Source organism: Acinetobacter sp. G11 (assembly GCF_049808495.1).
Classification (GTDB): Bacteria; Pseudomonadota; Gammaproteobacteria; order Pseudomonadales; family Moraxellaceae; genus Acinetobacter; species Acinetobacter kookii.
Window position 1 is genome coordinate 1 of sequence record NZ_JBNCAT010000026.1, and the last position, 42,923, is coordinate 42,923.

Genomic DNA, 42,923 nt, shown 5'->3' on the forward strand with positions numbered 1-42,923 from the left:
CAGAAAGCCATCATTGAACAAAGGAATTTAAATCCTGTTCTTGACTCTTGCAGTTAAAAACTGGACATTTTAAATGGTTTATTACATAGACATTTTAATTGGTGAATAACATAAATATCTTCGGAACATCCCCAGTATTCCTGACTACAACTTATTTATTGAATGAATACGCTACAGCTATACCATACTCAGAAAGTTTTATTCTTTTATAGCTCTACGTTCTACATTACACTTCGCCAATCCATAGCTGCAAATGAACAACTATAACTGTTATATAAATATTTCACTTTTTTGTATCTATAGATGTTCTATTACATCGTCAATAATCAATCTAACAGATAGACAAATTGAGACAGTCTGATGAACAATCAAGAGCCAAAAAAGCAGCAAAAATACGCTGACAGTGAAATTTCAGATAAGGCTTTCAAGCGAGCCATTATTTGGTTTGGAATTTACGCTTTATTGTTCTGTATTGGTGTGGCATTTGTGGTTGGCGCAGATAACTCATACCTTCCCTAATTTCTATATCAATAAATCTATGATCAAGCAGCATATTTAATGAAAACATGCTGCTTTTTAGTTCAATGATATTGAATTTTAGTTTGCATATATTCACCATAAACAGAAAGCTTTTCAAAAATATGTTCTGAATAAAACATATCATCTATCAGCAATTGCGCTTGGTCAAAGCTATATAAATTTAATATTTTCAGCAACTTGGCATTAATTTTTGAAAACTTTGTACAAAGCTGGATATATTCATCATTTTTATTCTTAAATAATAGTTGTAACATATTGATTTTATTTATATCTAAGTATTCAGATTGGTGTTCCAGTGCAATGACCTGTATTTGTACATGTAAAAAATGAGCAATGAAGTCAATCAGTTCCAGATTAACATTTAAACGCGTAATACAGATTATTCTCGATACTTTTGAATTGCATAAACTATTGATTAAATTTAGATAAAATGAATTTTCTGGTGTCATTTCTTCATCATTTAATTGTAAAGACAGTCCCAGGCTGTCCAGTAATTCATCAAAGTTAAAGCTAAGGTTGTTATGGTTCGCCTGATAATAACGCGACAAAATGCTCAAACTTTGTTTATTTTTAACTGTGTGATAAATCACTTTCTGGTTCAGATTCGCTAATATAAAGGGTGAGAATAAATAGGCTAAATCTTCAACCTGCTCTGTAAGAGGGTCTTGCAGAATCACGATCTGCCCTGCTTTCTCTATCTCCCTGAGTTTTTTTGCTCTTACTAATGTGGCTTCAACATTTACATATTTTTGCTTGAGTAAGCTTTTAACCTGCGAAGAAATTTCGTATCCTGCCAGCAACTGATTGATCAAATTAAGTTGCGATATTTCAAACATTTGTTACTCCATTTCAACCTTTTACGCACCTTCATCACACGTTTGCATGAAGTGTTCGCCAGTATCGCAAATTTTTTTAAACTTCATAGATACAGCATTAATCATAAAATTTATAACAGATCAGTATTTTCAAAAAAATCTGTTATAAAAATACTTTAATATTAATTAAATATCGCTATATTTATATACAGTCACTTTTCATCAGTCATCTTTCAATATGTATAAGTCAGAACAGCTTGCTCATCAATTAAGACAATTGATAGAAAGTGGCACACTGAAAGCCCATGAAAAACTTCCTTCTTTACGTGAACAAGTACAGCTTTCCGGTTTTAGCCTGATAACCGTGATGAATGCTTATCAAGAGCTTGAATCTAGAGGCTTGATTTATGCGAAAGAAAAATCTGGCTACTACATTGCAAATACATATGCCGAGCATGACTACAATGCACCTTTAATTGTTTCTCTCAATTCCAATATTGAAATCAATTCATTAATTTTTAAATATCTGAAATCCATTCAAGGCGAACACATCGTTCCTTTTGGTTCAGCATTTCCCTCCAGTGATTTGGTCTACTCCAAAAAACTGACCCAGATTATGGGACAAATTGCGCGTAATAAAAAAAGTTATGATGCCATTGATAACTTGCCACCGGGAAATCTTGCCTTACGCAAACTGATTGCGCAACGCTATTGCATGCAAGGTATACCCACTGATCCTGATGACATTGTCATTACATCGGGTGCTATGGATGCGCTGAATTTGGCTTTACAGGCGATTGCGAAACCGGGTGACTATATAATCCTGCAGCAAAATATTTTTTATGGCGCCTGGCAAGCAGCCGAACGCTTAGGCCTGAAAGTGGTGACTATTCCTGAACATCCCAAACATGGATTTGATCTGGACGCTTTTGAACATATCTTAAAAACCTATCCGGTGAAACTCTGCTGGTTCATGTTGAATAGCCATAATCCGGTAGGTTTTACCGTTTCAGAGGATATAAAGTTTCAAATTTCAAAATTATTGCATCAATATCAAGTTCATATGATTGAAGATGATGTATATGAGGAAATGTATTTTGGGCATAAAAAGCCTTTGCCCATGACCTATTATGATCAGAATAATTTAGTTCTACACTGCTCTTCTTTTTCGAAAACCCTGGGTGCGACGTTTCGGGTGGGTTGGGTGCATGCCGGAAAATACTCACAGCATATTCAGCACCTGCAATTAATGAGCACGATCTCGGTCAACTCTTTACTACAAACCGCATTAGTGAAATTTTTGTCCAACTTTCATTATGAAAAACATCTGCGCAATTTACGAAAAAATTTACAGCATAATAAATTATTATTTTATAGATATTTAGAGTTAAACTTACCCCCTGAGTGTAAAGTCGAATATCACCCAAGCGGCTATTTTTTATGGCTAAAACTGCCTAAAAATATAGATAGCATGCCTATTTATGAAAGCCTGATCCAGCAGCAAATCGGCATTGCACCCGGACAACTTTTTAATATTACCGCACAAAAACAGCATTATTTAAGAATAAACTGTTCATTTGAATGGTCAGACTCAGTTCAGCATTCACTTGATCAGGTTATTGTTACGCTGCAAAAATTTATAAGAGATGAATAGTTTAAATTGACAGCGGGTATTGTCATGACTATGTTGTAAAATGATTTTGATCGGCATGGTTTTGTTATGCTGATCGTTATTAAGACAAAATGAAAAACAAAAAATATAGGGAAATACAGGATTATCACGAAATGGAATCGCAAAATTCTAAACGTATTCATGCATTTGATAATGATGTCATGTCAGATCTAGATGCCGTCGGTATCGCACAATTGATTCGCAACAAACAGGCTTCCGTACAAGAAGTCACCGCAGCGGCTATTGCACGTGCACAACGTGTCAATCCGCATCTCAATGCAATTCAGCTTGAATGTTTTGAGCGTGCTTTAGCAAAGCCACATTTCAAGCAAACGGGAATTTTTGCCGGTGTTCCCTTCTTTTTTAAAGACAATACCGATTATCAGGGCTTGACAACCAATCATGGCTCTAAAGCTGTAAATGGTAAAACCGTATTAATTAATCCCAAGATCAGTCAACAATTTTTAGATCAGGGCTTTGTGGTTTTAGGCAAAACGACCCTGCCAGAATTTGGTTTAAATGCCACCACCGAGTTTCAGGATGGCAGTGCGACTTTCAATCCATGGCATACTGACTATTCTTGCGGTGCATCTTCGGGTGGTTCGGCTGCCATGGTTGCCTCAGGTGTCGTACCCATTGCCCATGCGAATGACGGTGGCGGTTCAATTCGTATCCCTGCTGCCTGTTGTGGTCTGATTGGTCTTAAACCGAGTCGCGGTCGTACCTTTGACAGTGATGCCGCACGTTCTTTGCCGATTAATATTATCAGTGAAGGTGTGGTTACCCGTAGTGTCCGGGATACAGCTTATTTTTATGCAGGTATGGAACAAAGATTCCATAATAAAAAACTGCCTAAAATCGGTTTAATTGAACACCCTAACCAGCGCCGTCTACGTATTGGCCTGGTTACCCAATCCATCACCGGTCAAATTGATCAGGAAACTTCATTCACCCTCAACCAGACTGCAAAGTTACTTTCAGATTTGGGACATCATGTTGAAGAATTCCAGTTGCCTATCTCCATTAGCTTTGTTGACGATTTTAGTGAATATTGGGGCTTTTTGTCCTTCATGCTGCAAACTTTTGGAAAAAAGGCTTTTGGTGCCGGATTTAATGCCAAGCAGCTGGATAACTTAACCGTGGGACTTGCCGGACTCTATAAGAAGAATTTTTACAAAACGCCATTATTTTTATACCGTTTAAAAAGAATGCAGCAACAGTATCAAGACATTTTTAACCAGTATGACGTGCTCCTTTCACCCGTATTAGCCCATACAACGCCACAAATTGGTTATCTATCGCCTCGGCTTCCCTTTGACCAATTATTTGACCGGATTCAAAATTACGTTACTTTTACTCCTATTCAGAATGTGGTGGGTGCTCCTGGCATGTCGATTCCGATGGGACAAACGCAAGTGGATGGTCTGCCAATTAGCATGCAACTTTCTGCCAATATTGGGGATGAAAAAACGTTAATTGAATTGGCCTATGAAATTGAACAGGCAAAACCCTGGCGTAGAATTCAGGATGCTTGATCATAAAAACAAATAAGGAAATGAGCAGCTTCCTTATTGCACATCCTATTAAATGCAATGATTTAAGGTCTTTCATCATTATTGCCCCCTCTTTATTTTTCTCTTGCGCTTGATTTTAAAACACTGCTTAAAACCAGGCTCAGGGAGAAATAAAAAACTTATGGAAGACATCTATTGAACCTCAAACTCAATACGACGGTTTTTCCGACGTCCCTCAGCAGTGATATTGTCAGCAACAGGTTGGTTTGAACCAAAACCTTCTGCGGTTAAATTTTCAGCTGCAATATTTTTCCCAATTAAATAGTTTTTAACTGCTGCTGCACGCTGTTGGCTCAAAGTCAGGTTTTTATCTGCATCACCAGAGCTATCCGTGTGACCAATCACCTTCACTTTCTTGCCACCGACTTTATTCAATGCTATTGCCATTTCATCTAAAATCTGTTGACCGGATGCAGTTAAGGTGGCACTTCCAGATTCAAATTCAATAATGCGGTGCTTTAATGCAGCATCAATCATTTGCTGCTCAGCTTGGTTTACGGATAACTGTGCATTCAAGCGATAAGGATCAGATACCAGGCTTTGAAGTTTTACAGTCATTGGCTGAATGGTGTTTGCATTATTGAGTTTGCCGGATAAATCCATCTGCGTACCACGTACCTTCAGTTTACCCTGTTTGACTTTTTTTAAATCCTCGGTAATGACATGACTGATCGCATTACTCCAGCCATTCGGAGCTGTTACAGCACGGACTTGAATTCTGTCAATGATATTTTCCTGACCATACGTGAGATACATTTTATTTAAAATTTCTTGTTTACTGGCTTGATTGGGGACCGCACCTTCAATGACAACCGGTGCTGCATAAGTCACTATAGATAAATTCAAAATTAAAAAAGCGCTCTGAAAAATATTTTTAATGCATTGTTTTTTCATAATATTATATTCATTAATAAAGGTTTTTCTAAACATTTTCATGTCTTGGGTGGTGCTAAGCTGCTTTTTATTCATTATGGTATAGCTCCAGCACTATTCGTTGTATTTGTTTTAACCACGGTTACAGGTACAGGAGCTGTCTGTGCCGAAACAACACGAACCGATTTATCATTTACGACCTAATTCACCAGTTGCATGCCGGCGTACCCGCGACTCGAACCAATATGGCCTGAATTGCCACTAATCAATCGGAAACTTACTTTCACAGCTAAACCAGAGTTTTGCTGGTCTTTCCAGATCATTTCAAAATAATTTCCCCGTTGGGTACGCTGTGCATGATCAATGAGGCGGTTAATGCCATATTCTCCTGGTTCATCAAAAATGGTATGCATTTGTCCTTGCAAATCTACTGCTGTAATACGTGCACCAGGCATAGCTCCCTGATTTGGCCAGACAAAATTCACCCATTGTTGAACGCCATTTTCATAAACCATTCTTTGGCCATCAATATCAATGGTATAAGAAAGCAGTTGTGGATTCTCTAAAGGATAAAACTGGAAATTTGATGGATTGACTGCGGCTGTTCCTGTGGTTTGGTTCAACTCGCCTGTGGCCATGCCATTATTAGGGGCAACATAACTTTGGAAATTCATCACAAATTGTGGATTCAGGTTAATTCCCAAATCTTTCCAGGTTTTAGACGTTAATAGATAACCTCGACGAATGACCAGTGGATCGAGATTGTCTTTGACAAACCGTGCAATACTGCCATTTTCACCCAAAATTTGACTGATTTCCTGACGGGTTGCTTGCAAGGTCGCAGAAGCAGTGAATGGATATTTTTGGCTTAAGTTAGCCATAAATGGTTGATTGGCCTGTATCATCCATAATTTATTTATTTCATGTTGTGCGGGAATCAATAAACCTTCAAAGGATTGGGTTAATGGACTCATCAATAATTTCTGCAAAACTTGTTGATCCCGCTCATTCAGGCCAACCGTCATTTTTTCATCAATCATTTTTTGGCTATGATTAAACACAGAGTTCTGATCATTAATCGTTTGCCTGACTAGAATGATTGCTGCAGGACCAATTTCCCCTGCACTTTTCAAATCATTGAACTTGCTCCTCACCCGGGCCAATGATTGCATGTATTCATCTAATAAAGATTGATTTTGTTGATCATCACGTTTACGCACCAATTGGTAGAACATCTGGAATTCTTTTGAAATGGTGCCCTGTGCCTGATTCGATGTCTGTTGTACAACTCTAGATTCATTTCGGTTTAAAACTCTAGTTTTAAACCACGCCATGAAGCCCGTTTTGGTTGTAGCCAGTTCAGCCTGAATGACTGAATTATCCCAGCTGGTTTCTTGAGCCACCTGCTGGATAATGGCTCGAATGGGTGAATTTTCTGGTTCGCCCAAGATTTCAATATTTTTTGCTTGCCGGTTGAAATCGTTGGCTTTTGCATAGTAAATGCCATTTAAAAATTTGTGCCATTCAGTGATATATTGCTGTTTATATAATGCCGTTAATTGCTTACGAATCTGGTCTGAACTGCCACTCAACGTCAGATCATCCGATTGGGTGATATTTAATACCCAGTCTTTGCTATCGGTTGGGCGGTTTGCCGCATCATCAATGGCTTTTTCTACATATTCGTTCCAAGCTTTATATGTAAACATGCCAGGTAAGGCATAACTTCCCAGCACGGTATTTTGATTATTTTCCCCAACGAGCTGTTTTATCGTTACAGCAGGATAACGCACTGCAGCACGCATTTTGATTTCATTATACACACGATCCCTTGCAGGCATCCCCCGAATAACAGCCAACAAGATCTGACGGGTCTGATCCACCAGCAAAGGGTCAGCTTCAAGTATGGGAAATTTTTGATCGTTTGCCAGTGCAAGGCTATAGGATAATATCTGCTCGGCTTTCTGGATTATTTCACCCCGTGGCATTTGCCCCCGGTTTGTATCCAGCCAAGGACGCCAGAAACGGGTCAACTGATCGCCTAAATGGCTTGAATCCATATATTGAGGATTACTCAGCATCAAGTACGCCTTTAAAGCATTGTAAGCATCCTGAGGATTGGTTTCAGAGGGTTCCAAATATTGATGATTTTTAACTCCCTGATTTATTGCCACATTGACATGTTTGGCTTTTAAAGTGGCTTCATTCGTTTTTATACGTTGTAAATACTGCGCAATATTCTGCTGGGTTGGCTGCAAAAGCAGCTGTCTAATTCCCGCCAAATATTCGCTTTGTAATTTTTCTCGCAATGTATCACCCTGATACAGACCAAAGCCAAACCGTATAGGCTGATTTTGTTCAAATTGATCAAGCTGCTGCATACGCTCCTGCAAAATGAGCAACGCATCCAGTTGTGTAGAGAGCTGTTGGCCGGATTGCTTTTGCAAATGAACCACCTTGTCTAAATCGGCCTGAACATCGGCAATCAGCTGTTGATTATTGCGATATGACCAAATCCACAAGCTCAATATTATGGAGATTCCCAGCAAGGCAGCCATAAAGGCAACATGACGTTGTTTCTTGCGTTTAGGATTAATATGCTGTTTAACCAGATGCTGGTCCTTTAAAATCACATCCGAAAACAGAGCTTTCAGAAAGTACCCACGGTTCTGTGAAACTGAATGACCCGGCACAGTATTTTCACTCTTTAAGCTTGCTGATAAATGAAAATCCTGCACCATCTGTTCGGTCATTGGGCTTTCAGTGATTCCCTGTTGTAAGGCACTGGTAAAATAGAAGCCACGAAATACGGGTTTAAACTGGTAGGGATTGTCTTCAAACAAGGCCGCTATAAAAGTTTTCAGCACTGGTTTTAAGTTTTTAAATTCTAAGGGAAATGTCATCACACTGGGTGAAATATTCTGGCTATGGCGTCGGCTGAGATGCGTGTTACTTAATCCTTTTAAACCTTCATATAAAACAGCATAATGCTGTTCAAAAAGTGCCATTACATCCTGCACAGAATCTTGTTCGTATTTTAAGGTCGCGCCCCATACCTGATCCAATTCATCGACATCATAACATTCAAAAAAATCGGTAAAGCCTGCAATCAAGTCCATTTTGGAAAACACCACATATACGGGTGCAAATATCTCTAAACGTTCAGTAATGTCTTGAATACGTGTTCTTAAATTCTTAGCCAATTTTATAGATTGTTCAGGACTTTGGCTCGCCAGTTCTGTAATACTGGCCATCACAATTAAACCATTCACAGGTGCTTGAGTACGGCTTTTCTTTAATAGATTCAAAAATCCCAACCATTCAGGATGATCTTCAGCATAAACTGAATAACGTCCGGCAGTATCCAGCAATACCCCTTCCGTAGAGAAAAACCAGTCACAGTTTTTTGTCCCGCTGAGGCCAGAAGAAATACTTTTTTGATGGGAATTTTCAAAGGGAAATTTTAGCCCCGAATGATAAATAGCTGAACTTTTACCTGCGGCAGGATTCCCAATCAGCATATACCAGGGTAATTCATATAATGCCGTGTTGCCTTTTTTGTTCCCCAACTTTGATTTGCGAATCAGTTGGATCGATTTTTTCATTTGCAGGCTGATGAGCTGTAATTCTTGCGTTTCTTTTGGTTTGCCATATTCTGCATTTCTATCATGCTCAATTGCTTCTGCAAGCACTGTGCCCTGTTGAGCAGGACGATTTTTTTGAACCCATCTATAGATGCCATAGCCGATGATTGTAAAAACATAAGCTGCAACTAAGGTCCAAAAAATATTTCGCGGAATAGCCGAATAAGAAGAAACCAGTAGCACTAAAACAGAGAGTGTAATAATGGCTTTGGGATGGGTTACATATTGCCAGACATAAGTTAAAACAGTGTAAAACATGTGATTCTCATTATTCTATTTATATTTAAATGTTTTGTTTTTGGAATTAATTTAATGCTACATGGGTTTAAAAAAAGCATGGGTTAAAGCTTGGTCAGCACTGTATATCATGCTGGTCAACTCCTCTGGCAGATGCATACCCAACATAAAACCAAAAATTTTTGCGAGTTGTTGTGTATGGCCCAAAATTGGTTTTGTATAGATACAATGGTGAGGTTCAATTAAAGCGGGTAAAAATGTCTGATTATTTTTTTTAATGCTTTTGATATCCGTGGCCTCATCTAAAACCAGTACAAAAGGCCGTTCCTGGGGGGGCTGATCTATATGCTCAGGCATCACCTGATTGAGGCAAGTCAATAAATTGTCTACGTTGCTTGCAACTTTAAGCTGCTTGATTGCATCTATATCATTGATCTTCACATCTTCAGCCGCCACACACCAACTGGATGCAAATTCTGCTGGCAAATAATCATCCATCAGCCACATTTTTTCATCTAGAAATGTCTGGTCAATTTCAGAATCTACATTAATGATGAATGAAAATTCCTCAGTTTGTTTCGATATTTGATGCAATAATTTAAGCCAGTCATCATAAGCACTTTGCTGGGCAATATAATGATGTTGTAGATGGACTTGCTGCGAAATTATTCCCAACGATTGCATAAAATTCAGCAATGTTTCCCGGCTTGAATATTCATCCCAAACATGTAACACATTGTTCGATAATAAAATATGAACATTAAGTCGATTTAGACGTGGCACCTGTTCAATTGAGATGTCTTTATCATTAGTGTCTGGAGCATCCGTATTACTCCAGGCAGGATGTATTCGGTATTGGTAGGCCAGTTTTCTATCATAAAATAATGCAGACCGCTTTAAATGCTCAGCCACTTGCATTAAGATTTCAGTCTGTTGTTCTAATTGTTGTTGAATTAAAGCCTTTATACGTGCTAAGCGACCTGCTTTATCTTTTTTATGCTGATCATTATCTTCTGGCCCAAACACTAACATATGATCAAGCGTTTGAATCCTGTAGGATAAAATAGCTAAGCCATAACTGTTTTCCAAGTTAGGATCTAATTCCGGCGATTTAAATTTTTTTAACCCATCAATTATTGATGTATTTTCTCCCCATGCATGGCACACGGAGGATGAAAAAACATTCAAATTGAACCATTGAATCTGTTTAAATTTTGATTCGTGACTTGTCTGTGCTTTATTTAATTGCTGTTCCAATAATGCCTGATTTTGCTGTTTTTTACGCCGTATATAGGCCCGATAAGCCTGATAAATAAAATATGGCGCAAGTATTATTAAAGATAAAAGAATGGGTAAAATAAAAAAATATGAAACTAAATCTAGGCTCGAAGGATCATATTGAATATCACGCCAATAATAAATAATGACTATACCTAACAGTAGAAACATACTGCTGAAAATCCTCAGTATCAGCTTATTCATTGCATGACTCCCAATAAGCTATAACAGGTCTCTGCATGATTTTCTGTATGTCTAGCCATTAAAAAAGCCCCTTGGGCCAAGCCATGTTCTGATTTTGAATCCAGGCAAAGCACCTGTATATTTTCTTTTTTTAATATTAAGCGTACATCTACCATTATTGTGGGACTACACCAAGTTGAAAGTATTTTCTTTAACTTCTCACTCATTTTTTGCTTGGGTAAAAAGCTGAGATAATCCCTTCTAGATAATGGACCAATCTGAATTTCTATTTTTCCGCCCAGTTGCCGAATATTTTCCCCACAAAAGGTATCTCTTCCAAGTAAACTGGCATTTAAACTTCCTAAAGTTGTTCGTTGTGCCTCTTGCAATTTGAATTTTTCTTCTACCCACTGTTTTATTGTAAATTCAGTTTTGAAAATACAGTTAAGCATGGTTTTTAAAGCGTATGCGGTATTATTTTGTCCCTGCATTAAACCTGAAAATTCAGCAAAATAATCATCTAATTCAGTCTGATTCTGTTGTGTTCTGACATAACCATTTAAAGCATGCAGGATATCCAGATAATCATTTTCCTTTTCAATTTCATACCGTATGGGTAAATGATAGTTCAAACTTGCATCAACATATTGTGCGGTCAGCTTGTGATTAAATAAGCTTAGAAAACTTAGAGTTTCTTGTCTTTGCTGACGACAGCTTTGCTTAATTTTATGGGTATAGCTATAGGGCAAAGCACCTTGTATACCGGTGATCCCAACCATAAGATTAGTAATATGTATGTAGCTGTTTTCAAAAGTTAAGGATTCTATTTCGGTTACTGGAAAATTAAGATTTACAGAACTCTGGAATTTAAAATCATTCGCCCAGTATTGGGTGATGGATGAATGTAGCATATGGCGTAACAAACGTATCGCCTGGATAAACTCATAAGCTGTAGGGGTGGTAAAGAGATCTTCCATTACAGAAGTTTCTTGCCACCAACGTTCTGTACGCATTGGTATAACTCCTGTTGAGTATTTGAATCACTGACCACAAGATCAACATAACTATTCATTTGAACTTTTAAATTAAAAATATGACTTAAAATTTGGCTAAAAATATACAGGCTATGACCTTTGAAAATTTGTGAATCTATAGCTAAATTCACTTTAATTCCACGGACAAATAAGGGATAAGGATGCGCTTCCACCATTTTTTGTGTCAAAGAAAAATCAATCCTTTTAATGGCTTCAATAACAAGCTGGTTTTCTTTCAATTTAGGCAAGTTATAAAGCACTAAAAGCTCTTTAATATGGCTGAGGGCATCCCCTTTCATCAGGGACAAGGTATTTAAGGATAAATGAGAGATAATGCGCCATTGCTCATTTTTATTTTGCGCAAAGTAATATGGCTTGAACGGTCGCTTTAACATGAGCGCACGCCGTGCAAGGTGGTTATCATTCAAATGCAGAACGTTATTGGCCTGACTTAAAACTTCATGGGGTAAATCCCCATTACAACAGAGCAGTTGTGCACTGATAAAATCAGACTTGGTGCTATGAGGTGATAAATTTTTGGAAACAATGGAATAACGGGTTTCAACCAGATTATTCTGCAATTGTGTAGAATTCAAGCTATAAAAATATTGTTCATTATGCTGATGATAATGGCTCATGGCAAAAAATGGCAGAATAGGAACTGTAGTCTGGTCCTGATTACTTTTTTCCCGAATCATATTCATCTCGATTATTGAATAGAGCTGATAAAATTCAGGATGATGGCTATCGGTGAGCAATGGATATTCTAATTGTTTATGATTTATTTTCTGCGGTTCAGCCTGCTTATAAAATAGGTTCACCACAGGCGTTGAAAACAGTTTAAAGTTTGCAACATTCAACTCAGTATAGTTACGGATACAGGCCTGATCATTTAAATTGATCTTTAAGTGAATCAATATTTCAAATTCTGCATCTTCACCTATTAAATGTTTTAAGAAATTTAAATTAAGATTGAGATAATTAAATTTTTCAGGAAAACAAAAGTATTCCAGCAGTAAACGGTAAGCATGATGAGTATGTTGATCAATCGGTAATAGACTTTCAGATTCAGCAAAGCCCATGACTGTAAATGGATTAACAATTTCAATCATACGATTTCCCGTGTTTAATGAAAATCCTGTACTGGCATGAAATATATTGTCCAAAACCTGCAAAGGGAAATTTGCAATCGCATCCAGGTAAATCGGTAAATTTTCATTGATTAACAGCTTTTGGCTTCGTTGATAAATTTCAAAGCCTAAACTAAGCGTCGCATTCTGATTTAAATGCATGTGTGCACGAGGATGGGTTTTAAAATTTAGGCTCTTTAAAGCTATGGGTAATAATCGTACAGGCTGAGTCGTGCTAAATTCACACTGTACGCCTTTAAAACTGCGTGACTTTAGCGAAGTCGCTTTAGGAATTTCATGTACTTCTGTCAGCTTTTTTATTTTATTTAAATCTTCGAAACTGACGACTGAACATGCAGGAAACGGCTTGAGATACTGAGGAAACATGACCTGGAATAATGAACGGGTAAAGACCTCATAACTGTCTGCCAGTTTTTTATCAATACGCGCAGCGACGAGTGAAAAAGCCTGAATCAGGCGTTCAATATGCGGATCGTCAATTTGTTCTTGATTAAGCGATAGACGTTGAGCAATTTTCGGATATTTCTGTGCAAATTCACGCGATTGTTGCCCAAATTCTTGTAATTGCTTTTCATAATACGGTAACAGTTCTTCAATCACAGCGAACCCACTTAAGATCTTGCAGAAATAACATAGTGTTGCGTTGTTGGTTTCAATAAAACGTCCAGAATGACCGGCTCAAATAAAGGCTGTATGTTTAAATAAGCTTGAACACTTAAAGATAATGCTCCCATGTTATGACCATCGCTTAGCATGGTGACCTTAATTTGCTTAAGTCGGGGTTCATGGGCAATAATCGATTGTTGAATAGATTGACAAATTTTGTCCCGATCTGTGGGATTGGCCGTTGACAACCCCACAAAGTCAATAATCCCAAATTGCATAACAGACTGTTTTACTAAAGGAAAATCATCAATGACTCCATCCAGTAGCGACATGCGGCTATTTAATAAATCCTCCAGATCCGAGGCTACAGATTCTCGTAATTTTTGAAGTGAAATTCCACGCTCATTCTGTTCAGAATCCGCTAATAGCCGCTCAAATAAAGTGGTTTTAAAACCGTAAGGATATAATTGGTCTAAGTTCATTTTTTATTATTTAATGATGAAAAAAATTATTCATAGCGACCAACGGCAGTTGGCCACTATTTGGGTCAGTACACTATGCAGCGTAAGAAGCTGTATTATTGGAAAGTGACCATTTCTTTGTTACCGCACCTTTTTGTGTACCGTTAATATCCTGCTGATTATAAGTCCACTCTACTGCAGCATATTTCAAACCAAAAGATTCGGTCGGAACCCCTTCTTCATTGACGTTTGGGGTAACGCTTGAAACAAGCACATGCTTTAACTTGATTTGAAGATATTTAATCCGCTTGTCACCATTGGCACGGTAAAAATCGATTTGAACTTCGTCAAAGGTATATCCAGCTGAACATGCTTCCCAAAGTTTTGGACTGGTTGCATCTAAATCCTTTACAAACAGCATATCTGAATGTTCGACACGTTCGGCAGTATGGCCACCTACACTTGAAGATGTCGCTGATTTAGGTTGACGGATATTGTGTGCCCAAGAATTTACTTCTAGCCAGTCTTTGTGTTCGGAGTCGCGAGATTCACCATCAACTTTATATTTGCCACGAAATTGGACGTATATATCTTTCATTTTTTTAATTTTCCTGTTTTATTTTTAAATTATTATAAAATTGCGCTCTAATTAAATTAATTAGAGGACTGAGGTAACTCAGTAACAAGTCTCAAAGAAACCGACAACTCATCCAACTGAAAATGTGGCCGTAAAAAAACCACAGATTTGTAGTGCCCAGGTTGAGCTGGGTTCTCTACAACTTTTACCGAAGCTTCGCGAAGCGGATACTGTGCTTTCGCCTCTTGCGAGGCACCATCATCTAACAAAACATATTGCGACAGCCATTCATTTAAAAATGCTTCCACATTGCCGGCAGAGGCAAAGCTCCCCACTTTGTCGCGCATCATGGCTTTTAAATAATGCGCAATGCGTGAAACAGCCATAATGTATTGAATCTGACTCGATAACGCAGAATTGGCATTTGCACTATCGCTGTCATATTTTTTCGGTTTTTGAGTCGATTGTGCACCAAAGAAAACGGCATAATCGGTATTTTTGCAGTGCACTAAAGGGATAAATCCTAAATCACTGAGTTCTTTTTCACGACGGTCAGTAATGGCAATCTCAGTGGGACATTTGAATACCACTTCTCCATCATTGGTCTTGAACGTATGCACTGGCAAACCTTCAACCAGGCCTCCTCCTTCCACGCCACGAATGGCAGCACACCAGCCATACATATCAAAAGCATTGGTTAAACGCGTCGCAAATGCATAAGCTGAGTTCATCCATAAATATTCAGCATGATTCTGACCAGTCACTTCTTCTATAAAGTTAAAACCTTCAGTAACCGTTCCATCTTTGGGATGATATGGCAGACGTCCTAATACACGCGGCATAGTCAATGCAACATAACGCGCATCATCGCTTTCGCGGAATGAACGCCACTGCACATATTCAGCAGTTTCAAAAATTTTAGAAACATCACGTGGACGATCAATATCGGTAAAAGACTCTAGCCCCAGCATGCTAGAGCTGGTTGCAGAAATAAAAGGTGCATGTGCCGCTGCAGCAACATGGGAAATCTGTTCCAATAAATACATATCCGTTGGCGTACGGTCGAATTCAAAGTCACCGACTAATGTGGCATAAGGTGCACCACCAAAGGAGCCATATTCTTCCTCGTATATTTTTTTAAATAAAGTGCTTTGATCAAAATCTGTTGAACCTTGAAAATCTTTAACCAGTTCTTTTTTACTGGTATTGAGCATTCGAATTTTAATTAAAGAATGAGATGGTGTTTCCTGGCAGAAATAGTACAAGCCACGCCAGGTGGATTCAATTTTTTGAAATTGCTCATGATGAATAACTTTGCTTAACTGTTTTGAAATTAAGGCATCAATTTCTGCAATTCGCTTATCGATTGACAAGGTCATATTTTCGGAAACGGTTATGGTTCCAGTCATGACTTCTTTGGCCAATTCACCAATCAGGCTTTTTGCGTGTTCATGTTCTTCATCATTACGGGCTATACGGCTTTGCTCAACAATTGAATCCAGTAAGGTAAATTCTTTCACATCTGTAGAGATGGCAGCAGCATGTAAATTATTCATGTTCTGCCTCCATGCTTAACTTCCGAACCTGGTCTGTATTTTTTAAAATTTCTTCCAGCAAATCTTCAAGACGTTCATTATTTGAAATCTTGTTACGCAAATCGGTTAAACGCTCTCGTGCTTCAACCAATTTCCGTAAGGGATCGACTTGTTGTACGATATTTTCTGGACGAAAATCTTGCATTGAATTAAAGGTTAAATCTACGGACATGTGTCCACCTTCTTCGGTCAAGGTATTCTCAACCTGAAAAGCCGCACGAGGTGCCAGCGATTGCATCACCTCATCAATGTTGTCCAAATCCACATTGATAAATTTTTTATCTTTTAACTTGCTCTTTTCTAATTCGGAGGCAGCTGAAAAGTCACCTAATACCCCAATCACAAAAGGCAACTCTTTGATTTCTTTTCCATCGCCAACCTCAACATCATAAGTCAGTTGTACACGTGGCGGACGAATACGTTGTAATTTCTTTTGTACACTTTCACGTTTAGCCATGAAGACTATCCTATTTTAGTTCTTATTAAATGAAGCAAATGGGCTTGAACCCAAAGTTATGGAGTTGTTACTTTGAAGTTTTGTGGTGGCGGTTGTATTTCGTGCAGATGTTTTTGTTACTCTGCTCTGCAAATTGACGTGACGGCTTAACGAGCTGGTTTTTCCAGCGGTACGATTCGATAAACCATTACGTTTCATCCGTTGTTTTAACCTGATCGTGTTGACAGTGACAGCTTTAGAATTGGATGTATCAGGTTCAGGTAATGCGATCTGAATATGATCAGACAATTTTTTTGCTGCAGGATACGTACTTTCCGCATTCAGATAACGCATTTCATGATTACGCATATACTGTAAATTACTTTCGGCAATCCCTACCCCGGCCAGAAAAGCAACATCAGTCAACTCTCTACGCTGAAAATTTTGTTGACGCAACTCCTCGACCCATTGCAAAGCTTTCAGATTTTTACCCATGGCTTGAAATCTTTGGGCAGCCTGAATTGATAATTCATTTTTTAATTGCATATTTTTCTTACTTTTTCTATCGCATAGTTGACGATAAATATTGAGTAAGTCTGGATCGGTTTCGTCACGAACCACAGGATAATCCTGAATGCAGGATTTTTTGAGTTCAAGAATTTTTTCGCTCGCGAAAGTGAATGGACTGACCGATAGCATGACCAGCAAAGGTACAAAAAACTTATATTTATTCAAAAGATGCCTCTAATTGTTCTAGTTATAAATGTAATTATTAGTATATGTTTAAGTAAATTAAATGATTTTAAAATTTTTAATTCATTATTTTGACTTTTTATCCATGCGCAGATTTAACAAAAAACAACCATCAAAAGTCAACAGTGATTAAATATAAAACAATACTTTTTATTGTTATTTAATGTAAAAAATACAAAAAACAGCATATATTTTTTTAATTTTATAAAAAATATGTGTATGATGTGCTCATTGCTTTTATATAAAACAATAACAAACCATTGTTTTTAAAAAATAAAAATACAAAATATAAAAAACAGGAAATTTCAGTAGATAAGTAAAAATAAAAACTGAAGTTCTTTTATAGATGTTGAGTTTGATATGAATAATTTAAAAATTTTGATTACAAAGTTATCTTCTTGTGCCCGTATAGCCCTGGAAAAATCAGCCAATAGCTGCATAGCTCAACAAAATTATGAAATTGAAATTGAACACATATTTTTAGAAATTCTACACAATCACGCAACGCATGATATTCAGCTGTTATTGGAAAACTACAAAATATCGCGCCATGAACTAATAAATGATTTAAAGAAAAGTATTACACAATTACCTAAAGGTAATACACGTACTCCTATTTTCGCAAAATCAATTGTGCGTTTATTGGAACAGGCCTGGTTATTAGCGTCGGCAGCACAAAAGCCCCAGATTCGAACGGGTCACCTCCTTGTAGCATTATTAACTGCTTCCGATCTTTATCAAATCGCTGTCCGTGCTTCCTGCTTATTTGAATTTTTTCCAATAAATCAGATGAAACATACATTTTTAGAAGTATGTACACAGAGTATTGAACAAGTATGGGAACAAAATTCCGCTTCTTCCCCAGATACCATAAAAACTGTACAGCTATCTGAACAGAGACTCAAAACACCAGCTTTAGATCAGTACACCATTGATTTAACTGAAAAGGCAAAAAAAGGTGCAATTGATCCAGTGATTGGCCGTGAGTTTGAAATTCGCTTAATGCTGGATATTTTAATGCGCCGTCGTCAAAACAATCCCATTCTAACGGGTGATCCCGGGGTCGGTAAAACTGCTGTAGTAGAAGGTTTGGCAGTTAAAATTGCCAATGATCAGGTTCCAGATGCTTTAAAAAATGTTCATTTACATATGCTGGATATGGGGCTTTTACAGGCAGGTGCCAGTGTCAAAGGTGAATTTGAAAACCGACTGAAACAGGTCATTCAGGAAGTTCAAAATTCTAGTCACCCCATTATTTTATTTATTGATGAAGCACATAGCTTAATTGGTGCAGGTGGTCAGGCTGGACAAAACGATGCAGCGAATCTACTTAAACCAGCGCTTGCACGTGGTGAATTACGTACCATTGCAGCTACAACTTGGACTGAATATAAACAGTTTTTCGAAAAAGATGCGGCCCTGAGCCGTCGCTTTCAGGTGGTTAAGGTGGAAGAACCCACAGAGGCAGTGGCAATTGATATGCTTCGCGCCATGATTCCTGTAATGACCCAACATTTTAATGTACAAATTGATGATGAAGCCATTGTCACAGCAGTACATAGTTCTCATCGATATATCAGTGGGCGTCAACTTCCAGATAAAGCCATCAGTGTGCTGGATACGGCAGCTGCCCGAGTGGCTTTAACTCAAAATGCCCAGCCTGTTAAGTTAGATCAGTTACAGGCACAATGGCATAACCTGAATCTGGAACAGGATATCTTGGAAAAAGAACAGCAAAATATGCCTATTCATCATGAGCGAATCTTGCAGTTAAAAGCAGAAATTTCTGAATTAGCCGGGAAAATCAGTGATACGCAAGCCCAGTGGCAAAATGAACTGCAACTGGTAAACAGGATTAAAGAACGAGAACAACAAAATGTTACAAGTCAGTCACATACAGATATTGCTCAATATCGTGAAGCACTGGCTCAGCTTCAAGGCACAACTCCGCTTGTTTTTGAACGGGTAAATGCGCAGATGATTCATGAAATTATTTCTGACTGGACCGGAATTCCTGTAGGAAAAATGGCCAATGATGAAATTAAGCAAATTTTGACTTTAAAAGATAAGCTTTCTTTGAGAGTTATGGGTCAGGAGGATGCCTTAAACCAGCTGGTTCAGGGGATCAAAACCTCTAAAGCAAAACTGGGAGATCCGAATAAACCTCAGGGCGTATTTTTAATGGTCGGTCCAAGCGGTGTCGGTAAAACAGAAACAGCTTTGGCACTTGCTAATGAATTATATGGTGGAGAATCTCATCTAATTACTATTAACATGTCTGAATACCAGGAAGCTCATACGGTTTCTGCATTGAAAGGTGCTCCTCCCGGCTATGTGGGATATGGTCAAGGCGGGATTCTAACTGAAGCAGTACGACGAAATCCTTATAGTGTGGTCTTGCTCGATGAGATTGAAAAGGCACATGGCGATGTCCAGGAATTGTTTTATCAGGTCTTTGATAAAGGCATGCTTGAAGATGGCGAAGGTCGTTTAATTGATTTTAAAAATACCACGATCCTGTTGACGTCCAATGTCGGCTCCAATGTCATTATGCAAGCCTGCTTAAACTCTACAGTGGAGACCTGGCCCACAGCAGAACAATTAACAGAACACTTAAAGCCAAGTTTATATCAACAGTTTAAACCAGCATTTTTAGGTCGTATGCGTATTGTGCCGTACTTACCTCTGCACGATGAATTACTGCTACGCATCATCAGACATAAATTGGACAAAATTACTGCACGTCTAGAACAACAATACACCACTACAGTTAGCTATAGTGAAGGCTTGATTGAACTATTGCTCAGCCGTTGTACCGAAGTTGATAGTGGTGCACGTAATGTGGATAACATCCTCAATTCATCAATATTGCCAGCTTTGGCCACACAAATTTTGCTCGGTTTGGCGGAACAAAAAATACCACGACACATCTTGATAGATGTTCAAGAGGATGACATATCTTATCAAATCGATCCGGTAATCAAAGCCGTAAAAAAACGTAATAAAAAGCTCCGTTTTAATGAAGCATAATTAAAAAAACCAGAAGGCAAAACATGAGTTTAGAACTAGAAAAATTATTAAGAGCAATTTCAGAAGCCGTCCCATGCGGGATGGATTGTTCTTTTTCCAATGAGTTTCATGCCATTAAAAAAGCACGAACTCAGGATGATTTACTTTTAGAACAAGGTGATTGGATTGCAGAACCGAAACTAGCCGATTGGAGTTTTGTAAATGAAAAATCCACTGAACTACTGACGGAAAAAACGAAAGATATTCGGTTATATACCTGGCTCGTTGAAGCCTGGTCCCATCTGTACGGGTTTGACGGAGTAGCCAAAGGTTTAGAATTAACCCAACGTAGCTTAAGCAATTTCTGGTTATTTTTATACCCGAAAATTGAAGAGGATGATTTAGATCAACGTCTGGGCCTGTTGCAAGGACTGATTAATCAACTGCCCAAGTTGATTAAGAATATACCCCTGATAAATATTTCACCTTTTTATTCTTTAATTGACTATGAGGGTTTATTACATCAACAGAATTTACAACGTATGCATAGCGAAGAAAACAGCGATGTTGATCCTGCTGCCACACTGGAGCAATTGGAACAGGCATTATTAAGCACACCAAAATCTTTGCAATATCAAAATTATCAGGCTTTTTTAGAAATTTTGAATCAGTGGAATATTTTAAAGGAAGTGTTAGATAGCTTAATGGGTTTGGATGCTCCAAGTTTTGCAGCTATTGACGCTCAACTAGAATCTATTCATGGCAGCCTGAAAAAGGTTTACAAAACAGATGCTTTGGGTTCAGTACTCATGACGGGTCCATCAACTTCTATAACTGGCATGATCGCTTCACCTAAAACCTTACACACAGCAATTGATCCCACAATAGCCATAACCAGTGCACAAAAATTTCAGCCACACGCGCAGAGTCATTTAGCAAATCGTGAACAAGCCATGCGGCTTTTACAAGATATTGCCGATTATTTCCAGATGAATGAACCACATAGTCCAGTCAGCTATCTGCTACAAAAAACGATTAAATGGAACCAGATGCCTTTACATGAATGGCTGAGTCAGGTGATTAAAAACGACAATCCTTTAGAAACAGTACATGAACTTTTGGGTGTACAAAAACAATCCTCATAACACGAATAATAATGGGTAAATTTAATGTTTAAAGCAGAAAAAATTCTTTGGGGCGAAGGCTTATTTTTACGTCCACAACATTTTCAATTACAAGATGCCTATCATGAACAGCGCTTGAATCACACCATCCGCTCTACCATTCCTTTTGCTTATGGCATTCAATCTATTCAATTTGATGAGGTGCAATTAAGTACTCATGTTCTGGCTTTAGAAAAAGTGGATATGCTTTGGCAAGATGGCGAAATTTACCAGGCGCCGGCACGTGACTTATTACCAGAGCCCATTCAACTGGATGATTTAAATTTACGGGGAGAAATGACAGTCTATTTGGCCTTGCCGATGATTCAACCCAATAAACGTAATGTCGCTTTTGAGGAAAGTAGCCAGCCTAGCCGTTATCACTCACACTTCAGTGAAACACATGATTTATTTACCGATGCTACAGCCGCAGATATTACTTTATTAAGACGCCGTGCAGAATTTAAATTACTTGAATCTGGCATTGAACCCAATCATGACCTAGATGGATTTCTGTATTTAGCAGTAGCAAAAGTTAAACGTCAAAGTTCTGGAAATTTTGAATTTGATTGCAAGTTTATTCCACCGATCTTGCATATTGAGGCATCTGCCAGCCTGATGTCAGGTTTAAAACGTAGCCTGAATATCATTAAAGCGAAAATTAAGGCCATTCAAAGCAACAATCGTGAAAATGAGCAAAAACTCATAGAGTTCCGTTCCGGTGATATTGTTTCTTTCTGGCTAGTGAATGCCTTAAACACCGCACATGCCTCCCTGAATCATCTTTTACAATATCCACATATTCATCCTGAACGATTGTTTTTTGAATTACTGCGTTTAACCGGATCACTGCTGACCTTTTCTACAGCCTATGCAGTGGATCAGTTACCTCATTATAAACATCATCATTTACAGGAAAGCTTTTCACAGCTCGATGCCATTCTGCGCGATTTACTCGATACCATTATTTCAAATCGCTATATCAGCATTGCCTTAAAAGAGGCACGTCCCTCCTATTGGATTGGAAGTCTGGAATCCGACAAAATTACGCGTGACACGCGACTGTATATTGCCGTTTCGAGTGGCCTGATGCAAAGCCATGAGCTGGTTCAGTTGGTACCACTTCGTTTTAAAGTAGGTAATTCCGTGGATGTCGAGCAGCGTGTTGTTGCGGCCCTTCCCGTCATTCCATTGCACCATCTCATGCAGGTTCCCACTGCAATTCCAGTACGTTCTGGTGTCAGCTATTTTGAAGTTGAGCCCAACAATGAATTATATCAACGCATGTTGGATGCTGAATCCATGTGTATTTATATCCCAGCCGGCTTTCAGGATATTTCGATTGATGTCATTGCAGTGATGAATAGCTAAGGAATCCGTATATGAATAATCAAGTGCCTTCACTATTTGAGAATGATCAAACGGGTTGGAGATTAGACTCAACGACAACTCCATCTCAAGTCACAAGTACAACAAATCTTGTTGATTTATTACATGAGGGTTTCTATGTGATTTTTCTATTGAAGAATCAATATATTCCAGTCAATCCAGATGAGTTTCGGGAGAAAATTTTAACCCTGTTAAATCATTTTGAGAATCAGGCGCGAAAACAGCACTTTTCAGCAGCGGATATTCATGATGCAAAATATGCTTATTGCGCATTGCTCGATGAAACCATTGTAACTCAACAAGATGTACAATTTTTTGATTTACAGAACTACTGGATGGTCAGCCCTTTACAGTTAAGCCTTTTTGGCTCACAACTTGCTGGCTATCGTTTTTTTGAAATTCTGGAATCACTACGTAGTCTGGGTAAAGAACGTCTCGCAGCCCTAGAAGTCTTTCATTACTGCATGCTACTTGGCTTTCATGGCAAATTTCGAATTGAATCCCTACAAAGTTTGAATCACCTGGTGGCTCGGGTTGGCGATGAAATTGATTTCTTAAAAGGCAAAAAAACAGCTTTTTCGCCCTTTTCTGCTTTGCCTGACCAAATTAGGCATGTCATTCATCGAGAATTACCTTTTTTCTGGATTTTAATCTTTTTGGCATTTTTTACTTTAATATCATTTGCATGCTTGAATTTTATGCTTTTAAATCAAAATCATAAATCATTATCTATTTATCAGAACATTATCAGTCAGCCCGCCGAGCAAGCCTATATCACCATTCATTTACCCTAAAATTTAAAAAAGAAAATTTGAACATGTCCGCCCTAACACCAAAATTTTTAAGAATATTTCAGCCTGCAAAAGAGCCACATCGTTTAGCCGTTCCCTCTAGACGTTCAGGATTTTGTTCTGGCGATATTTTAAATGCTACTGTGGGTTATATTTATTTAAACAGTTTAGATCATCAGAAAATTCAAGGTCATTCTGTATTTAGCAATATGGATCTGTCCAGGCAAGAGGTTTTAGAATATAAGAAAAATAGGGACCAAACATACTCATCCCATAATAACAGTGTGGCTCAAATGGCGATAAAAAGTATAATCGCCACCTCTATCGCAAAAATAAGACTTGTGAATCAACCCGTCAGCTCTAGAAAAAATCCGGCAAAAGATTTTGAACCGGAGGAATTGTCACAAGCTGCTATAAAAATTTCTGAGGCTAAAACACTCTTCATACTCGCAGAAACCGCCGTATCTCCATGACGATTACTATTTTTACTGGTTTTATTATATTGGCGTGCAGTCTGGCCTGGTTATTTTCCTCTGATTTACGCCTTAAAGCACAAGACTTTTTTTTCGTTCTTATTCTGCAAAGTAAGAAACAATTCTATTCTGCCCGGGAATTTGCTCAGCAGTTCAATGATGCAGCTGCACCTAAACAACTCCAGTCATATTGGCATTTACAACAATGGTGGATACTGGTTGCGGGTCTTTCACTATTTTCCAGCATCTTGATTTTTGCTTTTACCCGTCCCGCAACTCCCACTAAAATTGAAACAGATTATTTAAGGTCAGTTGATCCTCAAATTTATGCATTGCTCGATGGGCAAATACTTGCACCGCCTCCTGAAGTGGAACAATCCTTGATTGAAGAAGCCATTATTTCTGCACGTCATATTGAAGCTAGTCAGTTCAGTGTTCAGGCAAAAACATTTAACTCCAATATAGAAAGTTTAGCGACTTCACATTTACATGGCGATTTCGTATCTGCCGATCGTAAATGGCATAAAATGAATCCACGTTATAAACAACGTTTATTGATGGTATTTAAAATCATGCAACAACGTTATGGCTATGAAATGGTTTTATTAGAAGGTTATCGTAGTCCAGAGCGCCAGAATGCCTTGGCTGGCAACAGTCATATTACCCGCGCCAAAGGCTTTCAAAGTTATCATCAATTTGGCCTGGCTGCCGATATTGCATTTAAACGGAATGGTAAAGTGGTTATTTCAGAACGTGATCCCTGGGCAATGCAAGGCTATCGGTTATATGGAGCAGTTGCAGAATCAGTCGGTTTAACTTGGGGTGGCCGTTGGACATCCATTCAAGATTATGGTCATAGCGAGTATCGTATGCCGGGACTTAAAAAAACAGCTGCAATGGCTGAACAGTTAACTGCGGAAAGTCAACTGTTGGCCGATTCTATCAATGAAGCTTTTGAATAACAGCAAATCTATTTGATATCTAAACTTAATTTAGATATTGATTCATTTCATCCAAAACCTGTTGCGTTTTTTCGGCATGCAGCCAATGTCCCGCATCTTCTATCACTGCAATTTTAGCATGGGGAAATTGCTGCTGGATTGCAGCAAAATGCTCATCCTTGCTTATATAGGCGGATTTTCCCCCGCGAATAAACAGGGCCTCTTTGGGCCATGGCTGGATCGTCTTCCAATTCAGGATTTCTGAATAATGATGGAATAAAGCATCGACATTAAATAACCATTGTCCCTTATTGAAGGATTTCATTAGAAATTGGATCACCATTTCTTCATGTAAATACTCACGCATAATTTGGGTCGCCTGCTGTCGACTTTCAATCTGGGCATTTTTGACGGAAAATAAGGCTTTAAAAATTTGCTCGTGATGACTTTCTTGATAGGCAAATGGTGCCATATCCAGAACAATCAATTGTTCTAATCGCTGCCCTGCCTGACTTGCCAATTGCATGGCAATTTTTCCACCCATGGAATGACCAATAGCAGAAAATTTTTGAATATTTAAAGAATCTAGTGTTTCCAGAATATCTGCTGCCATGACAGCATAATTCATTTCTGTTGCATGTGCTGAATGACCATGATTGCGGACATCAATTTGAATGACTGAATGAGAGTCATAATATCCCCGTGCCAGCATGCCTAAATTACTTAAACTGCCAAAGAGACCATGAATAAATACCAGTGTATTTTTTGCTGTAGCGGCTTCGTTAAGATGTATTTGGTGATTTAAAATCATGGATGTCTTTCATTACTTTTTAAATGAAATTATTTTTGAGTAAATAAGGAATTTAATCAATTGCTAATTTTTTAAATATTTTTTTGGTTAGGCTATTTGTGTGAGTAAAAAAAGAGCGATTTGTTCTGTTTGGATAAGCAGTTCAAAAGAACATTGAAGTAAAATTTTAAGATGACAAAATCAGGCTCAATGTCCTTTTTAAGCCTAATGTTTACTCTAAATTTAATTATTTAAAATAATTCAGAGGCAATTTTAAATAGCGGATACCGTTCGCTTCAGGATCAGAAAACCGCCCTCCATCCATATTGATTTGAATTGCAGGTAAAATCAGTTTAGGCATGGACAAAGTCGCATCACGGCGGTTACGCATCTCAACAAACCTGCTTTTATTGTATTTTCATTTAGGAAAATATTTCGTGTATAGCGCGTTATTCTTTTCTACCTTGGGGTTAATAATCGTGACAATATGACAAACAAAAAACCCGGAGTTGATTATTCAACTGATAAATTTTTGAATGGAGTTGAATCAAGTAACTGTACTGCCCTTTTAGAAGAATCACACAATAATTGGTATGGAAATAAACTTCAAAAGTTATTTTTGCTTAGGCTATTTTAATGTGCATACTCTATGATTAAATCAGCCTGCATCGTTTTTCTTGTTGCTTACGGCGCATCATAATCCACTATATTGTCATACCTGCTCTGGATCATTTTTTATTATTCTATAAATTCTTTGAGTACTTTTTCTGCAAACCACCACGGTAACTGTTGAACTTCCGGATTCATTTTCAATGTTTCGGCCGATTCAATTTCAGCAATAAAAGCCGCTTTTTCACCGTTAGAAGAGTTATCAAACAAATAGGTACGATCACTGGCATCAATCGCCTGCATAAGCAAATCCATACTGCGGTAATAACGCTCCACAATCTTTTGCTCTGGAACAGAATGTCCACCCACACTCACCCGGTATTTCACCCGGGCAATATTAATTCGTGGGTCAACCGTAGAAACATAATATAAATAGGTTTTAAAACCCTGCCGCTGGGCTTGTTGTAAAAACTCAACCTTAGAGATATGCGACATTACCGTTTCAAAGGTAAAACTGATTTTTAAGCGCAAAAATTCCAGGCGGATATAGTCAATAATCCGTGCACAAAGATAAGAATCGATTTCGGATTCATGAAACTGGATATTCGATTCATCAACTACACCAGGCTCTTGTTGCAGTAAAGGAATGAGTTGTCCGGATTGAGGGCGTTTTTTCTGCTTAAGGAAAGCAATTAAAGCGTGGGCCGTTAATGCGGGATGATAGGTCTTTAAATCCAGGCGTTGACTCAAGCGAAGATTCTGTTCCAGTTCATCGGCATTTAAATAAGCCCCAATATGATGGGGCAATAAATATTCCTTGACTGTGCTCTTTCCAGACCCATTCGGACCGGCAAACATCCTTATTCTTGGTGGAGGCATTCAGTTATACAGCTGCCTCTTGTTTTCTCTTGCGTTTTAAAATTTTAGGAAGATCATTCACATTTGTATATGCCTGATGCAAGTCAGCAATCACGGTTTCCTGTCCATTTACTTCGCGTTGTAACAGTTGCTGTTCTTTTGCATACACGACTGTTGCTGCCGTACATGCTTTGTTAAAGGCATGACGGAAAGCATGTATGGCAAGTTTAGGAATCATCTCATCCTCATATTTGCCTGCTTTCATGATGGTATAAGCTGTCATGGAACAACTCCCGTTACACAAGGTGTATTTGCCTATTATATTAACATAGCCGCAATAATTGTCTATAAATACACCAACATAGAAATGTAACGCTTTGCAGTGAATCTGATCCGAAACTACTGGTTCAGCGGCTCAGCATCATTGATCTTCTTTCCATACATCTTCATAGTCTTCACGATCAATCATAAAACGGAAACCTTCAGCCAAAGCCAGGTATGGCAGTGCTTCAGGTAAAATATCCTGTAACTCGCGAACCGTCATGGTCTGGAAAAAATCTTCTCTTTCTTCCAACTCGCCACCATAAATAAACCAGCCAATGTTTTCATCTGTTTCAGGCTTTTTACGAATCCCGACAATGGGTTCTTTATTTAAAGTTTGAACTGCAACGGCGACAACATCATCACCACTGACCTGGATATAGGCAGAATCAAATTCTTCACACAATAACTTTTGTTCTGCAATCAGTTCTTCTAAGGGTGAAAGTTGTGGGGATTTTTTTGACATTGCATTTCTCTGGCATATAAAACCGAATAACGACAGTTTAACTTAGAACGATTTAGCATGGCTAAACTTTTTATTTGCAGGATTTTTTGTTAAACTTGAAAAAGTTACAAAATCAAAAAAGATTAAAATGAAACTTCAAGATACAACAGAATTCGCAAGCAGCACTGGGCATGGTCACGGCGGTAGACGTAAAAATTCTGGCCGCAAAACCCAGTATCAGGAAAAAACCGTGGTGATGCGCGTACCCGAGTCTAAAGTATCTGAAATCAAAGCATGGTTAAAGCCCAAACCTGCCGATGACCGTAGTCAAAAGATCGAACTGCATCCTATACAGATTCAAACCCGACTCGATATTCCCTATCCGCTGGAATCGGTTGCTGCCGGTTTTCCCTCTCCGGCTCAGGATTACACTGAAGATGTCATCGATTTGAACCAATACCTGGTGCATAACCCCTCAAGTACTTTTGTATTACGGGTCAATTCATTGTCGATGAAAAATGCAGGCATAGACATTGATGACCAGATTCTAATTGACCGTAGCTTGAAACCAGAACACGGCGATATCGTTTTGGCCTTAATCAATAATGAATTTACCGTTAAACGGCTGATGAAAGAGAAACAGAAAAATGGGGAACTAAAAATCTGGCTAAAAGCAGAAAACCCCGAATACCCGGATATTTATTTACGCAGCGAAGAACAGCTGACGATCTGGGGTGTAGTGACCTGTATTTTAAAAAAATTACGCTAATAAATTTTATGAGTGGATATATAACTGGAGCAGATCAAAATTTTATTCTTAACATAAATAGACAGATAAAAGCCCCAAGTAAACTTGAGGCTTCATCATAAATCCTAAGCAAGCTTTAGGATTATTTTTGCTGTTGAGGATTTTTTTGCTGCTGTTGGCGTTGATTGCCCTGGTTTTGCTGACGTTGATTGTCTTGCTGCTGCTGTTGCTGTTGATGCTTTTGATTTTCGCTTTGCTGATTCGATTGTTGTTGATTAGCCATTTTCATATCCATCCTTTCGATTGATTACTAGCGCGGAGTGCTAGGGATATGCCGTATGTATTACGACTCTTATTAATCTAGCGGATATTTACCGTTAACCAACCCGCAAACTGTATCGACTTAATTCATTGTAATGATCAAAATATTAATTTACTGATTTTTAGTGCATCGACAAATCTCAGCTTTACCCTATTAACGCTAATTACACTGAACCTTACATGCTGCTCTAGCTCTTTATCGAATGGACTCTTGATTCTCTGCATTTTTAAAATTTGAAATTTATAAACGATTTTATTATCCTTACTTGAAAACGTTACAATTTCAAGAACAAAAATGAACCAGAAACTTTTTGCCTTAATTGATATCAATAATTGCTATGTCAGCTGTGAACGGGTATTTAATCCCCGTCTAAATGGCCAGCCTGTGGTTGTACTCTCCAACAACGACGGCTGTGTGGTTTCCCGAAGTAATGAAGCCAAGGCCTTAAATATCGGCATGGCCGTGCCTTGGTATGAGGTCGAGCAACAGGCTTTGGCAGCAGGTGTAAAAGTATTTTCCAGTAATTACGCTTTATATGCAGATATGTCGCGGCGCTTTTTTTCGATTCTGGAACAGCATTTCCATCCGGATGACCTGGAACCTTATTCGATTGATGAGTGCTTTATTCAGCTCGGCAGTTATGCAGAATATTTTGATGTAGAGCAATATTGCCGGGATTTAATTCAGCGCATTGAGCAATGGTTGGGTTTGCCTTGCTGCATAGGCGTTGGCACAACCAAGACCCTAGCCAAACTGGCCAATTATTTTGCAAAGAAAAGAAGCGGCTTTCAGTCGCTCTGTTATTTACCGCATGTAGATTTATGCAGTTATGAAAGCCTGCTCTTAGAGACACCGGCTAGCGAGATTTGGGGGATTGGTCGTAAAATCAGCAAACAGCTTCAAGACTATGAAATTTATAGTTGCTATGACTTAACTTTTGCCAATGAACATCATCTTGGCAAACAATTTTCGGTGATGATTGCACGGACGATTCGTGAACTAAAAGGTCAATCGTGTATTGCACTCAATGACCCTGCAACACCGGCAAAAAACATCCTTTCATCACGAAGTTTTGCTTCTGCATTAACCGAAAAATCAATCATCAAACAGGCGGTCATTTTTCATGTCAACCGTGCCCATAAACGCTTAACCCAACAGCGACAACTTTGTGCCTGCGTACATGTTTCACTCTATGAAAAAATATCCGTTCCACCCTATAAAAAGAAGCTTTCTTATGCGCTAGGCCTGGAATATGCAAGCGATGACTTACTTGCCTTAAATGGCGCAGCATTAAAGCAAATAGATGTTTTATTTAAAGAAAACAAGAAATATATTAAAGTTGAAATCATGTTGAGTGCCTTGCATATTAAACAGCACTATATTCATGACTTATGGCAACCTTTAGCCCTGATTCAACAACGGGATAATTTAATGAACACCCTGTTGAAAATGCAACAACGCTATGGCTCGGATTGTATTCAGGTAGGCTATCATTCTGCCAATCCGGCCTGGCAGATGAAACAGCAGCACCGCTCTCCACGCTACACCACCCGCTGGAAGGAACTGCTTACAATTCATGACTCTGCCCTGACTGTTACACAAAATAAATGAACTGTTTTGGTCAATTTAGCTTACAATGTAAGAAATAGTAATAATTATAAAAAATGTCATTTTTTAACATTGCCAATTACCTGCAAAGTTCTCATTATATAGCTCAGTTCTGACACATAGCTCTCGTATCAATTTTAAACAACTTATAATAGAAATACGGGAATATATGCCATAATACGCAAACTTTGCTGACATCTTGCAAGGTATATTTGCAAACTTATAATTGGAGCAAGCTGAATGAGCTTAACCATTTTGGTTATTCATGGACCGAATCTAAATTTACTCGGTATGCGTGAACCTGAGGTTTATGGAAACCTTACTCTAGACAATATAAATCAAAAGCTCATCGCTCAAGCTCAAAATGCATCTCTTTCCCTGGATACTTTTCAAAGCAACTGGGAAGGTGCAATTGTCGACCGAATTCATCAGGCACAAAAAGAAGGCGTTCAATTCATCATTATCAATCCTGCAGCTTTAACCCATACCTCTGTTGCAGTACGTGATGCGCTTCTTGGTGTTGCCATCCCCTTTATTGAAGTTCATTTGTCCAATGTACACGCACGTGAAGCATTCCGACATCATTCATATTTATCCGATAAAGCCGTTGGCGTAATTTGTGGTTTAGGTGCAAAAGGTTATAGCGCTGCACTGGACTTCGCCATCGATAAAATTCAACTCTCTACGCAATCATAATTAGGAATACTGTCTCATGGATATCCGTAAAATCAAGAAACTCATCGACCTGATGATTGAATCTGACTTACAAGCGATCGAAGTTAAAGAAGGTGATCAATCCATCGCCCTCACCCGTCGCAATCCTGTGGTAGCAGCAGCTGTTCCTGCAATGCCTGCACCTGCACCTGCCGCACCTGCTGCAAAAACACCGCGCGGCGCAGTTGAAACTTCTCCTATGGTTGGTGTGTTCTATGCAGCACCAAACCCAGGTGAAGCACCATTCGTCAAAGTGGGCCAAACCGTTTCTGCAGGCGAAACCCTGGGTATTATTGAAGCCATGAAAATCATGAACCCGATTGAAGCGACTCAAAGTGGTGTGATTGAAGAAATTCTGGTGAAAAATGGTGAAGTAATTCAATTCGGTCAACCATTGTTCCGCTATCGCGCCTAAAACCACGGGGACTCACAATGTTGCAAAAAGTTTTAATTGCAAACCGGGGTGAAATTGCTTTACGCATTACCCGAGCTTGCAGAACTTTAGGAATTAAAACCGTAGGTATTTATTCCGATGCCGATAAAGACCTGATGCATTTACGCTTTTGTGATGAAGCCGTATGTATCGGTCCGGGCGCAAGTAGCGAAAGCTATTTAAACATCCCGGCAATTATTACTGCTGCTGAAATTACCGGCGCAGATGCCATCCATCCTGGTTATGGCTTCTTGTCGGAAAATGCCGAGTTTGCAGAAATTGTTGAAAATTCTGGTTTTATCTTTATTGGTCCACGTCCAGAACATATTCGCTTAATGGGGAACAAAGTTTCCGCCATTATTGCCATGAAAAAAGCCGGTGTACCAACCGTACCGGGCTGTGACCATGCAGTGACTATTCACAATGCTCTTGCAGAAGCCAAAGAAATTGGCTTTCCACTGATCGTTAAAGCCGCTTCTGGTGGTGGTGGTCGTGGTATGCGTATTGTTGAACGTGTCGATACCCTGCTTGAGTCGGTTCAGGCTGCACAGCGTGATGCTGAAATGTGGTTTGGTGATGACACGGTTTATATGGAACGCTTCCTGCAAAAACCGCGTCACGTCGAAGTTCAGGTTTTGGCAGATGGTAATGGCCATGCCATTCACTTGTATGATCGTGACTGCTCACTACAGCGTCGCCATCAAAAAGTACTGGAAGAAGCTCCTGCTCCGGGCTTGCCTGAAGAAGCACGTGCTGAAATTTTAGAAGCCTGCGTTAATGCATGTAAACTCATGCAATACCGTGGTGCCGGTACATTCGAATTCCTGTTTGAAGATGGTGAATTCTTCTTCATTGAAATGAATACCCGTGTTCAGGTTGAACACCCGGTGACCGAAATGGTGACGGGTATTGATATCATTGAGCAACAATTGCGTATTGCTGGTGGTCTCGGTCTTGAAATCCAACAAGATCAAGTGGAAGTACGTGGTCATGCCATAGAATGTCGTATCAATGCGGAAGATCCAACTACATTCCTTCCATCTCCGGGCAAAATTGAAAATTATTATGCCCCAGGTGGTGCTGGTATCCGTATGGATTCGCATATTTACCCAGGCTACAGCATTCCACCTTACTATGATTCAATGATTGCAAAACTCATTGCCCATGGTAAAGATCGTGAAACGACTATTGCCCGCATGAAACAGGCATTAGAAGAAACCATCCTGACTGGTGTTAAAACCAACATTCCTTTGCATAGGGATTTAATTCTGGAAGATGAGAATTTCTGTAAGGAAGCAATGGATATTCATTATCTGGAAAAACACTTGTTGAAAAAGCTGGAAACTTATCAAGAAGCGTCTTAAATAAAGCATTAAGACTAAAAAACCGCTCTTTATGAGCGGTTTTTTATATTTATGAGCATATATTTATAAAATTATGAACAATCATCGTTAAGGCAATACACGGCGCAAGGTGGCAAAACATTGCTCGGCCTTTTCATTACTGCAGAAATTGATGGTCGAGGCATTTTTCCACTGCACGAAATATTGGGAAATCTCTCCAGTCTGATCTTCCTGCAAACCGGAACAATCCTTTTCATTATTGTCATACTTTACTTGCAAAACCAATGCAGACAATAAAGAACGTTCCTCTTGAGCCGGCTGAAAGTCATAAATTCCGGATGACCACTCCTGCCCACTTTTAATAATGACATTGTTATTCGCTTTAAAATTATAATATTCAATGCATTTATTATTGTTGGCCACTTGCATCCCCCATAAGCCCACAATTTCTGGACGAGTCACAATACGAATGGTATTCGAATTTTCAGCTCGATCCGTTTCTTCTGTTGCCACTACCGCTTGATTGTCATTTGCCATCGCAACAGATGCGCACAATGTAAGTAAAATTGTAAGATATGTTTTTTTCATGCATTCATTCAGTGCTAAAAATCCTTTGCTATAACTTAGCATATTTTTATGAAAAACCAGTATTTATCACCATATTATAACAATATAATTTCGTACTCTAACTGCACAGGAAAGCAAGTGGCTAAGTTGAAAAGAATCAATGCTTTTGGGAGATACTGAAGCAAGCCTCCCACTAATGATGCAGCGGCATCATCAATGTTCATTCGTCTTGAAAATATTTCTATTTAATCGTGAATATAGCAAAATAATTTTTTTAATACTTCTGACTAAGTCACCATCTTAGAGTGACAAGGATGTGATCTTGCATATTGTGCTGACTTCATCTAAATCATTTTCCATACAGCAACAGGTGAATGCCTTTTTTATCCTGGGTGCTGTGGTCCTGATTTGCTGTTTATGCGGGATTTTATCCAGGCCTGTCACCTTTTTAGCCTATCTATGGCCAGCAAATGCGGTTTTGCTGGGTCTATTTTTACGCTTTAAGCATTTAAACATCTGGGGTGGATGGTTAGGTGCCTTTAGCGCTTACATGCTGGCAGATTTAATGACGGGCAGTTCTTTGCAACTGACCTTTATTCTTAGCCTCTCAAATCTGATGAATGTCACGGTTTCATTGTTTCTTATCAACTTCTGGACATTAAATTATCACAATTACAATCAGGGCTTTACCTTCTTATATTTATTTATCATTTGTGCATTAGGAGGCAGCCTGGTCAGTGCCCTGTTTGCCATAGCTACAGTTCCTTATCTTTCTGATACTTTCATGTCCACGCAACGTCTGGGAGTGGATTTTGGCATGTGGTGGGCTGGTGAAATTGTCAATTATATTACCATTTTGCCAATTATTTTATTTTTTCCCACCCTGAATGAAATGGGTAAAAAATTTAAAAATATGAAGCTTAAACAGTTCCGGTTAACTAAACTGCTCCCGCTGGTTGCCATTGTAATTTCCGTGACTTTTACCCATATTTTCTTTGGGCCGGGTGCCTTACTTTATCCTCTGGCTGCATTAATCTGGGCAGCATTGAGTTATCCCATTTTTAGCGTTGCCCTGATCAACAGCATTGTCTGTTTAGTGACTTATCATAGTCTGACTTATTTTTACTTATCGGAGTCATCATCGGCATATTTAACCACCACCATTTCCGTACGTATTGGTTTATGTATGCTCGGTTTAGCCCCTCTCATTCTTTGCATTATTACCAGTAATCGCCGTGAACTTTACAAAAAAGTGTTACATCTAGCCAATCATGACAGCTTGACCAACACCATAAACAGACGTCATCTTTTTGAAAAAGGTGAAAGATATCTAAGTGAAGCTAAAAGCCATACGGTTTCATTGATTATGCTCGATCTGGATCATTTTAAAAAAATGAATGACCAATATGGACATCATATCGGGGATTTGGTTCTCAAACATTTTTCGCAACTGGTGGAAGACAATATCCGGACCAATGAACTTTTCGCCCGTATAGGGGGTGAAGAATTTCTGATCCTCCTCATGAATACGACTTTACAGGAAACCCAAACTATTGCTGAAAGAATCCGGATTAAAACCGAGCTAACCCCGATGCAACTGCCTGATGGAGATTTATTGTTTATTACCACCAGTATTGGTATTGCCCATCAAAGCTTGCCTACCGAGCTGAGCTTGCAACATATTATTAATCAGGCAGATCATGCCCTGTATCGTTCAAAAGCTTTGGGACGCAATCAGATCACCATTGCTTCTTGATATAAAACCGGTTGCATACTGCCCAGAACCATAGCACAGCAGCAATCTTGTCATTAACCGCGTAGAATGCTGACTTTTCTTTACGGTTTTTTTAGCTTTGCTGGATATCTTTCGGTAGCCAGCGTACAAACAGCAAACCCACAGCTGTTGAAAGCCCAGCCAGAACAAAAACCATTTCGCCGGAGATGACTTGCCAATATTTTCCCGCCAGAATACTTCCTAAAGCCACGCCTAAACCCCACATGGTACTGTACATGGCCTGACCACGACCTTGCTGACCGGCAGAAAAGTTTTGAAAGATAATGCGCATGGCAATCATATGAAACAGGCCAAAACTAAAAGCGTGAATACTCTGGGCTAAGAACTGTGCCATAAAGAAATGAGGCAATAGTCCCACAATAATCCAGCGTGCACCGGTCAGGACCAGACACACACTGGCAAGACTGCGCCATGAAAAACGGGTTAAAAAAATATGCGCAAATGCAAACATAATAATTTCCGCAACCACCCCCACTGACCACAACAGGCCAATTTCAGTGGTCGAAAAACCTGTTTGATGCAAGTAGTTACTATAGAAACTATAAAATGGAGCATGGGAAAATAATAAAACAAATTCAATAGCAAAAAATGCAGCAACTACAGGTCGTTTTAATATCGGCATTAATGGTTCTAGTTTTTGTTGTGATCGCGGCGCTGTGCTGGGTTCTTTGATGCTAAAAGACCAAAGGAAAGCCAAAAATGCAATACACAACAACATCAGTGGCAGCATGGAAATAGGGACAATTTCAAGTAAGGCACCAATACCGAAAACGCCCACAATAAAACCCACCGAGCCCCATTTTCTTACTTTCCCATACAGCTGAGTACGCTTTTCAGCCAGCCAGAACAGCGTAACCCCTTCAAATTGCGCTAAAATGGCATTCTGAAAAAAGCTGAAAATCAGCATCAGCAATGCCACAGACTGGAAGGTATTTGGAATCAGAAAAATCATGAACCAGATACAGGCTTCCATCCAGGTGGCTATACGGACCAACAGCATTCTTTTGCCCGATTTATCGGCAATCCATCCCCAAATGAACGGTGCGAAAAAGCGGGTAATGATTGCGATTGAAGATAACAGTCCGATTTCTTGATAATTAAAGCCCTGATCTTCCAGATACAAATTCCAAAAAGGCATGAACGTACCGACTATGGAATAGTAGAAGAAGTAGAATCCTGCCAGTCTGTGCTGAATTGAAATAGGCTGCATTACATTGCATATCCTTGCATTATCAATAATTTAAATTCATTTAGGGTTGCATATATTTGCATATAACTGTCTATACCTGTATTTCAATATTTTAAAAAGTCATTAATTTTTAATATTTTATCACCAAGCACAGTGCAGGTAAAAAATTAAAAAAGTTGCGACATCATATAAAAAGCCGCCCGTTCAGATGGTCTATTTTATATAAGTAAATTATATTTCTGCTGTGACAGCCTTTTCAGTTCAAACAAGCGCAGAAATGGTTTGAACAACGAAAAAAATCAGGACAAAAAACTGGAAAAGTTTAGGCCTTAACAGCAATGGTCAAACATATGATTGCTTGCCGGGTGGACATGCGAAGAAATGTCTAAAGCAGAAAAAATAGGATTGAAAGCATGGAAATAAATTTAAGTCAGCCTCGAATGAGGGTCTCACTTTTAAAAAATAATTTATAGATGTAAGAGATTAAAGCCAAATACAGCATGGTATCTGCCTATTTTTATTTAATTTACAAACTTTGTTAATAGTTCATTCAGAAAGACAAGTAAAAACTGGTACATTAAAAATGACATTATAAAAAAGAAGGATGGTGCAAGTGATGAAAATTAAAGACCTTGTTCTCAAACTGACGGTGAGCTGCCTATGTTTAGGTTCAACATACGCAATTGCCTCGCCTGAACTTTCCAATAACAGTAAAATTCAAATATCAAATCTTCCCGCTAAAACACCCGGTACTCTATTATCCATACAAGCACAAAATACCAATCTATTTCCGAATGCATCACAACGCTTCCTAATTACCTATCGCAGCCGCGGAATACAGTCGGAACCAATTGTAGCTTCCGGATTTATTTTACTGCCTAAAGGAAAAGCACCAAAAGAAGGTTGGCCTATTTTAGCTTGGGCGCATGGTACAACAGGTGTTGCAGATACTTGTGCTCCTTCGAGTGATTATGTGGGTGGACCTGTTCATATATATCAACAAATAGCAGCAAAAGCTTTGAATGCCTGGCTTGCTCGTGGATATGCGGTGGTTGCACCAGACTATCAGGGCTTAGGTACACCAAGCGGACATCCCTATATGAATGCTCAAAGCCAATTACATACTGTAGTGGATGCTGTAAGGACGACACACCATTTAAAACCTTACAAATTTAATAAAAATTGGTATGTCATGGGGCATAGTCAAGGCGGGGCTGCATCTCTTGCTGTTGCAGCGTATGGACAAAAAGATGCACCCGAACTTAATTTGCGCGGGGCAATTACCCTTGCTCCAGGCGGTTATCAATATGAAGGAATTGCAGAATATGTAGCAACCCACTCTCAAATTGACACCAGTGTTGCAGCATTTTTTCCAATCGTTCTTCTGGGAGCGGAAGCTGCAGACCCTAGCCTCGTTCCAGCAAATTTAGTTAGCCCGGAAATGGGGGAAATTCTTAATCAGGCACGTAGCCGCTGTTTATCCGAATTACAATCTGATCTGAAGCAAGCACCTAAAACTGTCTTTAAACCGAATGTAAATCTGACACCTTTGACCAATTATCTAAAGAAGCAGTCTATTGAGAATATGATCCCCACTGTGCCAGTTATGGTTGTTCAAGGTGAGAAAGATCAGTTAGTGGATTCACGCGGTACTTATGCCTACTATCAACAAATCTGCAAGATGGAAAAACCTATTGCGTTTTATCCTTTGAAAGAAGGCGACCATCGGGACTCCTTAAGACAAAGTGAATTTTTAATTGGAAATTTTATAAACTCAATTGAAAATAAGAAAAGCTTAAGCACTTGCAGTGCAAAATAGCCTAGATGCAATCTTTAGAATCAAGGTTATACGAGTTATTTATGGAATTCATAGACAGCATTTTGAATATAATGGATGTCTATGAACAGAGAAATTCAACAATGCTGAATGAGTTTGTCGGAGATGTGGTATTTCCAGACAGCTTTTACGCAAATGATGGAAACCATATACTGAACAGGACATTGATAAATTAAATAGCCTGCTTAAACGCCGTTAAAATCTTCTAATATCAAGTCAATGAACTGACGGTCTTCATATTAGAAATGCATTGGGCTAGAAATCTTGGGCTCGACCTTTACAAACAGAATGGATGAGGCTTCATGGAATCTCGCTGATTTTAAAGACCATCCCTAAAGTCTTATCTCCCCCTCAAGTCAAAACGATTAGAAAATTCGTCCTAAAAATGAACGCATTCAAAACATCCCTTACAAAAGGATTTAAAGACCGCTAAATTGAAACGATCTATATGAATCATACACAATTTTTAAATTAACTTAATTGAAAGTTAATTATTTTAAAATCACGCTTTCCAGTTGACTATGATACCTGCAATTGCATGATTTGAAATGCATAATGTCAAAGACCTTAATGCTCTATTGCATTTTTAAAAATCAGTACAGATATAAACGGACTCACTTAAAAATTGCTGTTTCGTTTGAAAAATCCATGTTTATTTTTCGATCAGTTTATGTGGATTATTCGTTAATAATCAAATGAATTGAGAAATTTTTTATAAAATTATCATGTGTTGTTTGTCTCACAATTATCTTTTAGGTAAATCAATTGGAGAAAGCAAATGTTAAATAAAACGATGATCGCAAGCAGCTTCGCTGTCTCTATAGTTTTGGCAGGTTGTACGTCCTCAATGCTGAATCCTTCTACCGAAAGAAATTTAGCGAAATTGCAAAATAAAAACTGGGTGATGACCGAAATTAATCAAATGAATTATAAAGCCGACCCTACCTTATCCGCAGTTCCAACGCTTAGTTTTGGTCACAGCCAACTCAGCGACAGTGATGGCTGTAACCAATTTATGGGTGGGTATGCCATAAAAGGCAACCAGATTAAATTTTCAAATTTGGTCACTACCGAAAAAGCCTGTTTAAATCCAACCGATTTACCGCAAAAATTTTCACAGGCGTTAAACCAGGTGGTCAGCTATGATGCGACCGATAGTGAATTAAAGCTCTTGGATAACAATCGTCGCGTGGTACTTAAGTTTAAGAACCTTAAATAGAGAATACGGATAAAACTTAGCCCTCATCAGAGGGCTTTTATTGATCAATCCTATTACCTGAATCATTCAAAAAACGCATTCCGCTTAAGAACAGAACAACATGTTATTTATGTTGTTTTTGCGGATTGTTTTGTTGATTAGGTTGTTGCTGCACATTGGACTGCTGGTTTTGCTGATTACCTTGCCGATTCTCTTGTTTTTCCTTTTGTTTATCGCGATCGCGCTCTTGATTATGCTGGCTCATTTGAAGAGGTTGTTGATTAATCATTTGCATGTCCTTCCTCAATTTAGAATCTACATGAGCTAATCTACTATTTAATCTTTTTTATCCAATCTTAACTTTGTGTCAATTTCATTCAATGTAATTTAGATGCATCTATATGATTGATCTGCAACGAGGCGATTTTAACCCTGTTAACATTTCTTTATGATATGAGCGTTTTTTTCTAAGACAAAATCTATTCCCCTCCAATCAAATTGGAGTAAGTTAAACTATTCAGAACTGTCATTTTCGCTTGAGTTAACCGCTAAAATGCCTTAGTCATTTTTACCACATTTGCGACATTCCTGGACGTAGCCGTGCTTGTGATCCCAATTGAATTCATAAACATGAATACAAAAAAATTTACGAAATGTATTAAGCATATCTTTCACCTCACCTACCGGTTCAGAAAAAGGATTAATACTTAATAATATGGGTATAAACAGCATAACTTTCAAATAATAAGGTCAAAATTTCAGAGCAAGATATTAAAATAATTTGGCAATTTTGGACTTTACTGGTCTTTATCCATGGAATGAGGAGTGGTGGTTTTATCTTGCTGCGACGTATCATTATCCTGTTTTTGACAGGCACTTAGACCTAGCATAAGCACTACTCCTATAAATAGCAGTTTTTTCATCATCAATCCTTATATTCTTTCTATCAAAATTAAGAATAGAAGAGATACCGACTTACACGGTTCAATTTTTACAGCAAAAATGTAAAAATGGCTTATTCATTTAATTTTTATTTACGGTTTTTTGAGTAAAAAACAATCGGGATAGGAAAATTTTCATAATAACTGCCAATATTTCTCTAGATGATCCACTGTTGATTCGAACTACGAGAATATTTTTTAAGCGATGAAATTTAGGTCAAAATTTCCCATAAGATCGAATTTTCTGAAGTTTCAACAAAGCCGATTACTTCATCATTTTCATTCAACTTGGGAATAAACTGATGATTATCCATATCATAATAACCAGCATGATCTTGTGCCTGAGCCAAGGTGACTTCATCGCCTAAAACCTTGTTAATCATTCGCTCTTCGCCTGAATTTGGGTTTCTAATTTTAATCATAACCATTGATCTTCATTTATATTTTGATCTTTATCATAAGAAATTAGAGCTGAAGATGTGAATTAATTTGTTAGCTTGAATGTAAACTGCTTTAGCTTTTTAGTTTCCAATCTAAAGAGAAAAAAATAAAAAGAGATATCCAAGTGTATCGTTGATAACTTTTTCATACATTATGTTATTTAATGTTTTACTCATCTAAATTCATCTTCTAAAGCTTCTAATATGTTTTAAGCATTTAAAAAAATAGTGAAGCAAAATATGAACAAATATCCTAAAAGCCCATCCATTGAAGTCCAAGCCCATCAACCGGGTATTCAATCGCAAATGCATCCACAGCCCGAAGTCATCAAACCCAACTATCAGGGAAGCAATAAATTAAAAGACAAAGTTGCCCTGATTACGGGGGGTGATAGCGGCATTGGCAGATCAATCGCCGTACTGTTTGCACGCGAAGGTGCAGATATTGCCATATGCTATCTGGAAGAAGATGGAGATGCTGAAGAAACCAAGAAAATGGTGGAACAAGAAGGTCGCCGTTGCCTACTGTTGAAATTCGATTTGCAACATCACGATGAAATAAGCAAAATAGTTGAAAGAACGCTGCAAAAATTTCAAACCATCAATATTTTAATTAACAATGCCGGCGTTCAGTACCCGCAAAAACATATTACAGATATCAATACCCAACAACTTTTTAAAACATTTGAAATCAATATCCTGGCTATGTTTTATCTGACACAAATGGTAATTCCGTATATGAAACCAGGCGATACAATCATCAATACCAGCAGCATCACCAGTTATCATGGCCATGATCTACTCATCGATTATGCAAGCACCAAAGGTGCGATTACCTCATTTACCCGGAGTCTATCCACAAATTTATTGAAAAATAAAACCGGAATTAGAGTCAATGCAGTCGCTCCCGGACCGATCTGGACACCGTTAATACCGAGCAGTTTTGATGAAGAACAGTTAAAAGATTTTGGTAAGACCACGCCGATGGGACGCATGGGACAACCCAGTGAAGTGGCTCCTGCATACCTGTTTCTAGCCTCGGATGAAGCAAGTTATATATCTGGACAAGTCATTCATGTTAATGGTGGCAGCATTATTAATGGCTAAAGCATTTAAAATTACCGGTTGGAATTTTCTTTAACACTTTAGCCTGTAAGAATAATTTGAATCATCATGAATCAAATCCACACCAAACCTTGACATATTATTACCCACCATTCATTTTTTTTTGCTTAAATGAATGAAGCTGTAAATTCAAAAGAGGGATTCATTATGCCTAGAGGCGATAAATCATCTTATACTGCCAAACAGAAGCGGCAAGCCAAACATATTGAGGAAAGTGAAAAAGAGCGTGGGCTTTCCGAGGAGGATGCTGAACGCATTGCTTGGGCTACCGTAAATAAACAGGATGGTGGCGGCAAGAAAAAAAGACACCATTAGCAGTTATTCATTTATAGTTCTTAGATTCTCAAATGAAGTGCAACAGAGATTAAATTATTGGAAGGAAGCAAGATGAGCTAGCATTTTGCTTCCGACCGACCAAAGTCAAAGTTGCATCATGAACTACACT

Annotated in this window: 40 protein-coding genes and 1 pseudogene; 19 read left to right on the plus strand and 22 right to left on the minus strand. The window is 38.5% G+C overall.

What is annotated here, in order from left to right; genetic code table 11:
* Window positions 1–360 precede the first annotated feature (360 nt).
* Window positions 361–519: a hypothetical protein gene (locus ACPUEY_RS10295; protein ID WP_165493301.1), complete on the plus strand. Its 159-nt coding sequence runs from the start codon at window positions 361–363 to the stop codon at window positions 517–519.
* A 62-nt stretch (window positions 520–581) separates the two neighbouring features.
* Here the strand turns inward: ACPUEY_RS10295 and ACPUEY_RS10300 are convergent, their stop codons facing one another.
* Window positions 582–1,376 (minus strand): hypothetical protein, encoded by a 795-nt coding sequence (locus ACPUEY_RS10300; RefSeq protein ID WP_425122010.1) that lies wholly within the window; start codon window positions 1,374–1,376, stop codon window positions 582–584.
* 217 nt (window positions 1,377–1,593) lie between these two features.
* On the opposite strand from ACPUEY_RS10300, the gene ACPUEY_RS10305 reads away from it, so the two are divergent.
* The gene (locus tag ACPUEY_RS10305; RefSeq protein WP_425122011.1) at window positions 1,594–3,009 is read left to right on the plus strand and encodes a PLP-dependent aminotransferase family protein; all 1,416 of its coding nucleotides are present in this window, start codon (window positions 1,594–1,596) and stop codon (window positions 3,007–3,009) included.
* Window positions 3,010–3,140: 131 nt separating this feature from the next.
* On the plus strand, window positions 3,141–4,562 hold the full coding sequence (locus ACPUEY_RS10310) for an amidase (RefSeq protein WP_092818113.1): 1,422 nt from the start codon (window positions 3,141–3,143) through the stop codon (window positions 4,560–4,562).
* A 171-nt stretch (window positions 4,563–4,733) separates the two neighbouring features.
* Here the strand turns inward: ACPUEY_RS10310 and ACPUEY_RS10315 are convergent, their stop codons facing one another.
* The 10 genes from ACPUEY_RS10315 to ACPUEY_RS10360 form a co-directional block, all read right to left on the minus strand.
* Window positions 4,734–5,495, minus strand: coding sequence for an OmpA family protein (locus ACPUEY_RS10315; protein ID WP_425122012.1), 762 nt, complete (start codon window positions 5,493–5,495; stop codon window positions 4,734–4,736).
* 179 nt (window positions 5,496–5,674) lie between these two features.
* The gene (tssM, locus tag ACPUEY_RS10320; protein WP_425122013.1) at window positions 5,675–9,376 is read right to left on the minus strand and encodes a type VI secretion system membrane subunit TssM; all 3,702 of its coding nucleotides are present in this window, start codon (window positions 9,374–9,376) and stop codon (window positions 5,675–5,677) included.
* Window positions 9,377–9,433: 57 nt separating this feature from the next.
* Window positions 9,434–10,837: a hypothetical protein gene (locus ACPUEY_RS10325; RefSeq protein ID WP_425122014.1), complete on the minus strand. Its 1,404-nt coding sequence runs from the start codon at window positions 10,835–10,837 to the stop codon at window positions 9,434–9,436.
* Window positions 10,834–11,829, minus strand: coding sequence for a type VI secretion system baseplate subunit TssG (gene tssG / locus ACPUEY_RS10330; protein WP_425122016.1), 996 nt, complete (start codon window positions 11,827–11,829; stop codon window positions 10,834–10,836). The genes ACPUEY_RS10325 and tssG overlap by 4 nt, the downstream gene beginning before the upstream one ends.
* Window positions 11,793–13,601 (minus strand): type VI secretion system baseplate subunit TssF, encoded by a 1,809-nt coding sequence (tssF, locus tag ACPUEY_RS10335; RefSeq protein WP_425122017.1) that lies wholly within the window; start codon window positions 13,599–13,601, stop codon window positions 11,793–11,795. Before tssF ends, tssG begins: the two co-directional genes overlap by 37 nt.
* Window positions 13,602–13,612: 11 nt before the next feature.
* Entirely contained in the window at window positions 13,613–14,089 is a 477-nt protein-coding gene (gene tssE, locus ACPUEY_RS10340; RefSeq protein ID WP_261181500.1) for a type VI secretion system baseplate subunit TssE, read from the minus strand.
* Window positions 14,090–14,162: 73 nt separating this feature from the next.
* Window positions 14,163–14,666: an Hcp family type VI secretion system effector gene (locus tag ACPUEY_RS10345; protein ID WP_131273722.1), complete on the minus strand. Its 504-nt coding sequence runs from the start codon at window positions 14,664–14,666 to the stop codon at window positions 14,163–14,165.
* A gap of 56 nt (window positions 14,667–14,722) precedes the next feature.
* The gene (tssC, locus tag ACPUEY_RS10350; RefSeq protein WP_425122019.1) at window positions 14,723–16,201 is read right to left on the minus strand and encodes a type VI secretion system contractile sheath large subunit; all 1,479 of its coding nucleotides are present in this window, start codon (window positions 16,199–16,201) and stop codon (window positions 14,723–14,725) included.
* Window positions 16,194–16,697, minus strand: a complete 504-nt coding sequence (gene tssB / locus ACPUEY_RS10355) for a type VI secretion system contractile sheath small subunit (protein ID WP_425122020.1) — start codon at window positions 16,695–16,697, stop codon at window positions 16,194–16,196. The genes tssC and tssB overlap by 8 nt, the downstream gene beginning before the upstream one ends.
* A gap of 15 nt (window positions 16,698–16,712) precedes the next feature.
* Entirely contained in the window at window positions 16,713–17,411 is a 699-nt protein-coding gene (locus tag ACPUEY_RS10360) for a hypothetical protein (protein ID WP_092818122.1), read from the minus strand.
* Window positions 17,412–17,789: 378 nt separating this feature from the next.
* Here ACPUEY_RS10360 and tssH point away from each other — a divergent pair, with 378 nt between their 5' ends.
* Genes tssH through ACPUEY_RS10390 form a run of 6 tightly spaced genes read left to right on the plus strand, consistent with a single transcriptional unit; the run spans window position 17,790 to window position 25,216 of the window.
* Window positions 17,790–20,459, plus strand: a complete 2,670-nt coding sequence (gene tssH / locus ACPUEY_RS10365) for a type VI secretion system ATPase TssH (protein ID WP_425122021.1) — start codon at window positions 17,790–17,792, stop codon at window positions 20,457–20,459.
* Between the two features lie 23 nt (window positions 20,460–20,482).
* Entirely contained in the window at window positions 20,483–21,583 is a 1,101-nt protein-coding gene (gene tssA / locus ACPUEY_RS10370; protein WP_425122022.1) for a type VI secretion system protein TssA, read from the plus strand.
* 24 nt (window positions 21,584–21,607) lie between these two features.
* Window positions 21,608–22,972: a type VI secretion system baseplate subunit TssK gene (tssK, locus tag ACPUEY_RS10375; RefSeq protein ID WP_425122023.1), complete on the plus strand. Its 1,365-nt coding sequence runs from the start codon at window positions 21,608–21,610 to the stop codon at window positions 22,970–22,972.
* A gap of 11 nt (window positions 22,973–22,983) precedes the next feature.
* Window positions 22,984–23,784: a DotU family type IV/VI secretion system protein gene (locus ACPUEY_RS10380; RefSeq protein WP_425122024.1), complete on the plus strand. Its 801-nt coding sequence runs from the start codon at window positions 22,984–22,986 to the stop codon at window positions 23,782–23,784.
* Between the two features lie 23 nt (window positions 23,785–23,807).
* Window positions 23,808–24,254, plus strand: coding sequence for a hypothetical protein (locus tag ACPUEY_RS10385; protein WP_425122025.1), 447 nt, complete (start codon window positions 23,808–23,810; stop codon window positions 24,252–24,254).
* Window positions 24,251–25,216, plus strand: coding sequence for a M15 family metallopeptidase (locus ACPUEY_RS10390; RefSeq protein WP_425122026.1), 966 nt, complete (start codon window positions 24,251–24,253; stop codon window positions 25,214–25,216). The genes ACPUEY_RS10385 and ACPUEY_RS10390 overlap by 4 nt, the downstream gene beginning before the upstream one ends.
* 25 nt (window positions 25,217–25,241) lie before the next feature.
* Here the strand turns inward: ACPUEY_RS10390 and ACPUEY_RS10395 are convergent, their stop codons facing one another.
* From ACPUEY_RS10395 to ACPUEY_RS10415, 5 genes and pseudogenes are all read right to left on the minus strand, one after another.
* The gene (locus ACPUEY_RS10395) at window positions 25,242–26,006 is read right to left on the minus strand and encodes an alpha/beta fold hydrolase (protein WP_425122027.1); all 765 of its coding nucleotides are present in this window, start codon (window positions 26,004–26,006) and stop codon (window positions 25,242–25,244) included.
* A gap of 226 nt (window positions 26,007–26,232) precedes the next feature.
* A pseudogene (locus tag ACPUEY_RS10400) lies at window positions 26,233–26,435 on the minus strand (MBL fold metallo-hydrolase); the annotation flags it as partial.
* A 288-nt stretch (window positions 26,436–26,723) separates the two neighbouring features.
* A complete protein-coding gene (locus ACPUEY_RS10405; RefSeq protein WP_425122028.1) occupies window positions 26,724–27,473 on the minus strand; it encodes a zeta toxin in 750 nt (249 codons plus the stop codon).
* 4 nt (window positions 27,474–27,477) lie between these two features.
* Window positions 27,478–27,735 (minus strand): hypothetical protein, encoded by a 258-nt coding sequence (locus ACPUEY_RS10410; protein WP_131273711.1) that lies wholly within the window; start codon window positions 27,733–27,735, stop codon window positions 27,478–27,480.
* 138 nt (window positions 27,736–27,873) lie between these two features.
* Complete coding sequence (locus ACPUEY_RS10415; RefSeq protein ID WP_425122029.1) at window positions 27,874–28,239, minus strand: immunity protein Imm33 domain-containing protein; 366 nt, start codon at window positions 28,237–28,239, stop codon at window positions 27,874–27,876.
* Between the two features lie 127 nt (window positions 28,240–28,366).
* On the opposite strand from ACPUEY_RS10415, the gene ACPUEY_RS10420 reads away from it, so the two are divergent.
* Window positions 28,367–28,987, plus strand: coding sequence for a LexA family protein (locus ACPUEY_RS10420; RefSeq protein ID WP_092818133.1), 621 nt, complete (start codon window positions 28,367–28,369; stop codon window positions 28,985–28,987).
* Between the two features lie 121 nt (window positions 28,988–29,108).
* On the opposite strand, the gene ACPUEY_RS10425 is transcribed toward ACPUEY_RS10420, so the two are convergent.
* Complete coding sequence (locus tag ACPUEY_RS10425; protein WP_165493300.1) at window positions 29,109–29,249, minus strand: hypothetical protein; 141 nt, start codon at window positions 29,247–29,249, stop codon at window positions 29,109–29,111.
* 333 nt (window positions 29,250–29,582) lie between these two features.
* Between ACPUEY_RS10425 and ACPUEY_RS10430 the strand changes: the two genes are divergently transcribed.
* From ACPUEY_RS10430 to accC, 4 genes are all read left to right on the plus strand, one after another.
* Window positions 29,583–30,899, plus strand: a complete 1,317-nt coding sequence (locus tag ACPUEY_RS10430) for a Y-family DNA polymerase (protein WP_425122030.1) — start codon at window positions 29,583–29,585, stop codon at window positions 30,897–30,899.
* Window positions 30,900–31,136: 237 nt separating this feature from the next.
* Window positions 31,137–31,592 (plus strand): type II 3-dehydroquinate dehydratase, encoded by a 456-nt coding sequence (gene aroQ / locus ACPUEY_RS10435; RefSeq protein ID WP_092818135.1) that lies wholly within the window; start codon window positions 31,137–31,139, stop codon window positions 31,590–31,592.
* Window positions 31,593–31,608: 16 nt separating this feature from the next.
* A complete protein-coding gene (gene accB / locus ACPUEY_RS10440) occupies window positions 31,609–32,025 on the plus strand; it encodes an acetyl-CoA carboxylase biotin carboxyl carrier protein (protein WP_425122031.1) in 417 nt (138 codons plus the stop codon).
* Between the two features lie 17 nt (window positions 32,026–32,042).
* A complete protein-coding gene (accC, locus tag ACPUEY_RS10445; protein ID WP_425122033.1) occupies window positions 32,043–33,407 on the plus strand; it encodes an acetyl-CoA carboxylase biotin carboxylase subunit in 1,365 nt (454 codons plus the stop codon).
* An 87-nt stretch (window positions 33,408–33,494) separates the two neighbouring features.
* Here accC and ACPUEY_RS10450 read toward each other — a convergent pair whose 3' ends face one another.
* Window positions 33,495–33,974 carry a hypothetical protein gene (locus ACPUEY_RS10450; protein WP_092818138.1) on the minus strand — a complete coding sequence of 160 codons (480 nt, stop codon included), beginning with the start codon at window positions 33,972–33,974 and terminating at the stop codon, window positions 33,495–33,497.
* A gap of 301 nt (window positions 33,975–34,275) precedes the next feature.
* Between ACPUEY_RS10450 and ACPUEY_RS10455 the strand changes: the two genes are divergently transcribed.
* Complete coding sequence (locus ACPUEY_RS10455) at window positions 34,276–35,709, plus strand: diguanylate cyclase (RefSeq protein ID WP_425122034.1); 1,434 nt, start codon at window positions 34,276–34,278, stop codon at window positions 35,707–35,709.
* 91 nt (window positions 35,710–35,800) lie between these two features.
* Here the strand turns inward: ACPUEY_RS10455 and ACPUEY_RS10460 are convergent, their stop codons facing one another.
* Complete coding sequence (locus ACPUEY_RS10460) at window positions 35,801–36,958, minus strand: MFS transporter (protein ID WP_425122035.1); 1,158 nt, start codon at window positions 36,956–36,958, stop codon at window positions 35,801–35,803.
* A 583-nt stretch (window positions 36,959–37,541) separates the two neighbouring features.
* On the opposite strand from ACPUEY_RS10460, the gene ACPUEY_RS10465 reads away from it, so the two are divergent.
* Together ACPUEY_RS10465 and ACPUEY_RS10470 are read left to right on the plus strand one after the other, a co-directional pair.
* Window positions 37,542–38,756 carry an alpha/beta fold hydrolase gene (locus ACPUEY_RS10465; protein ID WP_425122036.1) on the plus strand — a complete coding sequence of 405 codons (1,215 nt, stop codon included), beginning with the start codon at window positions 37,542–37,544 and terminating at the stop codon, window positions 38,754–38,756.
* A gap of 796 nt (window positions 38,757–39,552) precedes the next feature.
* The gene (locus tag ACPUEY_RS10470; RefSeq protein WP_425122037.1) at window positions 39,553–39,993 is read left to right on the plus strand and encodes an META domain-containing protein; all 441 of its coding nucleotides are present in this window, start codon (window positions 39,553–39,555) and stop codon (window positions 39,991–39,993) included.
* A gap of 103 nt (window positions 39,994–40,096) precedes the next feature.
* Here ACPUEY_RS10470 and ACPUEY_RS10475 read toward each other — a convergent pair whose 3' ends face one another.
* The 3 genes from ACPUEY_RS10475 to ACPUEY_RS10485 form a co-directional block, all read right to left on the minus strand.
* The gene (locus ACPUEY_RS10475; protein ID WP_171259612.1) at window positions 40,097–40,261 is read right to left on the minus strand and encodes a hypothetical protein; all 165 of its coding nucleotides are present in this window, start codon (window positions 40,259–40,261) and stop codon (window positions 40,097–40,099) included.
* Between the two features lie 508 nt (window positions 40,262–40,769).
* Window positions 40,770–40,862 (minus strand): hypothetical protein, encoded by a 93-nt coding sequence (locus ACPUEY_RS10480; RefSeq protein WP_409449170.1) that lies wholly within the window; start codon window positions 40,860–40,862, stop codon window positions 40,770–40,772.
* 263 nt (window positions 40,863–41,125) lie between these two features.
* Window positions 41,126–41,335, minus strand: a complete 210-nt coding sequence (locus ACPUEY_RS10485; protein WP_143002171.1) for a hypothetical protein — start codon at window positions 41,333–41,335, stop codon at window positions 41,126–41,128.
* 246 nt (window positions 41,336–41,581) lie between these two features.
* Between ACPUEY_RS10485 and ACPUEY_RS10490 the strand changes: the two genes are divergently transcribed.
* Both ACPUEY_RS10490 and ACPUEY_RS10495 read left to right on the plus strand, forming a co-directional pair.
* A complete protein-coding gene (locus ACPUEY_RS10490) occupies window positions 41,582–42,460 on the plus strand; it encodes an SDR family oxidoreductase (RefSeq protein ID WP_425122038.1) in 879 nt (292 codons plus the stop codon).
* 165 nt (window positions 42,461–42,625) lie between these two features.
* Complete coding sequence (locus ACPUEY_RS10495; protein ID WP_092818144.1) at window positions 42,626–42,793, plus strand: hypothetical protein; 168 nt, start codon at window positions 42,626–42,628, stop codon at window positions 42,791–42,793.
* Window positions 42,794–42,923: the final 130 nt, after the last annotated feature.

Bases quoted from the DNA above. Each gene is read 5' to 3' on its own strand.
- ACPUEY_RS10295 (WP_165493301.1), top strand. From the start codon at position 361: ATGAACAATCAAGAGCCAAAAAAGCAGCAAAAATACGCTGACAGTGAA.
- ACPUEY_RS10300 (WP_425122010.1), bottom strand. From the start codon at position 1,376: ATGTTTGAAATATCGCAACTTAATTTGATCAATCAGTTGCTGGCAGGA.
- ACPUEY_RS10305 (WP_425122011.1), top strand. From the start codon at position 1,594: ATGTATAAGTCAGAACAGCTTGCTCATCAATTAAGACAATTGATAGAA.
- ACPUEY_RS10310 (WP_092818113.1), top strand. From the start codon at position 3,141: ATGGAATCGCAAAATTCTAAACGTATTCATGCATTTGATAATGATGTC.
- ACPUEY_RS10315 (WP_425122012.1), bottom strand. From the start codon at position 5,495: ATGAAAAAACAATGCATTAAAAATATTTTTCAGAGCGCTTTTTTAATT.
- tssM (WP_425122013.1), bottom strand. From the start codon at position 9,376: ATGTTTTACACTGTTTTAACTTATGTCTGGCAATATGTAACCCATCCC.
- ACPUEY_RS10325 (WP_425122014.1), bottom strand. From the start codon at position 10,837: ATGAATAAGCTGATACTGAGGATTTTCAGCAGTATGTTTCTACTGTTA.
- tssG (WP_425122016.1), bottom strand. From the start codon at position 11,829: ATGCGTACAGAACGTTGGTGGCAAGAAACTTCTGTAATGGAAGATCTC.
- tssE (WP_261181500.1), bottom strand. From the start codon at position 14,089: ATGAACTTAGACCAATTATATCCTTACGGTTTTAAAACCACTTTATTT.
- ACPUEY_RS10345 (WP_131273722.1), bottom strand. From the start codon at position 14,666: ATGAAAGATATATACGTCCAATTTCGTGGCAAATATAAAGTTGATGGT.
- tssC (WP_425122019.1), bottom strand. From the start codon at position 16,201: ATGAATAATTTACATGCTGCTGCCATCTCTACAGATGTGAAAGAATTT.
- tssB (WP_425122020.1), bottom strand. From the start codon at position 16,697: ATGGCTAAACGTGAAAGTGTACAAAAGAAATTACAACGTATTCGTCCG.
- tssH (WP_425122021.1), top strand. From the start codon at position 17,790: ATGAATAATTTAAAAATTTTGATTACAAAGTTATCTTCTTGTGCCCGT.
- tssA (WP_425122022.1), top strand. From the start codon at position 20,483: ATGAGTTTAGAACTAGAAAAATTATTAAGAGCAATTTCAGAAGCCGTC.
- tssK (WP_425122023.1), top strand. From the start codon at position 21,608: ATGTTTAAAGCAGAAAAAATTCTTTGGGGCGAAGGCTTATTTTTACGT.
- ACPUEY_RS10380 (WP_425122024.1), top strand. From the start codon at position 22,984: ATGAATAATCAAGTGCCTTCACTATTTGAGAATGATCAAACGGGTTGG.
- ACPUEY_RS10385 (WP_425122025.1), top strand. From the start codon at position 23,808: ATGTCCGCCCTAACACCAAAATTTTTAAGAATATTTCAGCCTGCAAAA.
- ACPUEY_RS10390 (WP_425122026.1), top strand. From the start codon at position 24,251: ATGACGATTACTATTTTTACTGGTTTTATTATATTGGCGTGCAGTCTG.
- ACPUEY_RS10395 (WP_425122027.1), bottom strand. From the start codon at position 26,006: ATGATTTTAAATCACCAAATACATCTTAACGAAGCCGCTACAGCAAAA.
- ACPUEY_RS10405 (WP_425122028.1), bottom strand. From the start codon at position 27,473: ATGCCTCCACCAAGAATAAGGATGTTTGCCGGTCCGAATGGGTCTGGA.
- ACPUEY_RS10410 (WP_131273711.1), bottom strand. From the start codon at position 27,735: ATGACAGCTTATACCATCATGAAAGCAGGCAAATATGAGGATGAGATG.
- ACPUEY_RS10415 (WP_425122029.1), bottom strand. From the start codon at position 28,239: ATGTCAAAAAAATCCCCACAACTTTCACCCTTAGAAGAACTGATTGCA.
- ACPUEY_RS10420 (WP_092818133.1), top strand. From the start codon at position 28,367: ATGAAACTTCAAGATACAACAGAATTCGCAAGCAGCACTGGGCATGGT.
- ACPUEY_RS10425 (WP_165493300.1), bottom strand. From the start codon at position 29,249: ATGGCTAATCAACAACAATCGAATCAGCAAAGCGAAAATCAAAAGCAT.
- ACPUEY_RS10430 (WP_425122030.1), top strand. From the start codon at position 29,583: ATGAACCAGAAACTTTTTGCCTTAATTGATATCAATAATTGCTATGTC.
- aroQ (WP_092818135.1), top strand. From the start codon at position 31,137: ATGAGCTTAACCATTTTGGTTATTCATGGACCGAATCTAAATTTACTC.
- accB (WP_425122031.1), top strand. From the start codon at position 31,609: ATGGATATCCGTAAAATCAAGAAACTCATCGACCTGATGATTGAATCT.
- accC (WP_425122033.1), top strand. From the start codon at position 32,043: ATGTTGCAAAAAGTTTTAATTGCAAACCGGGGTGAAATTGCTTTACGC.
- ACPUEY_RS10450 (WP_092818138.1), bottom strand. From the start codon at position 33,974: ATGAAAAAAACATATCTTACAATTTTACTTACATTGTGCGCATCTGTT.
- ACPUEY_RS10460 (WP_425122035.1), bottom strand. From the start codon at position 36,958: ATGCAGCCTATTTCAATTCAGCACAGACTGGCAGGATTCTACTTCTTC.
- ACPUEY_RS10465 (WP_425122036.1), top strand. From the start codon at position 37,542: ATGGTGCAAGTGATGAAAATTAAAGACCTTGTTCTCAAACTGACGGTG.
- ACPUEY_RS10470 (WP_425122037.1), top strand. From the start codon at position 39,553: ATGTTAAATAAAACGATGATCGCAAGCAGCTTCGCTGTCTCTATAGTT.
- ACPUEY_RS10475 (WP_171259612.1), bottom strand. From the start codon at position 40,261: ATGATTAATCAACAACCTCTTCAAATGAGCCAGCATAATCAAGAGCGC.
- ACPUEY_RS10480 (WP_409449170.1), bottom strand. From the start codon at position 40,862: ATGCTAGGTCTAAGTGCCTGTCAAAAACAGGATAATGATACGTCGCAG.
- ACPUEY_RS10485 (WP_143002171.1), bottom strand. From the start codon at position 41,335: ATGATTAAAATTAGAAACCCAAATTCAGGCGAAGAGCGAATGATTAAC.
- ACPUEY_RS10495 (WP_092818144.1), top strand. From the start codon at position 42,626: ATGCCTAGAGGCGATAAATCATCTTATACTGCCAAACAGAAGCGGCAA.